Origin of the sequence: Xanthobacter autotrophicus ATCC 700552 (assembly GCF_043194565.1) — a bacterium.
In the GTDB taxonomy this organism is placed as follows: domain Bacteria; phylum Pseudomonadota; class Alphaproteobacteria; order Rhizobiales; family Xanthobacteraceae; genus Xanthobacter; species Xanthobacter autotrophicus_F.
In genome coordinates this window covers 57672-103302 of record NZ_JBAFVS010000018.1, presented here as the reverse complement: position 1 = coordinate 103302, position 45631 = coordinate 57672, and the positions used below count along the sequence as shown (strand labels likewise).

Sequence of the window (45631 nt, the reverse complement as noted above, 5' to 3'; positions counted from 1 at the left end):
GGGCGCCGGCGTCGTCGCCTCCATCATCGAGTGATCTGACAAGAAAAAACGGGGACGCGCCGCGGAACGCGCGCGTCCTTCATTTCCCCGGAGCCTTTGAGCCATGAACGGCCAGAACATTCGAATTCGCCTGAAGGCGTTCGATCACCGCATCCTCGATGCGTCGACGCGTGAGATCGTCGCCACGGCCAAGCGCACGGGTGCGCAGGTGCGCGGCCCGATTCCGCTGCCGACGCGGATCGAGAAGTTCACCGTCAATCGCTCTCCGCACATCGACAAGAAGTCGCGCGAGCAGTTTGAGATGCGTACTCACAAGCGGTTGCTCGATATCGTCGACCCGACTCCCCAGACCGTGGACGCGCTGATGAAGCTCGACCTCGCCGCTGGCGTCGACGTCGAAATCAAGCTCTGACGTGAGGCGAGGAGACACGACCATGCGGTCAGGCGTCATCGCCCAGAAGGTTGGCATGACCCGCATCTTCACCGATGCCGGTGAGCACGTGCCGGTCACTGTGCTGAAAGTTGAGAGCTGCCAGGTGGTTGCCCACCGTACGCTCGACAAGAACGGTTATGTTGCGGTTCAGCTCGGTGCTGGCCGTCGCAAGCCCAAGAACGTGACCCGCGCCGAGCGTGGCCACTTCGCGGTCGCCCAGGTCGAGCCCAAGCACAAGCTCGCCGAGTTCCGCGTGCCGGAAGACGCGCTGATCCCCGTCGGCGCCGAGATCACGGCTGACCACTTCGTTGTGGGCCAGTACGTGGACATCACCGGCACCACCATCGGCAAGGGCTTTGCCGGCGGCATGAAGCGCCACAATTTCGGTGGTCTTCGCGCCACCCACGGCGTGTCCATCTCGCATCGTTCGATCGGTTCGACCGGCGGCCGTCAGGACCCGGGCAAGACCTTCAAGAACAAGAAGATGCCTGGTCACATGGGTGACGTCACCGTCACCACCCAGAACCTCAAGGTCGTCATGACCGACGTCGAGCGCGGCCTCATCGCCGTCGAAGGCGCCGTTCCCGGCCATGCGGGCGGCTGGATCACCGTGCGCGACGCGGTGAAGAAGAAGCTGCCTGCCGAGGCTCCCAAGCCCGGCGCGTTCAAGCTGAACGGGTCCGAAGCGGCTCCCGCCGCCGAAGCCGTCAATGAGGAGGGCGCGTGATGGAAATCACCGTCAAGACGCTCGACGGCATCGACGCCGGCTCGGTGACCCTGTCGGACGAGATCTTCGGTCTCGAGCCGCGGGCGGATATCCTGCACCGGTGTGTCACCTGGCAGCTGTCGCGCCGCCAGGCCGGCACCCATCGCACCAAGGGCCGTTCGGAGATCAACCGCACGTCCAAGAAGATGTACAAGCAGAAGGGCACCGGCAACGCCCGTCACGGCGCCGCCTCCGCTCCGCAGTTCCGCGGCGGTGGTCGTGCCTTCGGTCCGGTCGTGCGCTCCCATGCCATCGACCTGCCGAAGAAGGTGCGTGCGCTCGCCCTGAAGCATGCCCTGTCGTCGAAGGCCAAGGCGGCGCAGATCATCGTGCTCGACAAGGTCTCCCTTGACGATCCCAAGACGAAGGCGCTCAAGGAGCACTTCGCCAAGCTGGGTCTCGAATCGGTCCTGATCGTGGACGGTGCCCAGGTGGAGCAGAATGTGGCGCTCGCGGCGCGCAACCTGCCCTATGTGGACGTGCTCCCGATCCAGGGCATCAACGTCTATGACATCCTGCGCCGCGACACCCTGGTCCTGACCAAGGCCGCCGTGGACGCGCTGGAGGCGCGCTTCAAATGAGCCCGCAACGCACTATCGAGCCGCGTCATTACGACGTGATCCGTTCCCCCGTCATCACCGAAAAGGCGACGGCGGCGAGCGAGTACAACAAGGTTGTCTTCAACGTCGCCAAGACTGCCACGAAGCCTGCCATCAAGGAGGCCGTGGAAAAGCTCTTCGACGTGAAGGTGAAGAGCGTGAATACGCTGGTCCGTAAGGGCAAGGTGAAGATCTTCAAGGGCCGCAAGGGCGTCCAGAGCGACGTCAAGAAAGCGGTCGTGACCCTCGAAGAGGGCCAGAAGATCGACATCACCACGGGCCTCTGAGAGCTGAGGGGAACGGGACAAGACCATGGCGCTGAAGCATTTCAAGCCGGTCACGCCGAGCCTTCGCCAGCTCGTGATCGTGGACCGCTCCGGCCTCTACAAGGGCAAGCCGGTGAAGACGCTGACCGAGGGCAAGAGCGCCTCGGGCGGCCGCAACAATAACGGCCGCATCACTGTCCGCTTCCGCGGCGGTGGTCACAAGCAGACCTATCGCCTGGTGGATTTCAAGCGCACCAAGCGTGGCGTCCCGGCGGTGGTGGATCGGATCGAATATGATCCGAACCGCTCGGCCTTCATCGCCCTCATCAAGTATGAGGACGGTGACCTGGCCTACATCCTGGCGCCGCAGCGCCTGGCGGTGGGCGATCAGGTGATCGCCGGCGAGCAGGTGGACGTGAAGCCGGGCAATGCCGGGCCGCTGTCCTCGCTGCCGGTGGGCACCATCGTCCACAACGTGGAGCTGAAGGTGGGCAAGGGCGGTCAGATCGCCCGCTCCGCCGGCACCTACGCGCAGATCGTCGGCCGTGATCAGAGCTATGTGATCGTGCGCCTGAATTCGGGTGAGCAGCGCCTTGTTCTTGGCGCCTGCTACGCCACTGTGGGCGCGGTCTCCAACCCCGACCACATGAACATCTCGCTCGGCAAGGCCGGGCGCAGCCGGTGGCTGGGTCGCAAGCCGCACAACCGCGGCGTGACCATGAACCCGGTCGACCATCCGCACGGCGGCGGCGAAGGCCGCACCTCCGGTGGCCGTAACCCGGTCACCCCCTGGGGCTTCCCCACCAAGGGCAAGAAGACCCGGAACAACAAGGCGACGGACAAGTTCATCGTGTCCAGCCGCCACAAGCGGAAGAAGTGAGGGCCTGACACATGACACGGTCTATTTGGAAGGGCCCGTTCGTCGACGGCTACCTCCTGAAGAAGGCGGAAGCCGCTTCCGGCACCGGTCGCCGCGACGTTATCAAGATCTGGAGCCGGCGCTCCACCATCCTGCCCCAATTTGTGGGCTTAACCTTCGGCGTCTACAACGGGCACAAGCACGTGCCCGTGAACGTCTCCGAGGAAATGATCGGCCACAAGTTCGGCGAGTTCGCGCCGACCCGTACCTACTACGGGCACGCGGCCGACAAGAAGTCGAAGCGGCGGTGATCGGTCATGGGTAAGCAGGCAAAGCCCCGCGCGCTCGCGGACAACGAAGCCAAGGCGGTGCTGCGCAATCTGCGCATCTCCCCCCAGAAGCTCAACCTGGTCGCGGGCCTGATCCGCGGCAAGAAGGTGGCGACGGCCCTCGCCGATCTCGAGTTCTCCCACAAGCGGATCGCCCGCGACGTGCGGAAGTGCCTCGAGAGCGCGATCGCCAATGCCGAGAACAACCACGAACTCGATGTGGACGACCTGGTCGTCGCCGAGGCGCACGTGGGCAAGGGTCTGGTCATGAAGCGGTTTTCTCCCCGTGCGCGCGGTCGCGCCTCGCGGATCGAGAAGCCCTTCGCCCACATCACCATCGTGGTGCGGGAAGTCGAGGAGCGGGCCTGATGGGTCAGAAGGTCAATCCGATCGGGCTTCGGCTCGGCATCAACCGCACGTGGGACAGCCGCTGGTTCGCCAACAAGGGCGAGTACGGCAAGCTGCTCCATGAGGACATCAAGATCCGCGAGATGCTGTTCAAGCAGCTCAAGCAGGCCGCGGTGTCCAAGGTGGTGATCGAGCGTCCGCACAAGAAGTGCCGCGTGACCATCTACTCCGGTCGTCCCGGTGTGGTCATCGGCAAGAAGGGCGCGGACATCGACAAGCTGCGCAAGAAGGTGTCGGAGATGACCTCCTCGGAGGTCTTCATCAACATCGTCGAGATCCGCAAGCCCGAGATCGACGCTCGTCTCGTCGCCGAATCCATTGCCCAGCAGCTCGAGCGCCGCGTGGCGTTCCGCCGGGCCATGAAGCGCGCGGTGCAGTCGGCCATGCGTCTCGGCGCCGAAGGCATCCGTATCAATTGCTCGGGCCGCCTCGGCGGCGCTGAGATCGCGCGCCTTGAATGGTACCGCGAAGGCCGCGTGCCGCTGCACACCCTGCGTGCGGACGTGGACTACGGCACCGCCACGGCCTTCACCACCTACGGCACCTGCGGTGTCAAGGTGTGGGTCTTCAAGGGCGAGATCCTCGAGCACGATCCCATGGCGCAGGACAAGCGCCAGGCCGAGCAGGAAGCCGGTCCCTCCTCGCGTCCCCAGCGGCGTGAGCGCGGCGACCGCGAGCGTGGCGATCGCGGCGACCGCGATCGCGGCCACCGCGCCTGACGGCTGCCGAGAGAGAAGGCGATTAAGCCATGCTGCAACCCAAGCGCACCAAGTTCCGCAAGCAGTTCAAGGGACGCATCCACGGCGTCGCCAAGGGCGGTACGGAGCTGAACTTCGGCGAATTCGGCCTCAAGGCCGTCGAGCCGGAGCGTGTCACCGCCCGCCAGATCGAGGCGGCCCGCCGCGCGCTCACCCGTCACATGAAGCGTGCCGGGCGTGTGTGGATCCGCGTGTTCCCGGACGTGCCGGTCTCTGCCAAGCCCACGGAAGTGCGCATGGGCAAGGGCAAGGGCGCTCCCGAATATTGGGCGGCCCGCATCAAGCCCGGCCGCATCATGTTCGAGATCGACGGGGTGAGTGTTGAGACCGCCCGCGAGGCCCTGACCCTCGCGGCGGCCAAGCTGCCCATCAAGACGCGCTTCATCCAGCGCATCGCCGAGTGAGGAGAGGCTCATGAAAGCCGAGGACGTTCGGGCCCTCAGCCCCGATCAGCTCGCCGATGAGCTGCTGAAGCTGAAGAAGGAACAGTTCAACCTGCGCTTCCAGAAGGCGACGGGTCAGCTGGAGAACACCGCGCGGTCCAAGCAGATCCGCCGCGATATCGCGCGGATCAAGACCGTGCAGACTGTCAAGCGTACCGGTGCGCCGGTGCAGAAGGCGAAGTGAGGAAGCGATGCCGAAGCGCGTGCTCCAGGGCGTCGTGGTGAGCGACAAGACTGACAAGACCGTGGTGGTCCGGGTGGAGCGCCGCTTCACCCATCCGCTGCTGAAGAAGACCGTGCGTCGGTCCAAGAAGTATCACGCCCACGACGAGGCCAATGCCTGGACGGTGGGGGATACGGTGTGGATCGAGGAGCACCGGCCGATCTCCAAGCTCAAGAACTGGATCGTGATCCAGGGCGAAAAGCGCGCCGAGGTCTGATAGAAGATTTTCCGTCCGGATGGATCGTCCGGACGGAGAAGGCTCCGGCGCCGGGTCCGTCGTCTCGATGAGAGACCGAGTGGAGACCGCACCGCGGCAGCACCGTGTTCCGATGAGCGGCCACGGTAAACAAGGGTTGAGGCAATGCCGGCGCGCCGGCGGCGCCGGATGACGAGAACAGGTGCGTCATGATCCAGATGCAGACCAATCTCGACGTGGCGGACAATTCCGGTGCGCGTCGCGTCATGTGCATCAAGGTACTTGGCGGTTCCAAGCGGAAGTATGCCCACGTGGGCGACATCATCGTGGTGTCGGTCAAGGAAGCTATTCCGCGCGGCCGCGTGAAGAAGGGCGACGTGATGAAGGCCGTGGTGGTTCGCACCGCCAAGGACATTCGTCGCGTCGACGGCTCTGTGATCCGCTTCGACCGCAACGCGGCCGTGCTGATCAACAACAACAAGGAGCCGGTGGGCACTCGTATCTTCGGACCGGTTCCGCGCGAGCTGCGCTCGAAGAACCACATGAAGATCATCTCGCTGGCGCCGGAGGTGCTTTGATGGCCGCGAAGATCAAGAAGGGCGACAAGGTCGTCGTCCTCACCGGCCGCGACAAGGGGCGCACCGGCGAGGTTATCCAGGTGATGCCGAAGGAGGAGCGTGCGCTCGTCCGCGGCGTCAATATCGTCAAGCGTCACCAGCGCCAGACGGCGAACCAGGAGGGCGGGATCATCTCCAAGGAGGCTCCCATCCAGCTGTCGAACGTCGCCGTTGCCGACCCCAAGGACGGCAAGCCGACCCGCGTCGGCTTCCAGGTGCTGGAAGACGGGACCAAGGTCCGCGTGGCCAAGCGTTCCGGGGAGAGGATCGATGGCTGAGGCGACATATACCCCGAAGCTGCGCACCTTCTATGATGAAGTGGTGCGGCCTAAGATGATCGAGCAGTTCGGCTACAAGAACCCCATGGAAGTGCCGACGATCGACAAGATCGTCATCAACATGGGCGTGGGCGAAGCCACTGCCGATACCAAGAAGGTGACGACCGCCGCCGCCGACCTGGCGCAGATCGCCGGCCAGAAGCCGGTCATCACCCGGGCCCGCAAGGCGATCTCGAACTTCAAGCTGCGCGAGAACCAGCCGGTCGGCGCGAAGGTCACCCTTCGCAAGGCGCGCATGTACGAGTTCATGGACCGGCTCGTCAGCATCGCGCTGCCGCGGGTGCGGGACTTCCGGGGCCTGAACCCGAAGAGCTTCGACGGCCGTGGCAATTATGCGATGGGCGTCAAGGAACACATCGTGTTCCCCGAGATCAACTACGACCGCGTCGAGCAGATCTGGGGCATGGACATCATCGTGTGCACCACCGCGAAGACGGATGAGGAAGCCCGCGCCCTTCTGAAGGCGTTTAATTTCCCTTTCCGTCAGTGAGCGTCTAGAAGGGGCGCTTCGCGCGAGCGGGGCGCCCGGCCTTTCCGCCCAGGCGGAGAGGTGAAGCGACAAGTGACAGCGTGATTTTCCGGCCGTGAGGAGCTTCGAGCTGCCTCAGACGCGGAGAACAGGAGCAAAAGATGGCGAAGAAGAGCGCGATCGAGACGAACGAGCGCCGCCGCAAGCTGGCCACTGGCCATGCGGCGAAGCGCGCGCGTCTGAAGGCGATCGTGAATGACAAGACGCTGCCGATCGAGGAACGCTTCCAGGCGACCCTCAAGCTGGCGGAGATGCCGCGCAATGGCGCGAAGATTCGTATCCGCAACCGCTGCGAGGTGACGGGCCGTCCGCGCGCCTTCTACCGCAAGCTCAAGATGAGCCGTATCGCGCTGCGCGAGCTGGGTAACCAGGGCATGGTTCCTGGCCTCGTGAAGTCGAGCTGGTGAGGAGGGAACGATGGCTGTAACTGATCCCATCGGCGATCTGATCACCCGCATCCGCAACGCCCAGATGCGCCGCAAGGACAAGACCTCGACCCCGGGCTCGCGCCTGCGTGCGAGCGTTCTCGAAGTGCTCCGCACCGAAGGCTATATCCGCGGCTACACCGCGACGGATCACGGCAACGGTCGCACCGAGTTCGAAATCGAGCTCAAGTATTTCGACGGCGTCCCGGTGATCCGCGAGATCGCCCGCGTGTCGAAGCCCGGCCGCCGCGTGTATGCGTCGGTCAAGAATCTGCCCCGAGTTGCCAACGGTCTCGGCATCGCGGTCGTCTCCACGCCCCAGGGCGTGATGGCGGACCACGAAGCCCGCGACAAGAATGTTGGCGGCGAAGTGCTCTGCACCGTGTTCTGAGGCGACGGAGGACGACATGTCGAAGATCGGCAAGCTGCCCGTCGCCATCCCCGCTGGCGTCACCGCCAGCCTGGACGGACAGACGGTGAAGGTAAAGGGCCCCAAGGGCGCCCTCGAATTGACGCTCGTGGAAGAGATCGAGGCCGCCATCGAGGGCTCCGAACTCAAGGTGTCCATGCGCGGTGAAACCACCCGCCACAAGGCCATGTGGGGCATGTCCCGCACCCTGGTGGCGAACCTGGTGGAAGGCGTGACCAAGGGCTTCGAGAAGAAGCTCGAGATCACCGGCGTCGGCTACAAGGCGGCGGTGCAGGGCAAGAACCTGAACCTGGCGCTGGGCTATAGCCATGACGTGATCTTCCCGATCCCCGAAGGGATCCAGATCGTCACGCCCAAGCCCACCGAAGTGATCATCTCCGGCATCGACCGCCAGCAGGTCGGTCAGGTGGCGGCAGAGATCCGAGAGTTCCGCGGCCCCGAGCCCTACAAGGGCAAGGGCGTCAAGTACGCCGGTGAATTCATCTTCCGCAAGGAAGGTAAGAAGAAGTAACGGAGGCGAACCATGGCTAAGGATTTGGAGGCGCTGGCGCGCCGCAAGGCCAAGGTGCGCCGTGCGATTCGCGTCGCTGCGAACGGACGTCCGCGCCTTTCGGTGCACCGGACCTCGCAGCACATTTATGCGCAGGTCATCGATGATGCGAACGGCGAGACCCTCGCCGCCGCGTCCAGCCTTGAGAAGGATCTGCGCACGTCGCTGAAGACGGGCGCGGACACCGACGCGGCGAAGACCATCGGCAAGCTGGTGGCCGAGCGGGCCCTGGCGAAGGGCGTGACTGCGGTCGTCTTCGACCGCGGCGCATACATCTTTCATGGGCGCGTCAAGGCGCTCGCTGAGGGCGCCCGCGAAGGCGGCCTTCAGTTCTGACGCGAAGGACACGCGAATATGGCCCGTGAACGGGAACAGCGCCACGAGCGCGAAGATCGCGACAACACGTTTGTGGACAAGCTTGTCCACATCAACCGTGTCGCGAAGGTGGTGAAGGGCGGCCGTCGCTTCGGCTTCGCCGCCCTGGTGGTTGTGGGTGATCAGAAGGGCCGCGTGGGCTTCGGCCACGGCAAGGCCCGCGAAGTGCCTGAGGCCATCCGCAAGGCCACGGAGAGCGCCAAGCGTGCGCTCATCCGCGTTCCGCTGCGCGAAGGCCGGACCCTGCACCACGACGTGCATGGTCATCACGGCGCCGGCAAGGTGATCCTGCGCGCCGCTCCGGCGGGTACCGGCATCATCGCCGGCGGCCCGATGCGCGCGGTGTTCGAGACCCTCGGCATGCACGATGTGGTGGCGAAGTCCTTCGGGTCTTCCAACCCCTACAACATGGTGCGCGCCACGTTCGACGCCCTCAAGAACCAGGACAGCCCGCGCTCGGTCGCGGCCCGTCGCGGCATCAAGGTGTCGCAGCTCCAGTCCCGCCGCCGCGTCGAAGACGCGGAAGCGACGGACTGAGCGTCGGATTAGGAGCGCGCCATCATGAGCGACAAGACAGTCACCGTGGAGCAGATCGGCTCGCCGATCCGCCGCCCGTTCGACCAGGAAGCAACCCTGGTCGGGCTTGGGCTGAACAAGCGGCACCGCCGCTCCACCCTCAAGGATACCCCGGCCGTGCGCGGTATGATCGCGAAGGTCGCCCACCTCGTCCGCGTGGTCGAGTGAGGAGCGGGACATGAATCTCGACGAAATCAGGGACAACCCCGGCGCTCGCAAGAAGCGCATGCGGGTGGGCCGGGGCATCGGCTCCGGCAAGGGCAAGACCGCGGGTCGCGGCGTGAAGGGCCAGAAGGCCCGGACCGGCGTGGCCATCAAGGGGTTCGAAGGTGGCCAGATGCCGCTGCATCGGCGTCTGCCGAAGCGTGGCTTCCACAACATCTTCCGCCTCGACTACAACGAGGTCTCCCTGGGCAAGATCCAGGCGGCTGTCGAAGCCGGCAAGCTCGATGCCGGCCTGCCGGTCACCGAGGCGGCGCTGGTCACGGCCGGCGTGCTGCGCCGGGTCAAGGACGGCGTCCGCGTGCTCGGCTCCGGCGAGCTTTCCGCCAAGGTGACGCTGGAAGTGGCCTATGCCACCAAGTCCGCCGTCGCCGCCGTGGAGAAGGCCGGTGGTTCCGTGACGGTTCTGACGGCTGTGGTCGTCACCGAAGTGGAATGATCCGTGGGTGGTCGGGGTGTCCCGGCCGCGTCGATTTGATGTGAGCGGCCGGGCGCGCCCGGCCGTTTTTTCGCTTGAGGATTGGGGTGCGTCGTCTCGCCTCAGTCCTTCCGCGAATGCGTGTTTCGGGACGGATTGGCGTGCGGGTTGCCTCAACCTGACGATCCGGCTCTAGCAACCCGGTCCAAGGCCGGGTATCTGCATTTCCCGGGCGATGCTCCGGTGCCGCCGGATGCGGGAAGGACCTTCGACCCCAGGGCGGGCGGACGCACAGGCGTCCTGGCTCGGCCGCGGTTGGGGTCCGGAAGCATCGGCAAGAAAACGCCTGTCGATCCGCTTTGATCGGATCCGCGCACTAGGCACCCGCGAATCGCGCCCTCATATAAGGGCTGCCCCAGTCCGGGCGGCGTCCAGCGGAGCAAGGCATGGTCTCGGCGGCGGAACAACTCGCGGCGAACCTCAATTTTGGCGCTCTCGGCAAGGCCGAAGAGCTCAAGAAGCGCATCTGGTTCACCCTCGGCGCGCTTATTGTGTACCGGCTCGGCACCTATATCCCCATGCCCGGAATCAATCCGGACGCGCTGGCCGACGTGTTCAAGAACGCGCAGCAGGGGATCATCGGCCTCTTCAACATGTTCTCGGGCGGCGCCGTGGAGCGCATGGCCATCTTCGCCCTGAACATCATGCCGTACATCTCGGCCTCCATCATCATCCAGCTGCTCACCAGCGTCTCGCCGACGCTGGAGGCGCTGAAGAAGGAGGGTGAGGCCGGCCGCAAGCAGCTGAACCAATATACGCGCTACCTCACCGTGGTGCTGGCCGTGTTCCAGGCCTACGGCATCTCGGTCGGCCTCGAGGGGTCGGGCAGCGTGGTGGCCGATCCCGGCTGGTTCTTCCGAATCACCACGGTAATCACCCTCACCGGCGGCACCATGTTCCTGATGTGGCTGGGCGAGCAGATTACCTCGCGCGGCATCGGCAACGGCACCTCGCTGATCATCTTCGGCGGCATCGTTGCGGAATTGCCCGGCGCGTTCGTGCGCACGCTTCAGCTCGGCCGCGAGGGCGCCATCTCCACGGTGCTGATTCTCGCCGCGCTGGTGATGGCGGTGGTGGTCATCGCCTTCATCGTGTTCATGGAACGGGCCCAGCGCCGGCTGCTGATCCAGTATCCCAAGCGCCAGGTGGGCAACCGCATCTATGAGGGTCAATCCTCGCACCTGCCGCTGAAGCTGAACACCTCGGGCGTCATCCCGCCGATCTTCGCCTCGTCCCTGCTGCTGATCCCGACCACCATCGCCAGCTTCATGCAGGGCTCGGGGCCGGAATGGCTGCAGACGATCACGACCCATATCGGGCACGGTCGCCCGGCCTATATGGTGCTCTATGTGCTGCTGATCGTGTTTTTCTGCTTCTTCTACACCGCGATCGTGTTCAATCCGGTGGAGACGGCGGACAATCTGAAGAAGCACGGCGGCTTCATTCCCGGCATCCGGCCGGGCGAGCGGACCGCCGAGTACATCGATTACGTGCTCACGCGCATCACCGTGGTGGGGGCAGCCTACATTGCGGCGGTTTGCCTCTTCCCCGAACTGCTGATTTCCTACGCCTCGCTTCCGTTCTATTTCGGAGGGACATCGCTGCTGATCGTGGTCAGTGTGACCATGGACACGGTGTCCCAGATCCAGGGGCATCTGTTGGCCCACCAGTACGAAGGTCTGGTCAAGAAGGCCAAGCTGCGCGGAGGGAGGAGAAAATAATATGAGGCTGGTGCTGCTCGGGCCGCCCGGGGCGGGCAAGGGAACCCAGGCACAACGGCTGGTCACCCGTCATGGGATTGTCCAGCTCTCGACCGGCGACATGCTGCGCGCCGCCGTGGCCGCCGGTACGCCGGTGGGCCTGAAGGCGAAGGCGGTCATGGACGCCGGCGGCCTCGTCTCCGACGAGATCGTGATCGGCATCATTGCCGAGCGCCTTGATGCGCCGGATGCGAAGAACGGCTTCATTCTGGACGGCTTCCCGCGCACGGTGGCGCAGGCGGAGGCCCTCGATCATCTCCTCGCCGACAAGGGCATGAAGCTCGACGCGGTGATTGAGCTGGTGGTGGACCAGGAGAAGCTGGTGAACCGCATCCTCAACCGCGCCGCCGAGGCCCAGGCCAAGGGCGAGGCGGTGCGCAAGGACGATGACCCGGTGGTCTTCAAGACCCGCCTTGAGGCCTACAACCGCGATACCGCGGTGGTGGCGCCCTATTACAGGGCCCGCGGCCAACTCAAGCAGATCGACGGCATGGCCCCCATCGATCAGGTCACCGCCGCCATCGACGGGGTGCTGGCTGAAGCGGCGTGATGCTAGAGCATTTCCCCGTTTCACTGAATCGGGGAAGTGCTCTAAGTCATTGAGTTTACGCGTTTTCTTTACGCGAACCGGTATCCACTTCGCTCGAAAACGCTCTAGGCGGGATCTGTGCCGTGCCATTGGCGAGATCCTGCTGGCTCATTGGGATCCCATCGGGGCTGCGGGTGAAGCCGCGGCTCGCGATGAGTATGAGAGCTATGTTCCGGCCCTCGCCGGGCGGGTAGCGTCGGGTGCCGGGGCGGATGTTCTGGCGGACTGTCTCCTCCGGATCGAGCAGTTGGAGATGGGTCTTCGCGGCGATGCGGCGCGGGCATTGGCCGTCGGGGAGATGCTCTCGGGGCTCTCTGAGCGCTGACCGGCTTGTTCAGTCGCTTCGCTGAATTGCCGGCGGCGCCCGCGGGCTCTCGGCGCGACATGCGTAGCAAAGGGGTTGGCACTTGCCGATTCGCCGCGCTTGCTACCACGCTCCCGAGGCCTCCTTGCGAAGCTTTCGCGGAGCCGTGACGGGCGAGGCAGGAGGCGTCGGCAGCAAGATTCGGGCCGGGTCTTTGCGCGAGGCTCTTGACGCTTTCTTAAAACCCGGCTATGGGCACTCCCTCGCCTCGGAATTGGTGCCGTTCGGTCCGCCCGAAAGGGTCGGACAGGGCGGCTGCTTTGTCGTATCTGAGGCGTTTCCTTTTCCCCCGCAAGGGCCGGCCTCCACCGGACGCGGGGATCATTCCGCCGGAGCGTGCCGCAAGGCCGTCGGCGTCACATGGAGAGAGCAGTGGCTCGTATCGCAGGCGTCAATATTCCGACCAACAAGCGCGTGATCATCGCGCTCCAGTATATCCACGGCATCGGCGCGAAGCATGCCGAGGAAATCGTGACCAAGGTCGGCATCCCGGCCGAGCGCCGCGTGAACCAGCTGACCGACCAGGAAGTGCTGCAGATTCGTGAGACCATCGACCGCGACTACGTGGTGGAAGGCGATCTGCGCCGCGAAGTGGCCATGAACATCAAGCGGCTGATGGACCTCGGCTGCTACCGCGGCCTGCGCCATCGTCGCGGCCTGCCGGTGCGCGGTCAGCGGACCCACACCAATGCCCGCACCCGCAAGGGTCCGGCCAAGGCCATCGCGGGCAAGAAGAAGTGATCGGTCGCAAGACCCTCTGAAAGCATGGGCCGGCCTTGCCGGCCCAATAGGCTTTGAAAAGCATGGGCCGGCCCGCCGGCCCATGCCATTGACCGGCCCCTCAAGGGCCATCCCGAGCGCCTGGAGCTACGGGCGCGCCTGAAGGATTGAAACAAGAATGGCTAAGGAAGCTACCCGCGTAAAACGCCGCGAACGCAAGAACATTGCTTCGGGCGTCGCGCATGTGAACGCCTCGTTCAACAACACCATGATCACCATCACCGACGCCCAGGGCAACACCATCTCCTGGTCCTCGGCCGGCGCCATGGGGTTCAAGGGCTCGCGCAAGTCCACGCCGTACGCCGCGCAGGTGGCGGCCGAGGACGCGGCCCGCAAGGCGGCCGAGCACGGCATGCGCACCCTCGAGGTGGAAGTGTCCGGTCCCGGCTCGGGACGTGAATCCGCCCTGCGCGCGCTGCAGGCGGCGGGTTTCCTTGTCACCTCCATCCGCGACGTGACGCCGATCCCGCACAACGGCTGCCGTCCGCGCAAGCGCCGTCGGGTCTGATCCGCTCTTCGTTTCGCCGCGGGGCTTTTGCCCTGCGGATCGTCTGCCCGGTTTCTCCTCCCCGATCGGGACGGGCCCGGCCTCCGGTTGAGGCACAGACCCCGGCACCTGCCGTGGCCCGGCGAGAAAGCAAGGTGAAGCAAGTGATTCAGAAGAACTGGCAAGAGCTGATCAAGCCCGAGAAGCTGCAGGTCAACCCCGGCCACGATCCCAAGCGCTTCGCGACCGTGATCGCCGAGCCGCTGGAGCGCGGCTTCGGTATGACGCTGGGCAATGCCCTGCGCCGCATCCTGTTGTCGTCGCTTCAGGGCGCAGCGGTGACGTCGATCCACATCGACGGCGTGCTGCACGAGTTCTCGTCCATTCCCGGCGTGCGTGAAGATGTCACCGACATCATCCTCAACGTGAAGGATGTGGCCATCCGCATGCAGGGCGACGGCCCCAAGCGCATGGTGGCCAAGAAGACTGGCCCGGGCGTGCTCGTGGCCGGCGACATCCAGACCGTGGGTGATGTGGCCATCCTCAACCCGAACCTGCCCATCTGCACCCTCGACGAGGGCGCGGAACTGCGGATCGAGTTCACGGTGGACACCGGCAAGGGCTATGTCGCCGCCGACCGCAACCGGCCCGAGGACGCGCCGATCGGCCTGATCCCGATCGACAGCCTCTATTCGCCGGTGCGCAAGGTCTCCTACAAGGTCGAGAACACCCGTGAGGGTCAGATCCTCGACTATGACAAGCTGACCCTTCAGATCGAGACCAATGGCTCGATCACGGCCGAGGACGCGCTCGCTTATGCCGCGCGCATCCTGCAGGACCAGCTGGAGATCTTCGTCAACTTCGAGGAGCCCAAGCGCGAGAGCGAGACCACCGCGATCCAGACACTGCCGTTCTCCCCGGCGCTGCTGAAGAAGGTGGACGAGCTGGAGCTGTCCGTGCGCTCGGCCAACTGCCTGAAGAACGACAACATCGTGTACATCGGCGACCTGATCCAGAAGAGCGAGACGGAGATGCTCCGCACGCCCAACTTCGGTCGGAAGTCGCTCAACGAGATCAAGGAAGTGCTCGCCTCCCTCGGCCTGCATCTGGGCATGGAAGTGCCCGGCTGGCCGCCGGAGAATATCGAAGAGCTGGCGAAGCGCTTCGAAGAACACTACTGATCTGAACCTTAAGCGGCCCGAGCCGCGCCACCGATCGCCGGCTCGTCCGCCGCCATCTTTCAGGAGTTCGCCGTCATGCGTCACGGCAAGGTACATCGCAAGTTCAACCGCACCTGGGAGCATCGCAAGGCGATGTTCTCCAATCTCGCGGGCGCCCTCATCACCCACGAGCAGATCGTGACCACCCTGCCCAAGGCGAAGGATCTTCGCCCGGTGGTGGAGAAGCTGGTGACCCTCGCCCGTCGCGGCGACCTTCACGCCCGCCGCCAGGCGATCGCGGAGCTGAAGGACGTGACCATCGTCAAGAAGCTCTTCGACGTGTTGGCGCCCCGCTACAAGGAGCGTCCGGGTGGATACACCCGCATCGTCAAGGCCGGTTTCCGCTACGGCGACAACACGGCCATGGCGGTGATCGAGTTCGTGGATCGCGACGTGAACGCCAAGGGCGCCGCCGATCACGCCCGCACCGCTGCGGCGGCGGAAGCCGAGGCGGCCTGAGGCGCGCTCGCTTCGAGATCTGGATTGCAAAGGGCGGCCTTCGAGCCGCCCTTTTCGCGTTACGCAGGGCCTGTTCGACCCGGGCCTGTTCGACCTGGGCCTGTTCGGCTTGGACCTGTTCCAGCGGTCGGCGCTCCAGTGCTGCTTTTTCGGCGCAACTCGCGGCTATAGACAGGATAGTCCTCGCGACTCACCATCGGCCGGCAACCTCCGGTCGCTGTCGTCGCTGGGTGCAGGCTCATCGGTGAACGGTTGAGACGGATGAACATCTTTCTTCCCCTGCCTGGCAGCCGGCGCGGTGCATCGCGGCTTGCCAAGTCCCTCATTGGCGTCTTCGTCGCGGCCCTATGGGGCGGCGGCGCCCTGGCGCAGCAGCCCGCGGTTCCGGTCCAGCCGCAGGTGCCGGCGTCCGCCGCGGAGGTGAAGTTGTCCTTCGCGCCCGTGGTGGCGCGCACCGCGCCGGCGGTGGTCAATGTCTATGCCCAGAAGACCGCCCAGCAGCGGGCCAATCCCATTTTTGACGATCCCTTCTTCCGCCGCTTCTTCGGCGGGCAGGGCGGCCCGGGGCTCCGCGCGCCGGAGCGGGTGCAACGCTCGCTCGGGTCCGGCGTGATCGTGGACCCCTCCGGCATCGTCGTCACCAATTTCCATGTCATCGAGGGGGCGGATGAAATCCGCATCGCCCTCAACGACCGGCGCGAATACGAGGCCGAGGTGCTGCTGCGGGATCAACGCACGGACCTCGCGGTGCTGCGCATCAAGACCGAGGCGAAGGAGACTTTCGCCTCCATCGAGCTGGGCAATTCGGACGAGCTGGCCGTGGGCGACCTGGCGCTGGCCATCGGCGATCCCTTCGGCGTCGGCCAGACGGTGACGCAGGGCATCATCTCCGCGCTGGCCCGCACCCAGGTGGGGATCTCCGACTACCAGTTCTTCATCCAGACCGATGCGGCCATCAATCCCGGCAATTCCGGCGGCGCGCTGGTGGACATGGCGGGGCGGATGGTGGGCATCAACAGCGCCATCTATTCCCGCTCGGGCGGCTCCATCGGCATCGGCTTCGCCATTCCGGTCAACATGGTGCGGGTGGTGGTGGAACAGGCCAAGGGCGGCTCCAAGGCGGTGCGCCGGCCATGGCTGGGGGCGAAGCTGCAGCGGGTGACGCCCGACATCGCCGAAAGCCTCGGCCTGCCGCGCCCCACCGGCGTGCTGGTGCAGGACGTGGTGACGCAGAGCCCGGCGGCCAAGGCGGGCCTGAAGGTGGGGGATCTCATCGTCGCGGTGGAGGGGCAGGCCATCGACGATCCCGAATCCCTCAACTACCGCTTCGCCACCCGGCCCATCGGCGGCAAGGCGGCGCTGGCGGTCAACCGCGGCGGCAAGGAGGTGAGCCTCGTGGTGGTGCTGGAAGGCGCGCCGGAGACGGTGCCGCGCGACGAGGTGGTGGTGCGCGCCCGCTCGCCCTTCGCCGGCGCAACGGTGGTGAACCTGTCGCCGGCGGTGGCCGAGGAACTGAAGGTGGATGCCAACGCCACCGGCGTGGTGATCTACGACGTGGACGACAATTCCCCCGCCGCCGCCGCCGGCTTGAAGCCGGGGGACGTGGTGATGGAGGTGAACGGCGAGAAAATCGGCCGCACCCGCGACCTGGAGCAGCTGGTGCGCACGCCCCTGCGGGCCTGGCGGGTGACGGTGGGGCGTGGCGGGCGCACCATCACGGCATTGCTGCCGGGCTGAGCGTGCCCGCCCGCCGAAGTGGAGCAACCGGCCTGGCATTGGTCGAAGACCGGGCAGTGGATCAGGACACCCGATCGAGAGGACGAAGAAGCATCCATGGCCGATCTGTTCGAGGCGGCGGGACTCGGGAGCGACGTGTCGCGCCCGCTCGCTGACCGGCTGCGGCCGGCCAAGCTCTCCGAAGTGGTGGGGCAGGAGCATCTGGTGGGGCCCGACGGCGTGCTCTCCCGCATGCTGGAGACGCGCTCGCTGGGCTCCCTCATCCTGTGGGGGCCGCCGGGCACCGGCAAGACCACGGTGGCCCGGTTGCTCGCCAGCGCCACCGACCTGCATTTCGAGCAGATCTCGGCCATCTTCTCCGGCGTCGCCGACCTCAAGAAGGTGTTCGAGCAGGCCCGCGCCCGCCGCCAGATGGGCAAGGCGACGCTGCTGTTCGTGGACGAGATCCACCGCTTCAACCGCGCCCAGCAGGATAGTTTTCTTCCGGTGATGGAGGACGGCACCGTCACGCTGGTGGGGGCCACCACCGAGAACCCGTCCTTCGAGCTGAATGCGGCTCTGCTGTCGCGCGCCCGCGTGCTGGTGTTCAAGTCGCTGGACCAGGACGCCATCGCCCGCCTGCTCACGCGGGCGGAGGAGGTTGAGGGCAAGGCCCTGCCGCTGACCGAGGACGCCCGCTTCGCCCTGCTCAACATGGCGGACGGGGATGGGCGGGCCTCGCTGACGCTGGCCGAGGAAGTGTGGCGGGCGGCGCGGCCGGGGGAAGTGTTCGACGTGGCGGCCCTGGCCGACGTGGTGCAGCGGCGCGCGCCCATCTACGACAAGAGCGAGGACGGCCACTACAACCTCATTTCCGCCCTGCACAAGGCGGTGCGCGGCTCGGACCCGGATGCCGCGCTGTATTATTTCGCCCGCATGCTGGATGCGGGAGAAGCGCCCTTGTTCCTTGCCCGGCGCATCGTGCGCATGGCGGTGGAGGACATTGGCAATGCCGATCCGCAGGCATTGGTGGTCGCCAATGCGGCCAAGGACGCCTTCGACTTCCTCGGCTCTCCGGAGGGCGAGCTGGCCCTGGCCCAGGCGGTGGTCTATGTGGCCACGGCGCCCAAGTCGAACGCCGTCTACAAGGCGTTCTCGGCCGCCAAGCGCGCGGCGAAGGAGGGCGGCTCCCTGGTGCCGCCCAAGCACATCCTCAATGCCCCCACCAAGCTGATGAAGGGCGAGGGCTATGGTGCCGGCTATCGCTACGACCATGACCAGCCGGATGCCTTCTCCGGCCAGAACTATTTCCCCGAGGCCCTCGGCCGGCAGAGCTTCTACCACCCGGTGGAGCGCGGCTTCGAGCGCGAGATAAAGAAGCGCATGGACTATTGGGCGCGGCTGCGGGCCGAGCGCGGCGAGCCGTGAGCCGCCGCCGGTGCGGCCGGCGCCGGTCTGGGGTATGATCAAATAAGACATGGAGCCGGCCTTGACCAAGCTGATGCGCGAACTCATCGAGAGGCTCGAAGCCCTGCCCGATGCCGAGCAGGATGCGCTCGCCCGTGAGTTCCTCTCCGTGCTCGAAAGCGGGGAGGTCTATGTGCTTACCCCCGAGCAGGAGGAGGAGGTGCGCAAGGCGCTGGAGGACGGCGAGCCGAACGCGAGTCCGCAGGAGGTCGAGGCCTTCTTCGCGCGCTTCCGCGGATGAGGATCGTTTTCCGCGCGCGGGCCCTGAGGCATCTTCGCGAGATCGAGCATTATATCGGCCAGGATAATCCCAAAGCGGCGGCGAAGGTGATCGTCCGGCTGGAAACGGCCATCAACATCCTTGCCGATCATCCCTTTTCCGCGCCGGCAGGGACCGTGGCCGGAACCCGGCAACTGACCCTTCCGGGCAGTCCCTATCTCGTGGTCTATCGCGTCGTGGGCGAGGAGATCACCATCCTTGCCGTGCTGCATGCGTCGCGGCGCATTCGTTCCTGATCCTCGCTCGGACTGGCCATGACCTTCACCCTTCCCCCCGCTCTCGTCGTCTTCCTCGGTGCCGGCCTTGGTGGTGTCTTGCGGCATTTCATCAACATGGCAGTGCCCAAGTTCCTGGGCACCGGCTTTCCCTTCGCTACCTTTCTCATCAATGTGTCCGGCAGCTTCATCATGGGGCTGATCGTGGGCTACCTCGCCTTCAAGGACGGGGTATTCTGGAACCAGACCATGCGGCTGTTCCTGACCACGGGCATCCTGGGCGGCTACACCACCTTCTCCACCTTCTCGCTGGACTTCTTCTTCCTGGTGGAACGCAACGCCTATGACCTTGCCTTCGCCTATGTTGCCGCGTCCGTGCTGCTCGCGCTGGCCGCGGTCTTCTCGGGCATGATGCTCATGCGGTCCATCGCCTGAGGGGCAGGATGGGGACGGCTGCAGGGGGCATCCGCACTTTCTTCACTCGGCTTCACCCGGACTGCTGCCCATTGGCCTCGAAAATGCGCTATTGCTGCGCCAACGGGCAGGAACACGCACCCGTGCGAAGGATATTGCGTTTCAAAGGACATTGCGTTTCATGGCCGTCGCGCTGAAGACCGTGACCGAGGACGAGGCGGGCATGCGCCTCGACCGCTGGTTCAAGGTCCATTTTCCTGATCTCTCCTTCGGCCACCTGCAGAAGCTGGTGCGCACCGGGCAGGTGCGCGTGGACGGCGGGCGGGTGAAGACCTCGTCCCGCGTCGAACCGGGCCAGAGCGTGCGCATCCCGCCCCTCGGCGACGAGCCGCAGGACGAGCCGGCCACCAAGCAGGGCGGCGGCAAGTCGGCCGAGGCAGGCAAGGGTTCCGCAGGGGCAGAGGCTTCCGGCGCCGCCGATGCGCCGGCCAAGCCGCGGCAGTCCGCCAGTGCCGCCCGGCGCAAGGAGGACGAGGACCGCGCCTTCCTGAAATCCATCACCCTGTTCGAGGACAAGGACGTGATGGTGCTGAACAAGCCCTTCGGCCTTGCCGTCCAGGGCGGCTCGGGCACCTATCGCCATATGGACGGTATCCTGGAGGTGCTGCGCGACAAGGACGGCCAGAAGCCGCGCCTCGTCCACCGCATCGACAAGGACACCTCCGGCTGCCTGCTGGTGGCGAAGACGCGGCTTGCCGCCTCGGTGCTGGCCAAGAGCTTCCGCTCGCGGGAGGCGCGCAAGGTCTATTGGGCGGTGGTGCCCGGCGTGCCCAAGCCCAAGCAGGGGCGCATCTCCACCTATCTCGCCCGCGACGAGGACGAGGAGAAGATGCGCGTCGCCCGCCACGGCGAGGACGAGGCGAGCCACGCCATCACCTATTATGCCGTGGTGGACCAGGCGGCGCAGAAGATGAGCTGGCTGTCGCTGAAGCCGGTGACCGGCCGCACCCACCAGTTGCGCGCCCACCTCGCCCATATCGGCCACCCCATCGTTGGCGACCCCAAATATTTCGATATCGAGAACTGGGAACTGCCGGGCGGCCTGCAGAATCGCCTGCACCTGCTCGCCCGACGGCTCGTCATTCCCCATCCGCGCGGGCAGGGGCTGATCGACGTATCGGCGCCGCTGCCCCATCACATGGCGCAATCCTTCGCCGTGCTGGGCTTCGATGCGTCGCAGTATGATCCCATCCTTGAGGCGCCGGAGGGATAGGGTACGACCTTCGTCTAATGCGGATGGATGTTGGGCGCGGTGTTCTCGCGTGCGGCTTGAAGTCGCCGCGTCTTTGCCTATGGTGCCGCGCTAAGGCCCCATGGCCAAACAAGAAGCAACCCGAAAAGCGGCACCAGCCGCGCGCCCAGGGGAACGGTTTCCATGTCCATCCTGCTCGCCCTTGCCCGGGGCATCGATGCCGTGAACATGCGCATCGGCAAGGCGGCCTCGTGGCTGATCCTCGTCGCCATCCTCGTTTCGGCGGCCAACGCGGTGGTGCGCAAGCTGTTCGACCTCAGCTCCAATTCCTGGCTGGAGCTGCAATGGGTGCTGTTCGCGGCGGTGTTCCTGCTGTGCGGGTCCTGGACGCTCATGGACAACGAGCACATCCGCATCGACATCGTGAACGCGCGCCTCACCAAGCGGGTGCGGGACGGCATCGACATCTTCGGGCACATCTTCTTCCTGTTGCCCTTCTCCATCCTGCTGCTGTGGACCTCCTGGCCCTTCTTCCTGTCGTCCTGGTCCATCAACGAGCAGTCGCTGAATGCCGGCGGCCTGCCGCAATGGCCGGCCAAGCTGCTGGTGCCGCTGGGCTTCTTCTTCCTGACGCTGCAGGGCTTCTCCGAGTTGATCAAGCGCATCGCCATTTTCACCGGGCGGATGGAGGACCCCAACGAGCGGGAGGGCGGCAGCCACGCGGCCCTTGCGGCCGAGGCGGAGCGCCTGCTCGCCGAAGTGGAGATTCCCGGCGCCGGCACGCCGGTTGTCCCGGCCACTCCCACAACCAAGCACTGACGGAGCGCGAGACATGTTCAACGCCCGCCTCCCGAAGGCGCGTTTCGCCGCCGCCGCGCTCGTGCTTGCCCTGGTGCTCGCCGTGGTCCTGCCCGATGTGGCCTTCGCCGCCGAGCCGGGCTTCCGCGGCTGGTTCATCCACAACATGGCGCCCATCATGTTCGGCGCACTGGTGGTGTTCCTGCTGCTCGGCTACCCGGTGGCCTTCTCGCTGGCCGCCAACGGCCTCATCTTCGCGCTCGTCGGCATCTGGCTGGGCCTGTTCGAGCCCAAGTTCCTGCAGGCGCTGCCGGAACGCGTCTACGGCACCATGAACAACGAGGTGCTGCTGGCGGTCCCCTTCTTCACCTTCATGGGCCTCATCCTGGAGCGCTCCGGCATGGCGGAGGACCTGCTCGACACCATCGGGCAGGTGTTCGGCTCCATCCGCGGGGGCCTTGCCTATGCGGTGATCTTCGTGGGCGCCTTGCTTGCCGCCACCACCGGCGTGGTGGCGGCCTCGGTGATCTCCATGGGCCTTATCTCCCTGCCCATCATGCTGCGCTACGGCTATGACCGGCGCGTGGCCTCCGGCGTCATCGCCGCCTCGGGCACGCTGGCGCAGATCATCCCGCCGTCCCTCGTGCTCATCGTCATGGCCGACCAGCTGAACCGGTCGGTGGGCGACATGTATGAGGGTGCCTTCGTGCCCGGCCTGCTGCTCGCCAGCCTCTACGCCCTCTACATCTTCCTGGTCTCGACCCTCTTCCCGGGCGCGGCGCCCGGCCTGCCGCTGGACGCCCAGACCCTGCGCGACCCGAACCAGAAGATCGGTCCCTCCCGCGTCCTCGGCGCCATCGCCGCGGCGGGCTTCGCCTTCCTGATCGCTACCGGCTCGCTGCCGCATCTGACCGCCGGCCTTCTGCCCGGCGTCGCCAACCCGGCGGTGTGGGGCGCGGTGGCTTTCGTGCTGCTGTACTTCATCATGTCGGGCACGGCGCGGCTGCTGACACCGTCGCTGTTCATTGCCCTCGCCCTGGCCATCGCCGGCGCCCTCTTCCTGATGACGGAAAGCGGCGTGAAGTTCGGCGCGGACTATGTGGTGCTCACCATGTCCGCCACGGTGGGCCTCGCCTTCGTGGTGGCAGTGATCAACCGGCTCTTCCGCCTCGGCCTTTTGTCGAAGCTCGCCGAGCAGGTGGTGTTCGTGATGGTGCCGCCTTTGGCGCTCATCTTCCTGGTGCTGGGCACCATCTTCATCGGCGTCGCCACACCGACCGAGGGCGGCGCCATGGGCTCGGTGGGCGCGCTCATCCTCGCGTTCGCCCGCGGCCGGCTGAAGTTCGACCTGATGCGGCAGGCCACCTATTCCACCGCCAAGCTCTCCGCCTTCGTGCTGTTCATCCTGCTCGGCGCGCGCGTGTTCTCGCTCACCTTCTACGGGGTGGACGGCCACAAGTGGGTGGAAGAGCTGCTGGTGTCGCTGCCCGGCGGGCAGATGGGCTTCCTCATCGCGGTGAACGCGCTGGTGTTCGTGCTGGCCTTCTTCCTCGATTATTTCGAGCTGGCCTTCATCATCATCCCGCTGCTGGGGCCGGCGGCCGACAAGCTCGGCATCGACCTCATCTGGTTCGGCGTGATGCTGGCGGTGAACATGCAGACCTCGTTCATGCATCCGCCGTTCGGCTTCGCCCTGTTCTTCCTGCGCTCGGTGGCGGCCAAGGTGCCGTACATCGACCGGGTGACGGGCAAGTTGATGCAGCCGGTCACCACCGGGCAGATCTATTGGGGGGCGGTGCCCTTCGTCTGCATCCAGCTGGTCATGGTGGCCCTCATCATCCTGTTCCCGGGCATGGTGACCCACTACAAGAGCGGCGGGGTGCAGCTCGACCAGAACCAGATCCAGCAGCAGTTCGAGAACCTCTCCCCCGGCCTCGACGCGGCGCCGCCGCCGCCGCTGGACCTCGGCTTCGGCAAATAGGACCGCGCGCCTTGCCCTGCTATGGGCGCATTCGGATCGGACATCACGAGGTGGACAAACGTGAAGCGGACGGCATGACGCCGGCCGTTTCCTCGTGCATCTGTGGTGATGGTCCCACGGTGCCGATTCGCGGCGCACCGCCGCGCGCGTGGAGGTGAATTGAATGAACTCCAGGCCCGACTTCTGTCCCGGCTGCGGGGCGCAGGTCTACCCGGAGGAGGCCAGTTGCCCCTTCTGCGGCCGCAAGCTGCACACCAGCTTCCTGATGCCCTTCCTGGTGGGGCTCGGCGGCACGGCGGTGGCTGTCGCATCCGGCGGTCTCGTCTGGTGGGTCATGTCCGCACCGCCCGGGGAGCCTGAGGCCGGCGCCCCCCAGAGCAGTGTGGTTCAGGGCGCGATCGTCGCGCCGCCGCCGCCGGCTGGCGTGGCCCCGCCTGCCCCCACGGACCAGACCGCCCCAGCCACCCCGTCGCCCCAGGCCGGGAGCGGGCAGGGCGCCGGCGGCACCCAGGAGGCTGCGCTGCCGCTGCCCACGGTGAACGGCCCCATCACTCCGCCAGCGGCGGACGCGACCGCACGCCGGGCGTTTGCCAAGAGCAAGCAGGAGAGCTTCGCCCAGAATGGCCTCGACCTCACGGTCACGGCCGGGGGCGAGGAGGCGACCATCCTCACCATCAAGTTCAACTTCCCCGCCAAGACGGCGGCGGAACTGATCGTCTCGGGTCCCTTCCCCAAGCAGTGCGAGCAGCGGGGGTTCCGGCAGGTCCTGTTCGTGGACCCGTCGGGCATCACATGGGTATATGATGTGGCGACCCAGCAGATGACCCAGAAATGACCCCTGAGAGCGATGCCGCCCCCGCCCCGGATGCCGCGCCCCTGAAGCTGGTGCTGTTCGATTGCGACGGCACGCTGGTGGACAGCCAGCACATGATCGTCGCCGCCATGCGCGACGCCCATGCGGCCCACGGCGTGGTGCTGCCCGAGCGGGACCGGCTGCTCTCGGTGGTAGGGCTCTCCCTGCCGGAGGCGTTCGCCATGCTCTCGCAGGGCGACCTGGCCTACCCCATCGAGGCCCTGGTGGACGCTTATCGCAACGCCTTCACCCGCCTGCGCAACGCCGAGCCCCCCGAGCCCATGTTCGAGGGCGCCTGGGAGGTGCTGGACGCCCTGCGCCGGCGCGACGACCTGGTGCTGGGCATGGTCACCGGCAAGGCGCGCCGGGGCGTGGACCGGGTGCTCAAGGCCCATGACATGGAAGGCTGGTTCGCCACCATCCAGACCGCCGACGATGCCCCCTCCAAGCCCCATCCGGCCATGGTGTTCCAGGCCATGGGGGAGATCGGCGCGCGGCCGGAGGAGACGGTGGTGGTGGGCGACACCACCTATGATGTCTCCATGGCGTTGCAGGCGGGGGCCTCGGCCCTCGGCGTCGGCTGGGGCTATCACGAGGTAGCGGATCTGAAGCGGGCCGGGGCGGACCATATCGTCCACCGGTTCGACGAGGTGCCCGCCGCCATCTTCGATCTTCTGGCGCGCCGCCGCGCCATTGCCGGGTAGGAGACGGATCATGGGCGATCCCTCGGGGGCTGATCCCACAGCGGGCGGCCAGACCATGCGTGCATTTCTGGAGGATATCGAGGAGCCGGTGGCGGGGGACGATCCCATCGCCCGGGCCCGCGCCGCCCAGCGCACGCCGCTGCCGAAGCGCTTTTACACTGATGTGAGCGTTGGCGAGGCGGACGGCGGCTTCACCATCCTGCTCGACGGCCGGCCGGTGCGCACCCCCGCGCGCGGCCTGTTGCTGGCGCCGACGCGTCCTCTGGCGGAAGCCATGGCCGCCGAATGGGCGGCGCAGGAAACCGAGATCAATCCCTTCATCATGCCACTGACGCGTCTGGTGAACGTCGCCCTCGACCGGGTCGGCCCCGAGGCCGAGGCGGTGCGCGACGAAGTGGTGGGCTATGCCGGCTCCGACATGCTGTTCTACCGGGCCGATGGTCCGCAGACGCTGGTGAACCGGCAGGCGACGCAGTGGGACCCGGTGCTCGACTGGCTGAGCGGCAGCCACGATGCCCGCTTCTTCCTCTCGGAAGGTATCCGGCACGTCACCCAGCCGGACGCGTCGCTGGAGCGGGTGCGGGCCCTGGTGCCGCAGAACCCGCTGAAGCTTGCTGCCGTCCATTCCATCACCACCCTCACCGGCTCGGCCCTGCTGGCGCTGGCGGTGGCGGAGGGCGCGCTGGATGCGGACACCGCCTGGGCCGCGGCCCATGTGGACGAGGATTTCAACCGCGAGCAATGGGGCGAAGACGAGATCGCCACCGCCCGCCGCGCGGCCCGTCGCACTGAAATGGATGCGGCCGCCCGGCTGCTGGCGCTCATTTCCTGATCCGCGCGGCGGGTGCACTTTGCGTATGGGCCAAGCTCGCGGCGCTGCCAGCAGACGGTGACGGTTGGCATAATCTGAATGGCCCGTGAGCTTGACTCATGGGCCATTGGTTAAGCCCGCGCGGCACTTGAGCGAAACACACCTGGCATCGGTCAAAGACGAAAGGCCGATGGTATAAGTGGAGCAGGGGATGGACGAGGACACCATCGCCGACCTCTTCAGCGCATTCGGCGATGTGCGCACGCGGCGCATGTTCGGCGGCCGGGGCCTTTATGCGGACGGGCTGATGTTTGCCATCGAGGTCAGCGGTACCCTTTACCTGAAGGCCGATGCCGACCACGCCGCCTTGCTTGAGAGCCGCGGCTCTTACCCCTTCTCCTATCTCGCCAATGGCACCGTGCGCACCATGACCGGCTTCTGGTCCGTACCGGAAGCAGCGCTGGATGATGGTGACGACCTCGCTGCGCTGGCCCGCCGCTCCCTCGCGCTCGCCCGCGCCGCGGCCGCGCTGAAGCCGGTGAAAAAGGCCGGAGCCCGACCCAAAAAGAAAACCCCGCGCGGCTGACCGGCGGGGTTGTTCCGTGGTGATCCGCCGGCGCTCCGAAAGGCGCGTCGGCGAAGGGGGCTCAGCCGGCCTTCACGCGCACCGGGCGCAGCAGGAAGGCGGGCAGGTGGCTCATGTCCGCGGGCTCGGCGGCGGGGGCGCGTTCACGGCGCACCGGGCGGGCTTCGGGAGCCTCCTCACGGGTGGGACGACGGCTGCGTTCCTGCCGTTCGGGACGCGGCGCGCGGGCTTCCGCCTCCACGCGGGGCTCGCTGGCGCGCACTTCGGCGGCGGGGGCTTCGCGCTCCCGGCGCGGTTCCCGCTCCCGACGGGGCTCCCGCTCCGGACGCGGTGCGCGCTCCGCACGCGGCTCCCGCTCAGGACGTGGCTCGCGTTCCGCACGGGGCTCGCGGGCGACGCGGGGCTCGCGTTCGGCGCGGGGTTCGCGCTCGGGACGGGCCTCACGCTCGGCCCGGGGCTCGCGCTCGGCGCGGGGTTCCCGCTCGGGACGCGCCTCGCGGGGCTCCTTCTCCACGCGGCGCTTGCCGCGCAGCCGGCCGCCATCCTCGCGGCGTTCCCGCCGCTCCGATGCAGGCGGGGCATCGCCCAGGGGCGTTCCGTGCCAGGGCACGGCATTGCCGATCAGCTTCTCGATGGCCGTCACCGACTTGGCATCGGTATGGGTCACCAGCGTATAGGCCGTGCCGGCGCGCCCGGCGCGGCCGGTGCGGCCCACGCGATGCACATAGTCTTCCGAATGGTGGGGCACGTCATAGTTGAAGACGTGGCTCACCGCCGGAATGTCGAGCCCGCGGGCGGCCACGTCGGAGGCCACCAGCAAGGTTGCCTCGCCGGCGCGGAACTGGTCGAGGGCCTTGATGCGGGCGTGCTGGTCCATGTCGCCATGGAGGGCCACGGCGTTGAAGCCGTGCTTCTGCAGCGAGCGATGCAGCACCGCCACGTCGCGCTTGCGGTTGCAGAAGATGATGCCGTTCTGCAATCCGTCGCAGTTGCGGATCAGCTCGCGCAGCACCTCGCGCTTGTCGTAGTCCTCCCGTCCGGAGGACACCAGCATGTGGGTGACCGTAGCGGCGGTGGAGGCCGGCTTCGACACTTCCACGCGCACCGGATTGGACAGGAATTGCGACACCAGGCGCTGGATCTCCGGCGGCATGGTGGCCGAGAAGAACAGGGTCTGGCGGGTGAAGGGCACCAGCTTGCAGACCCGCTCGATGTCCGGGATGAAGCCCATGTCCAGCATGCGGTCGGCCTCGTCGATGACGAGCACCTCGATGCCGGACAGGAGCAGGCGTCCGCGCTCCACGTGGTCGAGCAGGCGGCCGGGGGTGGCGATCAGCACGTCCACGCCGCGTGCCAGCTTGGAGTCCTGATCGCCGAAGGAGACGCCGCCGATCAGCAGGGCGACGTTCAGTTTGTGGTTCTTGCCGTAGCGGGTGAAGTTCTCTTCCACCTGCGCCGCGAGTTCGCGGGTCGGCTCCAGGATGAGGGTGCGGGGCATACGGGCGCGGGCCCGTCCGTGCTCAAGCAGCGTCAGCATGGGAAGGGTGAAGGCGGCAGTCTTGCCGGTGCCTGTCTGCGCGAGGCCGAGCACATCTCGGCGCGCCAGCACATGGGGGATGGCCTGGGCCTGGATGGGCGTCGGCTGCGTGTAGCCGGTGTCAGCGACTGCCGCGAGGACCTTTTCGCTCAGGCCGAGTTCGGAAAATGACATTGCATCTTTTGGATGCGGCGGCGCGCCGCTGATCGAACGTCCCGTGCCGTACGGGCTCAGACGAGGGGTCGTCGGTCGGCGCGCTGGATTCGACATATCTCGGACGACGCATAGCAACATATGAAAATTGTGCGCCGTGTCAATGTTTTCCGGCTCGAAGTCCGGATCAGTCGGAACGGATGGTCATTAAACGCCCAATTGAAGATCCATAGCGCTGGCGGCATGCGCTTTCGGAATGCATGGCCGTCCTGTCATGCGTCCGGGGCAAGTCTCGCGACTTGACCAGCGCGGCCCCCCGCCGCAGGGATGGCCTTCCTCATCCGGCGGCGGATCTTGATGCCCTTTCTTCTCGTCCTCGGCCTCGCGGCCTTTGCGAGCGCATTCTCCATGCGCGCCGTCGACCCGATGCTCAACATCCTCGCCGCGGACCTGAAGGTGACGTTGCAGGAGGTGGCGCTGCTCGCCAGCGCCTTCACCCTGCCTTACGCCACCATGCAGCTGCTGTTCGGTCCCATCGGCGACGCCGTGGGCAAGGTGCGGCTGATCCGCTTCAACCTGGCCATGCTGGCGTTGGGGCTCGCGGTCTCGGCGCTGGTGCCCGGCCACTGGGAACTGCTCGCCGCCCGGGTGGTGTCGGGGGCGTTCGCGGGCGGCATCATCCCCGTGGTGCTGGCCACGGTGGGCGATCGCGTGCCCTACGAGCTCAGGCCTGTGGCCCTGAGCCGGGTGCTGCTGGCCCTTGTGCTGGGCCAGCTGGTGGGCTCGGCGGCGGCCGGGTTCATCGCCGAATATGCGGGCTGGAGGCCGGTGTTCTGGTGTGCGTTCGCCGTGGCCGCCGCGGCCTGCCTGTCGGCGATGGTGGGAATCACCGAGGAGCGGGCGCGCCAGCCGCTGTCGGCTGGCGCGGCCCTTGCCCGCTACCGCACGGTGCTGAAGAATCCCCTGTCCCTCAAGGTCTATGCGGTGGTGGCGGTGGAAGGTGCGCTCACCTTCGGGGTGTTTCCGCTGGCCGCGCCGCTGATGGTGGAGCACGGTCTCGGCGATGCGGTGGAGGCCGGCCTGGTGCTGGGCGCCTTCGCCATCGGCGGCGCCTTCTACACCTTCGCCGTGCCGTTCCTGGTCCGCCATCTGGGGCTCGCCGGCATGGTCGGGGTGGGCGCGGCGGGCGTGGGCGGGCTGTTCATGGCGGCGGCCATCGGCCCCAACCTCGCGGTGGTCGTCGGTGTCTTCGCCGCCGCGGGCTTTGCCTTCTACATGATCCACAACGTGCTGCAGATCCTCGCCACCGAGCTGTCGGCGGAGGCGCGGGGCTCGGCGGTATCGCTGTTTGCCTCGGCCTTCTTCGTGGGGCAGGCGGTGGGGGCCATCATCCTTGCCCATGCGGCCGGACTTCTGGGCGCCGCGCCGGTGTTCGCCATCGCGGGGCTCGGCATGCTGATCCTCGCGGTGCCGGCCAGCCTGCTGCCGCCGCGCAAGGCGAAGGTAACAGGCTGAGGTGACGGCAGGCTGAAGGCGCGAACAGCGCCCGCGCCTCAGATGTCGAGCAACGCCTCGCCGGCGAAGGCCGCGCGTTCGGAGATGAAGGCGAAGCGCGCTTCCGGCTTGTTGCCCATGAGGCGTTCCACAAGGTCGGTGGTGGCCGCCTGCTCGGCATCCGCGATGGCAATGCGCTGGAGCGTGCGCGTGCGCGGGTCCATGGTGGTTTCCTTCAGCTGCGCCGGCATCATCTCGCCGAGGCCCTTGAAGCGGCCCACATCCACCTTGCCCTTGGCCGAAAACTCCTTTTTCAGCAGCTTTTCCTTGTGGGCGTCGTCCCGCGCATAGAGCGTCTTGGCGCCTTGCGTGATGCGGTAGAGCGGCGGCACGGCGAGGAAGAGGTGGCCGTCCTCGATCAGCTTCGGCATCTGCCGGAAGAAGAAGGTGACCAGCAGCGAGGCGATGTGCGCCCCGTCCACGTCGGCGTCGGTCATGATGATGACCTTCTCGTACCTCAGGTCCGCGTCGCGGTAGTGGGAGAGCGTGCCGCAGCCCAGCGCCTGGCCGAGATCGGCGAGCTGCTGGTTCTGGGCCAGCTTGTCCCGGGTGGCGCTGGCGACGTTCAGGATCTTGCCGCGCAGGGGCAGCACGGCTTGCGTCTTGCGGTCGCGCGCTTGCTTGGCCGAGCCGCCGGCCGAATCGCCCTCGACGATGAAGATCTCCGAGCCGGCCGCCTCGGTATTGGAGCAGTCGGCCAGCTTGCCGGGCAGGCGCAGCTTGCGCACGGCGGTCTTGCGGGAGACTTCCTTCTCCTGCTTGCGGCGCAGGCGCTCCTCGGCGCGGTCGATGACGTGCTCAAGCAGCCGGCTGGCCTGCACCGGATTGGCGGCGAGCCAGTGGTCGAACGGGTCGCGCAGGCCCTGTTCCACGATGCGGGCGGCTTCGGCGGTGGCGAGGCGGTCCTTGGTCTGGCCCTGGAATTCCGGCTCGCGCACGAACACCGAGAGCATGGCGGCGCAACCGGTGGTCACGTCATCGCCGGTGATGAGCGAGCCGCGCTTGCCCTGGCCGGAGCGCTCGGCATGGTCCTTCAGCCCCTTCAGCAGCACCGCCCGCAGGCCGTTCTCGTGAGTGCCGCCATCGGGGGTGGGGATGGTGTTGCAATAGGAGGAGATGGAGCCGTCCGCGTCCGCTACCCACGCCACCGCCCATTCCACCGAGCCATGGCCCTTCGGCTTCTGGATGCGGCCGGAGAAGATGTCCGAATGCACCAGCGTCTGGCCTTCGAGGTCGGCGGCAAGATAGTCGCGCAGGCCGCCGGGGAAGCGGAAGCTGGTCTTTTCCGGAACGCCCTCGATGCCCTTCAGCAACTCGGGATCGCAGGACCAGCGGATTTCCACCCCGCCGAACAGATAGGCCTTGGAGCGCGCCATGCGGAACACGCGGGCCGGCTCGAAGCGGGCGGACGGGCCGAAGATCTCGGGGTCGGGATGGAAGCGCACGCGGGTGCCGCGCCGGTTGGTGATGCGGCCGACTTCCTTCAGCTTGCCCTGTGGCAGGCCCTTGGAGAAGCTCTGGCGGTAGAGGGTCTGGTTGCGCGTGACCTCCACCTCGAGGTCGTCGGAGAGCGCGTTCACCACCGAGATGCCGACGCCGTGGAGGCCGCCCGAGGTCTCATAGACCTTGCTGTCGAACTTTCCGCCGGCGTGCAGGGTGGTCATGATCACTTCGAGGGCCGACTTGCCGGGGAACTTCGGGTGTTCCTCCACCGGAATGCCGCGCCCGTTGTCGGAGACGGTGAGGTAGCCGTCGGCGGCCATCTGCACCTCGATGAAGGTGGCGTGCCCGGCCACCGCCTCGTCCATGCAATTGTCGATCACCTCGGCGAAAAGGTGGTGCAGAGCCTTCGAATCGGTACCGCCGATATACATGCCCGGCCGGCGCCGCACCGGCTCCAGCCCCTCCAGCACCTCGATGTGGGCGGCGGTGTAGTCGGTGTCCATGGCAGGCACGGCGGCAGGCACGGCGGCAGCGGCCGTCTTGGCCGGCGTCTTGGCCGGCTTGCCGGCGGGCTTCTGACGCGGGGGGGAGCCGAAGAGATCGTCGGATTGGGACATGGAGCCTGATTAACCGAAGTGGAGGGGCGAGGGCAGTGCTATTCGTCGCGTCGGCCCCGCCTGGGTGCGGCGCATCATGGCCGCCGCCGAAGAGTGGTGCGCCGGCGCCCCGGACGCAAGCCCGAGCCTTGCAGTGCGTAAGCTTGGCGACTGCGGACCCGACCATTCTGTGACCCGAAGAACAACAGAGGATGATACCAATTTCGGCTTGAAGCGGAGTCGAATAGGTTGCAATGCAGCGTAACCGAAATGACATATTTTGAGGTTAGCGAAGTAATCGAAGAGCGGGCAAATGGTACCATCTCGGCGCGATGCGATGTTGCAATTTGAGAACTTGAACGTTTTTCTTTAATGTTTATAGTGAGCACCTCGACGGGTTCCAGCCCGGGAGTACGTAAAGTGTGCGCAATTTCGGTTGCGGTCGTAGACGACCATCCAATCGTTGTCGAAGGGATCGTGACGGTTCTCGAAAAGACGGGGACTTTCAGCGTTGTCTCGACCGGCAGCGGTGTGGACGACATTCTCGGGACCGCCCAGAGCCACGGACCCGACGTGATCGTCGTGGATCTCACCATGCAGGGCGATGTGATCGGGGCGGTCGCCCGGGTGCGCGAGGCGTTTCCGGCGACCCGCATCGTGATCTTCACCGCCTCCAACAATGCGGAACAGGCCGCCAAGGCCCTCAGCGCGGGGGCGTCGGCCTTCGTGCTGAAGGGATCGCCGCAGGGTGACCTGATCCAGGCCATCACCTGCGCCATGGCGGGGGAAACCTACATCACCCCGAGCTTCGCGGCGCGCATCATCGCCGAGCTGGAAGCCAAGGCCCGGCAGCAGCGCGCCCGGCAGGCCATGCACCTCTCCATCCGCGAGGACCAGATCGTCCAGCTCCTGCTGCTCGGCAAGAAGAACAGCGAGATCGCGCGGGCGCTGGCCCTCAGCGAGAAGACGGTGAAGGGCTACATGTCCACCCTCATGCAGAAGCTGCATGTGCGCAACCGCGTCGAGGTGGTCATCGCCGCGCAGAACCTCAACGGGACGCCTGAGGCCGGTGCCCAGGTGTCCAGGCATAGCGCCTGAGCGACACGCAGCGCCTGAGCGATACCCTCTCTCGGCCCCGGCGAAAGACCGGGGCCGCTGGTCACGCCCGCGCGGCGTCGAGCGTAACGCTCCCGGCATCGGTCGAAGACAAATGGCCTCTCACTGCTCGCGGAACGCCCGGTTGAAGTGGTCCGTCAGCGGCTTCGCCAGATAGGCGAGGGCGGTGCGCTCCACGCCGGAGATAAACACCTCCACCGGCATGCCCGGTACCAGCTCCCGATCGCCCAGCTTCGTCAGGTCGTCATCAATGGCGATCTCCACGATATAGGACACCATCCCGCCCACCGGGTCGCGGATGGTGGCCGGCGAGACCTGCACCACCCGCCCGCGCAGTTCGGGCGTGGTGTTCTGGTTGAAGGCGGAGAAGCGCAGGCGGGCGGGCTGGCCGCGCTCCACCTGGTCGATGTCGGTGGGCGCCACCTTCGCCTCCACCCGCAGGCGGGCGTCGGCGGGCACCAGGGTCACCACCTTCGCGGCCGGGGTGATGACGCCGCCGATGGTGTAGACGCTCAGTTCGTTGACCCGGCCGGTGAGCGGCGCGCGCAGCTCGGTACGCGAGAGCCGGTCCTCGATCACCACGCGCCGGTCGTTCAGCTCGGAGATGCGGGACTCCAGCGTCCGCAACTCGCGCTGGGCTTCGGTGCGGGCATTCTGGTCGAGGGCGATGATCTGCAGGCGGGCATCGGTGATGCGCACGTTGGCGCGGGCCATGGAGGCCTCGATCTCGCCCTTCTCGCCGTTGATCCGCGCCCATTCCCGGTTGAGGGCATGGACCCGGCTGCCGTCGGTCAGGCCCTTGTTGAACAGATAGACCACCTTTTCCCGCTCAAGGCCGAGCAATTCGGTTTCCTCGATCTTGGCGGAGCGGCGGGCATTGAGCCCGCGGATCTCCTCGCCGGTCTGGATGATGGCGAGTTCCAGTTGCTCGGACTGGCTCCGGCGGGTGAAGCGGTTGCCGTCGAACAGGCGGGCCTCGTCGCGGGTCACCATCGTCACGTCGGGCGCGAGGGTGTGGATCTCCTTGGGGAATTCGATGCGCTCCAGCCCGTCGCGCTCGGCGAGGAGGCGCGCGCGCCGCGCCAGTAGCTCGATGAGCTGCACCCGCACGATGGACAATTCCGCCCGCGAGGCGGTGTCGTCGAGCCGCAGCAGCACCTGCCCCGCCTGCACCAGGTCGCCTTGCTTCACGGCGATCTCGGCGACGATGCCGCCGTCGCGGTGCTGCACCTCCTTCAGGTTCTGGTCCACCGTCACCGTGCCTTGCGCGATCACGGCGCCGTTGAGCCGGGCATAGGTGGCCCATCCGCCGCAGCCGGCGAACAGGAAGACCGCCAGGGCGAGGCCGGCCACCACATGGCTGCGGAGCTGGAAGATGGGCTCGTCGCGGGACAGATCGCTCTCCTTGCTCATGGCGTCTCTCCGTCAGGCCAGGGCCAATGCGTCGGGGGTGGGGACCGGCGCCGTGGCGTCGGTGTCGTCCGGCGGGGGGAGGGCCTCGGCCGGCGCGGCGGCGGCGAGCGGCGTCGCCTCCGCCTGGAACGCGTAGGGCCGGGTGTCGCTTTCGCCGCCGTAGGCTTCGGTGAAGAGCTGGTCGGGTTCTCCGGTCTGGGTGGTGGGGCTGTCGGTGATCGGCGACGCATTGACCTGGAGCTTGTCGCCCACCTGGAGGTCGACGATCTGGCTGACCGATTGCTGGGAGGTGTCCGCGGGCGCCGTGTCCGCGAAGACGAAGCTGTCCGCCTCGACCTGCGCGAAGGCCGCCACGGCTGCGGTGTCCCCGCTCGCGCTATCGGCTGGAGCGGCCTCGGCCTCCGCAGCGGCGGCCATGGGGGCCGGGTCCACGGCCGGCGCGTCGGTCACGGCCGGGGTGATCGCGACTTCGACGGGCGTTGCCGGAGCCGTCTCGATGGCGGGGGGAGGGGTGCCGACCGCCGGGTCGCCCTGGGTGGGTGCCGTAACGTCGCCCCCGCTGGCGAGGGCGACGCCTTCGCCAGCGGGGGCCGCCTCCACGAGGACGGTTTCGGACGCGACCGTGTCCGCCGCGGGGGTCTCGGTGGCCGGCGTCTCGGTGGCGGCGGCATCCGTGCTCCCCGCGTCGGGATGATTGGCGCGGGCCACGACCGCGGCGACCCCGGCGAGGGCGACCTCGGCGGAGTCCCCATCGGTGCCGTCCGGCTCGTCTCGGTCCGCAGCGGGCAACGCGGCGAAGGTGGTGGACGGCAGGTCGAGGCGGCTTGCCGCGATGCCTTCCGGATCGATGTCGAAGACGGCGTGCTGGGGCACGCCTGCCATGCCGTCCGAAACCACATAGCTGAGGGTGACGCGCTCGGCCGTCTGGGGCGCCAGATAGACCCAGCCGCCGGTGGTCGGAACCAGCATGCCGGCGGAGACGACGACATTCTGGACATCCAGAGCCTGCCCGTCGGGATCGCTGGCGCCGGCCAGCAATGCCGCGAGCGGAATGAAGACCGCCTGTGCGACGGAGACATTGGGCAGGGGCACCGGGTCCCCGACCCGGGGCGGGCGATTGCGGCTGGTGTCGTCGTCACCCTCCTCGTCGCCTTCCGATGTGGCCGACGGGCCACCCCCGCCACCTCCACCACCACCTCCACCACCCCCCGCGGCAGGTGCGGGCATGGCTTTGCGCGGCGCCGGCCCGTCCGCCTCCGCGCGGCCGGGCCAGGGGGCGGGCAGGGGGGCCGCCTCGTCCGAGGGCTGCCGCATGGATGCGCCGGACCGGCCGAGACGGCCCGGCATGTCGGGCTGCATGGGCGCGTCGGCGAAAGCCTCCGTTTCCGGGAGGCGTGGCATGGATGGATCGTCAGTCTCGCCGGCCGGCGAATCGTCCTCCTCGGCGGTGGCGGACGCGGGCGACGTCTCCGGGGATGGCGCCTGCGGTTCGTCGCGGGGGGGCTCCGGCCCGGGCGGGGGCTCGGGCTTGGCCTCGGCGCCGGTGGTGCCTGCGGCGAGAAAGGCGAGCGCGCCGGCAAGGCTGGCGCCGACCATGGCGGCGATACGCCCGCCCGGCTTCTCGTCGTGGGTCCGGTAGATCTCGGCGGGTGCGCGTTGCGCGCCGCCGGCGCGGGTTCCCTTCACGATGATCATGTCACGCTCCCGAATTCACGCGCCCTGTTTCGTGCGCCCTATGTCATGCGCCCACGGCCTGAAGCGGCGTCTGGGCAGTGGTTTGGGCGGGGGCGACGCGTGGCTTGTCGGCCTGCCGGCCGTCCACCGCCTCCAGCCGCAACACCTCTTCCTTCGGACCGAAGGCTGCGAGGCGTCCGTTCTGAACCAGTCCGACGAGATCCACCGCGGCCAGCGCGCTCGGCCGGTGGGCCACCACCACGCAGATGCCGCCGCGCGTGCGGATCGCGGTGATGGCATCCCTCAGCGCCATCTCGCCGTCGGAATCGAGATTGGCGTTGGGCTCGTCCAGCACCACCAGGAAGGGGTTGCCGTAGAGCGCGCGGGCAAGGCCGATGCGCTGGCGCTGGCCCGCCGAGAGCGCCGCCCCCTCCGAGCCGAGGGGGGTCTGGTAGCCCTCGGGCAGGCGCAGGATCATCTCGTGGACCCCCGCGGCCTTCGCCGCCTCCACCACCGCCGCGTCGTCGCGGACGCTGGCGAGGCGCGAGATGTTCTGCGCCACGGTGGCGTCCAGCAGGCACACATTCTGCGGCAGGTAGCCCAGATGCCGGCCGATGGCCTCCTCGGTCCATTGGCCGATCTCCGCATCGTCGAGGCGCACGGCGCCGCGCAGGCACGGCCAGATGCCGGTGAGGGCCCGCACCAGCGTGGTCTTGCCCCCCGCGCTCGGCCCGATGATGCCGGCCGCCTGCCCGGCCCTGATTTCGAAGGCGACCTCGCTGAGCAGCACCTGGCCGTTGCCCGGCGCCGCCACGGTGATCTTCTCCACCTTCAGCGAGGCGCACGGGGCGGGCAGTTCGATCCGCTCCGGCAGCTTGCCGAGGGCGACGATGGTCTCCTTGAGGCGCCCGAAGGCTTGCCGCGCGCCCACGAAGCCGCGCCAGTTGCCGATGGCGAGGTCCACCGGCGCCAGCGCCCGGCCGCCGGCCACGGAGGCGGCGATGATACCACCCGCCGACATGTCGCCATGGATGGTGAGATAGGCACCGAGGCCGAGGGTGGCCGATTGCAGCACCATGCGCAGCACCCGCGACATGGCCCCGAACGCGCCGGTGATGTCGTTGGACCGGGTCTGCAGGGCGAGGTGCTCCATGTTGGCGATGCGGAAGCGCTCCACGGCATCGCCGGCAAAGCCCATGGCCTTGAGCACCTCGGCATTGCGGGCGTTGGAATCGGCGATGGTGTTGCGCACCAGCGCCGCCTTGCGCGTGTCCACCGCGAGCCGGCGCGACACCAGCTCGCTCGCCAGCGCCAGCACGGTGAGCACCACGGCGCCGCCGAGCACCAGCGCCCCGAGCCAGGGGTGCAGGATGTAGACGAAGCCCACGTAGATCGGCACCCACGGCAGGTCGAACAGGGCGCCGGGGCCGGTGCTGCCGAGGAAGTTGCGCACCGTGTCCACGTCGCGGCCGCGCTCGATGGCCTCGGTGGTGGAGAAGCCGAGGCGCGGCATGTCCACCACCACCTTGTGGGCGATGGGCGCTACCGACCGGTCGAAGCGCGCCCCCACCCGCACCAGCACCTGCGAGCGGATGAGGTCGAACGCCCCCTGGAACACATAAAGCCCGAGCGCCAGCACCGACAGCGCGATGAGGGTCGGGATGCTGCCGGAGGTGAGCGCCCGGTCGTACACCTGCATCATGTAGAACGAGCCGGTGAGCGCCAGGATGTTGATGACGCCGGAGACGATGAACAGGAACACCGCCATGCTGCGGAAGCCGGCCGTGAGCTTCTTCAGGTCGCGCTCGCGGGCCGTGCGGGATCTGGCGGATGTGCTGGAAGAGGTCGCCATGGTGGGCCGCCCTGATGAACCACTTTGAGGGACGCGGGGAAAAGGCGGGGGCTGGGGCGCCCCGGCCTTGGAGCCGGATCGGCTCGGATCAATCCGAGCCGATCCGGCTCCAAACCTAAGGAACGAGAACGCGGTGCCCGATCAGCTTGCGATGCAAGCTGATCGGCGCGTGCTCCAGGAGATCACAGCACGAGGTGTTCCGGTTTCACGTCGTGCCGCCCCGCGATCTCGATGCGGAAGTCGGCGGTGGCGTCGTCGTCCACCGACCCCTCGATGACGGTGACCTCGCCCGCCGCGCCGGTCTCCACCGTGACGGCGACCTGGGCCGGTCCGCTGAGCGGGCCATTGACCAGCGTGAAGGCCTGTTCCCCGGCCATGCCCCGGTCCGCGTCGATGGCGGAGAGGTCGAGGCGGTCGCCGGGCTCGAAGCCCAGGATCGTGTCGCCATCCGCCGCCCGCACCGAGCGGAAGACGAAGACATCGTCGCCCTCGCCACCGTCCATCGTATTGGCGCGGCGCCCCGCGACGATGGTGTCGTCGCCGGATCCGGTGGCCACGTTCTGGCCGTCGCGGTCGCCCCAGCCGCCGCGTCCATGGGCGTGGTGGCCGTGGTGGCCATCGCCCCTTTGATCGAGGGCGACCGTGAGGTCGGCGGTGGCATCGGACTGGTCCACCGTGAGGTGCGCCGGCAGGGGACGCGGGCCGTGGAAGGCGTCGGAGGCGTCCGGAGCAGGGGCGGCGGCGAGGGCGGCGAGGCCGTCATCGTCATCGTCCCGGGCGTCGTCCCTCCGGTCGAACCGCCCACGGTGGTGCCAATCCCCGTCGAGCCGTCCGGCGGCGGGTCCGTCGCTGCTGTCGTCGGTTCCGCTCGTGCCGGTGGTGCCGGCGACCTGCGTCGTGCCCTGGGCTTCGTCGTCTGCATGGCCCGGCCTGCGATCGTCGCCGAAGCGGTCGAGGAAGGCCGTGAGCTTCTCGACCAGCCCACCGAGGGCATCGCCGCCGCGCTCGCCGAAGAACTGCTCCAGGAACGCCGCGATGGCGGCGGCGGGAGTCTGGGGCGTAGATGGCGCCGGGGTGGTGGGAGTGTGGTCGTCGTCCTCGTCTTCGTCCTCTTCGTCGTCGTTTTCGGCGACCTCTTCGTCCTCTTCGTCCTCTTCGTCATCGCCGTTTCCGGTGGTGTCGTCCGGGTCTGCCTCGTCGTCGTCCCCGTTGTTTTCGGTCACCTCGTCGTCCTCATCCGCGCCATCGGGTATTTCGGTGTCGAAGACGCTTTCGGCGAGGCCCTCAAGGCCGGTATTGCGCAGGATGATGTCCGAGAACTCCTGGCCGTCGATGAAGTCTTCATAGAAGTCGAAGGCTTCGACGCGGTCCTTGTAGTAGAAGCGGTCGGCCTCCTGGAGGCGGTCGAACTGCTCATGCAGGATGGTCCAGAAGGTCTGGCCCACCATGCCGCCGTTCACATGGGTTTCGGCGAGGGCGCCCACCCACAGGTCGACCCGGTCGATGCCCTTGACGATCTTCGCCCCGTTGTCGCCGTCGAGGAGCGCGATGTCCGGATTGACGGCGACGAAGGCGGCGATGTCCTCCGCCGTATCCAGCACAAGGTCGGGATAGGCGGCCTTGAACTGGGCGATCACCGTGTCGGAGAGGCCGTTGCGCTGCTGGAAATCCTCCCAGGACGCATAGGCCGTCATGGCGCCGGCGAAGCCCACCGCCTCCTGCACATAGGGGTCGGTCGAGGCGGCCAGGTCCATGCGGACCTGGTTCAGCGTGCCGAGGCCCACATCGCGGCCGCGGGCAAGGTTGAAGGAGAACAGGTCGGCGTTGAGCCGCACCAGGTCGTTGCGCACGGCGTCCACGATGTTGAAGTCCACCGCCTCCGCCGGCTGGCTGACGATGCCGCCGAGGATGGCGTTGACGCCCAACTGCTCATAGCCGGGCTGCGGCGTGTAATAGGCGGTGGGATCGGTGGTGAACGCCTCCGCATCGTTGGTGGGGTTGAGGAAGGCGTCGAACAGCGCCACCTGCTTCGGCTGGCCGTTGGCGTCGAGCACGGTCAGCGTCTGGCCGATCAGCGAATGGCCGAAGCGGTAGGCGGCCGCGGCGAACTCGTGGGAGATGCCGGGGTCGGCGTCGGGATTGTAGCCGCCATTGCCGTGGTCGCCGTCGCCGCGCATGCCGCCGAGCAGCTTGTCGGCGAACTCGGTGAAGACCACGCGCTGGTATTCGGCCTCGTTGAGCACCTTGGCGGCCTCGAACAGCTCCTGGTCGGTGCCGTCGAACCCGGCTGCCTTGAGCTGGTCCACATGGAAGTTGTGGTTCCGCGCCCAGATGGTGTGCACCGAGGTGAGGGCGAAGTTCTCGTTGGTCCGTCCGTCGCCGGCCACGTAATTGTCGAGCAGGTTCATGAACGGATTCACGTCCAGCAGCAGGGCCTGGCCTGAACCCATGAAGTCGCCGGCGAGCTTTGCCACCACGTCCGGATTGAAGCTGCCATCCGGATTGAAGAGGTCGGCCGTGACCCCGGGCGAGACTTCGAGATCCGTGACGTAGTCGCGGAAGGCGACCGTGCCGCCGGGCAGCGACGGGTCGGTGAAGACCGTGTTGTTGTCCCAGTGGTGCTGGAGCGCTTCCCGCAGGGTTGGCAGCAGGGCGAAGGTCGGGCTGGACGGGTCCGGCGCGCCCTTCAGCAGGTAGGACGAGAGCCCGCCCTCGCCATCGCCCTGCCGCAGGAACTGGCCGACGAGCCCGTGCGAGCCATAGGCCTGGTTCTGGTCCACGAAGGCGGTGGTCTTGTTGACGTGCTGCGGCGTGCCGTCGGCATCGAAGCCCACCACCTCGGCGCGGGTGAGGTCGGCGGGATTGCCGGAGCCCGGCGCCCCGGTCCCGGCCCCGCCGATGGCGATCTTTCCGTTGGCCGCGTTCTTGGCGATGAAATCGAGGCCGTGGTCGAAATACTGGCCGAACGCCATGAAGAAGATGTTGGCGCCCTCGGCATTGGTCGGCAGGCCCGCTTCCTGGGTGCCGATGAGGTTGGAGATGGTCCGCGGGTCAAGCCCGTCGTAGATCGGGTTGAGGGCGCGGTTGCCGGTCGCGGGGTCCTCGTCCCCGTAGCGCGCCTGGGTGAGGCGCAGGAACAGGGTGTCCGACTTGCCGTAGTCCGGGTTGTCCACATTGTTGCCGGCGCCGGAGATGGCGCGCGGGCCAAGCGCATGCTCGGCGTCGTCGTCGTCCGGGAACGGCAGGACGCCGGAGATGAGCTTCTTCAGCCCCTCGATGTCGCGCGGGGTGAGGGCGAAGGCGCCGGTGGGGCCATCGCCTTCGCTGCCGCCGGAGCCGCCGCCACCCGGGTCGGTTCCGGTGGCGCCGGCGAAGCTGATGGACGCTCCGTCGAACACATCCTGCGGCCGCGCCGTGCCGATGACGGTGTCATTGCCGCCGTTGGAGCGGAACACCACCCGGTGCGCCGAGGTGAGGGCGCTGATGTCCACCGTGTCGTCGCCCGCGCCGCCCTCCAGCGTGATGGTGCTGGTGGAGAGCGATGTGGTGCCGAAATTGCCGTGGGGCACGAAGGTGTCGCCGCCGCCGAGGCCGTTGATGACGATCTCCTCGATATTGTCCAACTCGGCGATGATCGCGGCATTATTGGTGCCGTTGCGGGTGATGACGATCTCGGTGGTGCCGGCGAGCCCGGTGATGCCGGCGGCCGTGGCCTGCGCCACCGTCCAGATGTGGAACGTCTCCGCGGTGCTGTCGCCGGCCACATGGACGGTGTCTGTGCCCGTGCCGCCATCCATCAAATCGCGGCCGTCGCCCACCCGCCACAGGATGGTGTCGGTGCCGGCGCCGGCGTTGGCCGTGTCGTTGCCGGCGCCGCCCACCAGGATGTCGTTGCCGCCGTTGCCGTTCATGGTGTCGTTGTTGGCGAAGCCGAGCAGGATGTCGGCGCGGTTGCCTTGCAGGATGCCGGCGCCGCCGGTGAGCGTGTTGGTGGCGCTGGTGACCACGGTGTAGTCGGTTCCGGCAAAGCGCATCCGCTCCACGCCGTTGACGGTGTCCGTGCCCTCCGCCCCGGTGAGGTCGGTGACCACGAGGTCGGTGCCCGACTGGCCGAAGTTGAAGTTGCCCGGCCCGCCGGAATAGACGGCGGTGTCCAGCGCCCCGTCACCGCCGCGCAGCGTATCATTGCCGGCGCCGCCATTGAGGGTATCGCTGCCGCCGAGGCCGTCGAGCACATCGTTGCCGGCATTGCCGTTCAGCGTGTCGTTGCCGCCGGCGAGGCCGAAGAGGCCGCCGGGGTTGCCGCCGGTGGCGATGTCGTCGCCGGCGGTTCCGTTGAAGGTGTTGTTGGTGGCGTTGGCGCCGACGAACAGGTCGCCCACCACGCCGGTGGCCGCGGAGGTGACGCTCTCGCTGTAGCCGTCGCCATCGGTGAAGGAGACGGCGACGCGCAGCAGCGCGCCCACCTGGGCCTGGGCCGGCGTGAAGGTCGGTGCCGTGCCGCCCTGGGCCGCGGCGATATTGGTCCAGGTGGCGCCGGCGTCGGTGGAGACCTGCCACTGGTAGGCGAGCGGCCCGAGGCCGTTGGCATCGGTGATGCCCGCCACGTTCACGGTCAGCGCCTGCCCCTCGGTGGGGGTGAGGTCGTTGATCGCGGGCGCGCCGGCGGCGGGGCTGTTGGGATCGGGGAAGAGGTCCGCGACAGTCACAAGGCCGTCGGCGAACTGGATCAGCTCGATGTTGCTCAGCCGGTCGGTGTCGTCGGAGACGCGGGCGCGGCCGGTCCTCGGATCGATGACCCCGGGGGTGACCGTGACATGGGTGACCGTGACCGTGCCGTCGTCATTGGGCGTGAGGGTGTAATTCTCCTGGAGGTCCCAGAAGACGGCGGTGTCGGTGGCGCCGGGGGTGGTATCGGTGAGCACCTCGCGCACGATATGGAGCTGGGAGGGCGAGATCTGGCGGTCCACCATCAGCTCGAACACCGATTTGCCGGCCCAGTCCGCGTTGGCGAAATCCGCCGGAAAGACGTGGGCGAGGCTGTCGATGGTGGCAACCTCATTGGCGGCGGTGTTGGTGGCCCCCGGCGCGGTGATGCGGATGCGCACGTTGAGCCAGGCGTCGCCGTCCAGCACGTCGTTGCCGCCATTGCCTTCCAGCAGGTCCGAGCCGCCGCCGCCGAGCAGGATGTTGCCGCCGGTGAAGGCGATGATCGCCTCCAGCTCCGCCGCACTCGCACCCACGGGAGCCGCCGCCACCAGCGGGCCGAGCAACTGGCGCAGGCCGTCGATGCGGTTGACGCCGGCCTGGGTCAGCTCGTCGTTGAAGAAGACGCCCTCGTTGACCGCGGTCACGGGGACGCCGGGCACCGGCGGCGTCGCGGTGCGGTCGTCGCCGATCAGGGTGTCGTCGTTCTGCCAGCCGGACAGCGCCTCCACCTTGTCGAAGCGGTTGCGCAGGATGTCCTGCTGCTCGGTGGTGAAGATCTGGATGCGCATGTCGGCATAGCCGTTGATGTTCGCACCCTGGAAGGTGGCCCAGTCGAAGCCGAACATGCCCTCGTTGCGCATGACGCTCTCGCCCTGGACCATGATGTCGTCGCCGGATTCGGCGTCGAAATCATGCTCGTCGGAGCCGGCGAACATCACGTCGTGGCCGAGGATGTTCGAGTTGAAGAACAGCTGGGAATTGTCGCCGGCGGTGGTGTCGAAGCCAGCGCGGGCCTCGATCCAGTCGTCGCCTTCATTGCCCATCAGGAGGTCGACGCCGGCGCCGCCGAGGATGAAGTCGTCGCCTTCGCCGCCGAAGACTTCGGTGTCGTCCACGCCGACGAAGATGGCGTCCTTGCCGGTGCCGCCCATGAGAATGTCGAGGCCGTTGGAATTGGCGATCACGTCGTCGCCGGCCTCGCCCTTCAGGAAGTCACCGGTGTCGCCGGAATCGGTGATGATGTCGTCGCCGGCGCCGCCATTGACGAGATCCACGCCCGCGCCCGACTCGATGCGGTCGTTGCCGGCGTCGCCCCAGATGGAGTCGTCGCCGAAGTCGGCGATGATGATGTCATCCCCGTTGGTGCCGCCGAAATTGACGTGCTCGCCGCCGGTGAAGCGCAGGTAGTTGGTGTCGAGGCCGGGGGTGGCCGGGTTGTCGCGCTGCACCTTGCCGAGGCCCATGCCCTCCAGCACCGGGTCGTTGCCGGTGGGGTCCGGCTCAAGCTGCATGGCGGCGTTGACTTCAAGGTAATGGTCGTAGCGGGCGAAGACGTCGATGCCCAGATGCCGCGCCACGATGTCGTCCGGCGTGCCGCGGATGCCGTCCGGGCCGGGATCGGCAAGATCGGTGTTGGCCAGGATCACCTTGGAGAAGGAGTTCTGCTCCAGGGCGTTGAGGAAGTTCAGGCCCTGGGTGCGGGTGAGATAGTAGAAGCGGTCGCCGTCCTGCAGGTTTTCCAGCTGCGCCTCGAACACGGCGTTGAAGGTGGAGCCGAGCATGCCGCCGAACGGCATCTCCTTTTCCGCCAGGCCGCCGATCCAAAGGTCGATGGCGTTGACGCCGGTTTCCGCCGCCGGCCCGTTGAGCCAGGCGAGGCGCTCGGCCTTTTGCTCGACGGTCTCACCGGCGACGCCGAACACAAGGTCCCACGCCGCCGCGCGCTTGTCCTCGGACGTGGTGGCGGCGGTGATGCTGGCGTGGGTGCCGTAGGCGGCGATGAAGTTCACCACCGACAGCGGGTTCTTCAGGTTTGCCGCGAACTCCACCCAGTTCTCGTAGGGCGTGAGGAAGCTCGATCCGGTGGCGGCATAGAGCTGCTCCCGCGCGTCGTTCAATGTGGGAACGCCGGTGTCGCGGCCGCGGGCGATGTTGATGGCGGCGAGATCCAGCGGCAGGCCCAGCAGGTTGTTGCGCAGGGCGCCGGTGACGAACTCGTCGATTTCGTTGCCCTGCTGCATGGACATGCCATGGATGAGGGCGGCGGTTGCCTCGTCCGCGGTGCCGAGCCCGGCGAAGGCGGTGGGGTTCAGGAAGGCCTCGATGAGGCCCATCTCCGTCACCTGTCCGTTGCCATCCACCATCGCGATGTTCTCAGTCAACATCGAGTGGCCGAAGCGATAGACCGTGTGTGCGAACTCCGCGAAGATGGCCGGATTGATGTCGGTGACGCTGTTGAAGACAAACGGGTCGATGGCCGGCTGGATCTTGCGTGCGAATTCTTCAAACACCAGATGCTGGTATTGCATCTCGGTGGCGAAGCGGGCCGCCTGGAACAGGCGCTCGCCGTCCCAGCTCAATGTATTTGCGTAGTCGAGCTGCTCCAGCTTGGTCATTTCGGCGAAGCCCGCCGGCAGCTCGGAGATGTCACCGGCCAGCCATTCGTTGATGAAGGCGGTGTCGCCGGACGTGAGAATGGTGAGCTTTTGCGCGTCCACCTGCCGGTTGTGCTCGGAATGGAACACGTGATGCACGGCGGTGAGGCCGATATTCTCGTTCCCGCGCCCGTCGCCGGTGATGTAGTGGAGGTTCAGCAATTCCCCGTCATAGGCGCCGGGCTGGAGCGCCACCTCGGCCCCGTCGATGACGCCGTTGCCGTCGAGGTCGCCGTTGACCACGCCGTCGGCGTCCTCGGTCTTCAGCGCCCCGGTCTGGCTATTGATGGGGCTGGCCGCATGGGCGATGTCGTCGAGGAAGGCATGGCCGGTGCGGATGGCCGCCGCCGTGAAGGTGTTCACCGGATTGTCG

The 45631-nt window shown here is 67.3% G+C and carries 47 protein-coding genes (1 of these 47 running past the window's edge); 41 read left to right on the top strand and 6 right to left on the bottom strand.

The window, feature by feature from the left end:
• The first annotated feature begins 103 nt into the window (after positions 1 to 103).
• The 39 genes from rpsJ to V5F48_RS17750 all read left to right on the top strand — a co-directional run bounded on the left by rpsJ (position 104) and on the right by V5F48_RS17750 (position 26556).
• Positions 104 to 412, top strand: coding sequence for a 30S ribosomal protein S10 (rpsJ, locus tag V5F48_RS17940; protein ID WP_012113701.1), 309 nt, complete (start codon positions 104 to 106; stop codon positions 410 to 412).
• Positions 413 to 434: 22 nt separating this feature from the next.
• The gene (gene rplC, locus V5F48_RS17935; RefSeq protein ID WP_282641850.1) at positions 435 to 1160 is read left to right on the top strand and encodes a 50S ribosomal protein L3; all 726 of its coding nucleotides are present in this window, start codon (positions 435 to 437) and stop codon (positions 1158 to 1160) included.
• The gene (gene rplD / locus V5F48_RS17930; RefSeq protein WP_282641851.1) at positions 1160 to 1780 is read left to right on the top strand and encodes a 50S ribosomal protein L4; all 621 of its coding nucleotides are present in this window, start codon (positions 1160 to 1162) and stop codon (positions 1778 to 1780) included. Before rplC ends, rplD begins: the two co-directional genes overlap by 1 nt.
• Positions 1777 to 2085, top strand: a complete 309-nt coding sequence (locus tag V5F48_RS17925; protein ID WP_138398142.1) for a 50S ribosomal protein L23 — start codon at positions 1777 to 1779, stop codon at positions 2083 to 2085. Before rplD ends, V5F48_RS17925 begins: the two co-directional genes overlap by 4 nt.
• Before the next feature lie 25 nt (positions 2086 to 2110).
• Positions 2111 to 2944 carry a 50S ribosomal protein L2 gene (gene rplB, locus V5F48_RS17920; protein WP_394108110.1) on the top strand — a complete coding sequence of 278 codons (834 nt, stop codon included), beginning with the start codon at positions 2111 to 2113 and terminating at the stop codon, positions 2942 to 2944.
• Between the two features lie 11 nt (positions 2945 to 2955).
• Positions 2956 to 3234, top strand: coding sequence for a 30S ribosomal protein S19 (gene rpsS / locus V5F48_RS17915; RefSeq protein WP_394108111.1), 279 nt, complete (start codon positions 2956 to 2958; stop codon positions 3232 to 3234).
• A 6-nt stretch (positions 3235 to 3240) separates the two neighbouring features.
• Entirely contained in the window at positions 3241 to 3621 is a 381-nt protein-coding gene (rplV, locus tag V5F48_RS17910) for a 50S ribosomal protein L22 (RefSeq protein ID WP_394108112.1), read from the top strand.
• Positions 3621 to 4379, top strand: coding sequence for a 30S ribosomal protein S3 (gene rpsC / locus V5F48_RS17905; RefSeq protein WP_138398141.1), 759 nt, complete (start codon positions 3621 to 3623; stop codon positions 4377 to 4379). Before rplV ends, rpsC begins: the two co-directional genes overlap by 1 nt.
• A gap of 29 nt (positions 4380 to 4408) precedes the next feature.
• Complete coding sequence (rplP, locus tag V5F48_RS17900; RefSeq protein WP_012113709.1) at positions 4409 to 4822, top strand: 50S ribosomal protein L16; 414 nt, start codon at positions 4409 to 4411, stop codon at positions 4820 to 4822.
• 10 nt (positions 4823 to 4832) lie between these two features.
• Entirely contained in the window at positions 4833 to 5045 is a 213-nt protein-coding gene (gene rpmC / locus V5F48_RS17895; RefSeq protein ID WP_138398140.1) for a 50S ribosomal protein L29, read from the top strand.
• A 7-nt stretch (positions 5046 to 5052) separates the two neighbouring features.
• The gene (rpsQ, locus tag V5F48_RS17890) at positions 5053 to 5301 is read left to right on the top strand and encodes a 30S ribosomal protein S17 (RefSeq protein ID WP_282641855.1); all 249 of its coding nucleotides are present in this window, start codon (positions 5053 to 5055) and stop codon (positions 5299 to 5301) included.
• A 188-nt stretch (positions 5302 to 5489) separates the two neighbouring features.
• Positions 5490 to 5858 carry a 50S ribosomal protein L14 gene (rplN, locus tag V5F48_RS17885; RefSeq protein WP_138398138.1) on the top strand — a complete coding sequence of 123 codons (369 nt, stop codon included), beginning with the start codon at positions 5490 to 5492 and terminating at the stop codon, positions 5856 to 5858.
• Positions 5858 to 6175, top strand: coding sequence for a 50S ribosomal protein L24 (gene rplX, locus V5F48_RS17880; RefSeq protein ID WP_012116758.1), 318 nt, complete (start codon positions 5858 to 5860; stop codon positions 6173 to 6175). Before rplN ends, rplX begins: the two co-directional genes overlap by 1 nt.
• Entirely contained in the window at positions 6168 to 6725 is a 558-nt protein-coding gene (gene rplE / locus V5F48_RS17875) for a 50S ribosomal protein L5 (protein ID WP_012116757.1), read from the top strand. Before rplX ends, rplE begins: the two co-directional genes overlap by 8 nt.
• A gap of 140 nt (positions 6726 to 6865) precedes the next feature.
• A complete protein-coding gene (rpsN, locus tag V5F48_RS17870; protein WP_012116756.1) occupies positions 6866 to 7171 on the top strand; it encodes a 30S ribosomal protein S14 in 306 nt (101 codons plus the stop codon).
• A gap of 10 nt (positions 7172 to 7181) precedes the next feature.
• Entirely contained in the window at positions 7182 to 7580 is a 399-nt protein-coding gene (gene rpsH, locus V5F48_RS17865; RefSeq protein WP_138398137.1) for a 30S ribosomal protein S8, read from the top strand.
• Between the two features lie 16 nt (positions 7581 to 7596).
• Positions 7597 to 8130: a 50S ribosomal protein L6 gene (gene rplF, locus V5F48_RS17860; RefSeq protein WP_394108113.1), complete on the top strand. Its 534-nt coding sequence runs from the start codon at positions 7597 to 7599 to the stop codon at positions 8128 to 8130.
• 12 nt (positions 8131 to 8142) lie between these two features.
• A complete protein-coding gene (rplR, locus tag V5F48_RS17855) occupies positions 8143 to 8505 on the top strand; it encodes a 50S ribosomal protein L18 (RefSeq protein ID WP_012116753.1) in 363 nt (120 codons plus the stop codon).
• A gap of 18 nt (positions 8506 to 8523) precedes the next feature.
• Positions 8524 to 9081 (top strand): 30S ribosomal protein S5, encoded by a 558-nt coding sequence (rpsE, locus tag V5F48_RS17850; RefSeq protein WP_012116752.1) that lies wholly within the window; start codon positions 8524 to 8526, stop codon positions 9079 to 9081.
• A 24-nt stretch (positions 9082 to 9105) separates the two neighbouring features.
• The gene (gene rpmD, locus V5F48_RS17845) at positions 9106 to 9288 is read left to right on the top strand and encodes a 50S ribosomal protein L30 (RefSeq protein WP_012116751.1); all 183 of its coding nucleotides are present in this window, start codon (positions 9106 to 9108) and stop codon (positions 9286 to 9288) included.
• Between the two features lie 10 nt (positions 9289 to 9298).
• On the top strand, positions 9299 to 9781 hold the full coding sequence (gene rplO, locus V5F48_RS17840; RefSeq protein WP_394259800.1) for a 50S ribosomal protein L15: 483 nt from the start codon (positions 9299 to 9301) through the stop codon (positions 9779 to 9781).
• Between the two features lie 425 nt (positions 9782 to 10206).
• On the top strand, positions 10207 to 11541 hold the full coding sequence (gene secY / locus V5F48_RS17835) for a preprotein translocase subunit SecY (protein ID WP_394108115.1): 1335 nt from the start codon (positions 10207 to 10209) through the stop codon (positions 11539 to 11541).
• 1 nt (position 11542) lies between these two features.
• On the top strand, positions 11543 to 12130 hold the full coding sequence (locus tag V5F48_RS17830; RefSeq protein ID WP_394259799.1) for an adenylate kinase: 588 nt from the start codon (positions 11543 to 11545) through the stop codon (positions 12128 to 12130).
• Positions 12131 to 12905: 775 nt separating this feature from the next.
• Positions 12906 to 13274 (top strand): 30S ribosomal protein S13, encoded by a 369-nt coding sequence (rpsM, locus tag V5F48_RS17825; RefSeq protein WP_394108117.1) that lies wholly within the window; start codon positions 12906 to 12908, stop codon positions 13272 to 13274.
• Between the two features lie 157 nt (positions 13275 to 13431).
• Positions 13432 to 13821 (top strand): 30S ribosomal protein S11, encoded by a 390-nt coding sequence (gene rpsK, locus V5F48_RS17820; protein WP_012116745.1) that lies wholly within the window; start codon positions 13432 to 13434, stop codon positions 13819 to 13821.
• Between the two features lie 143 nt (positions 13822 to 13964).
• The gene (locus V5F48_RS17815) at positions 13965 to 14981 is read left to right on the top strand and encodes a DNA-directed RNA polymerase subunit alpha (RefSeq protein WP_282641864.1); all 1017 of its coding nucleotides are present in this window, start codon (positions 13965 to 13967) and stop codon (positions 14979 to 14981) included.
• Positions 14982 to 15056: 75 nt separating this feature from the next.
• Entirely contained in the window at positions 15057 to 15479 is a 423-nt protein-coding gene (gene rplQ / locus V5F48_RS17810; RefSeq protein ID WP_138398131.1) for a 50S ribosomal protein L17, read from the top strand.
• A gap of 261 nt (positions 15480 to 15740) precedes the next feature.
• Positions 15741 to 17216 carry a DegQ family serine endoprotease gene (locus V5F48_RS17805; protein WP_394259798.1) on the top strand — a complete coding sequence of 492 codons (1476 nt, stop codon included), beginning with the start codon at positions 15741 to 15743 and terminating at the stop codon, positions 17214 to 17216.
• A 96-nt stretch (positions 17217 to 17312) separates the two neighbouring features.
• Positions 17313 to 18623 carry a replication-associated recombination protein A gene (locus V5F48_RS17800; protein WP_394259797.1) on the top strand — a complete coding sequence of 437 codons (1311 nt, stop codon included), beginning with the start codon at positions 17313 to 17315 and terminating at the stop codon, positions 18621 to 18623.
• Positions 18624 to 18684: 61 nt separating this feature from the next.
• Positions 18685 to 18903, top strand: coding sequence for a hypothetical protein (locus V5F48_RS17795; protein WP_394259796.1), 219 nt, complete (start codon positions 18685 to 18687; stop codon positions 18901 to 18903).
• A complete protein-coding gene (locus V5F48_RS17790) occupies positions 18900 to 19178 on the top strand; it encodes a type II toxin-antitoxin system RelE/ParE family toxin (RefSeq protein WP_394108122.1) in 279 nt (92 codons plus the stop codon). The genes V5F48_RS17795 and V5F48_RS17790 overlap by 4 nt, the downstream gene beginning before the upstream one ends.
• Positions 19179 to 19196: 18 nt before the next feature.
• The gene (gene crcB, locus V5F48_RS17785; RefSeq protein ID WP_394259795.1) at positions 19197 to 19592 is read left to right on the top strand and encodes a fluoride efflux transporter CrcB; all 396 of its coding nucleotides are present in this window, start codon (positions 19197 to 19199) and stop codon (positions 19590 to 19592) included.
• Between the two features lie 160 nt (positions 19593 to 19752).
• Complete coding sequence (locus tag V5F48_RS17780; protein WP_394259794.1) at positions 19753 to 20844, top strand: RluA family pseudouridine synthase; 1092 nt, start codon at positions 19753 to 19755, stop codon at positions 20842 to 20844.
• A gap of 162 nt (positions 20845 to 21006) precedes the next feature.
• Positions 21007 to 21642, top strand: coding sequence for a TRAP transporter small permease subunit (locus tag V5F48_RS17775; protein ID WP_394259793.1), 636 nt, complete (start codon positions 21007 to 21009; stop codon positions 21640 to 21642).
• 145 nt (positions 21643 to 21787) lie between these two features.
• Complete coding sequence (locus tag V5F48_RS17770; RefSeq protein WP_394259802.1) at positions 21788 to 23602, top strand: TRAP transporter large permease; 1815 nt, start codon at positions 21788 to 21790, stop codon at positions 23600 to 23602.
• Between the two features lie 163 nt (positions 23603 to 23765).
• The gene (locus tag V5F48_RS17765) at positions 23766 to 24437 is read left to right on the top strand and encodes a zinc ribbon domain-containing protein (RefSeq protein WP_394259792.1); all 672 of its coding nucleotides are present in this window, start codon (positions 23766 to 23768) and stop codon (positions 24435 to 24437) included.
• Entirely contained in the window at positions 24434 to 25159 is a 726-nt protein-coding gene (locus tag V5F48_RS17760; protein WP_394259791.1) for an HAD-IA family hydrolase, read from the top strand. The genes V5F48_RS17765 and V5F48_RS17760 overlap by 4 nt, the downstream gene beginning before the upstream one ends.
• Before the next feature lie 10 nt (positions 25160 to 25169).
• Positions 25170 to 25991: an ATP12 family chaperone protein gene (locus tag V5F48_RS17755; protein ID WP_394259790.1), complete on the top strand. Its 822-nt coding sequence runs from the start codon at positions 25170 to 25172 to the stop codon at positions 25989 to 25991.
• 190 nt (positions 25992 to 26181) lie between these two features.
• The gene (locus V5F48_RS17750; protein WP_394108129.1) at positions 26182 to 26556 is read left to right on the top strand and encodes a TfoX/Sxy family protein; all 375 of its coding nucleotides are present in this window, start codon (positions 26182 to 26184) and stop codon (positions 26554 to 26556) included.
• 61 nt (positions 26557 to 26617) lie between these two features.
• On the opposite strand, the gene V5F48_RS17745 is transcribed toward V5F48_RS17750, so the two are convergent.
• Complete coding sequence (locus tag V5F48_RS17745; RefSeq protein WP_394259789.1) at positions 26618 to 28267, bottom strand: DEAD/DEAH box helicase; 1650 nt, start codon at positions 28265 to 28267, stop codon at positions 26618 to 26620.
• A 336-nt stretch (positions 28268 to 28603) separates the two neighbouring features.
• On the opposite strand from V5F48_RS17745, the gene V5F48_RS17740 reads away from it, so the two are divergent.
• Positions 28604 to 29761 carry an MFS transporter gene (locus V5F48_RS17740; protein ID WP_394259788.1) on the top strand — a complete coding sequence of 386 codons (1158 nt, stop codon included), beginning with the start codon at positions 28604 to 28606 and terminating at the stop codon, positions 29759 to 29761.
• A 38-nt stretch (positions 29762 to 29799) separates the two neighbouring features.
• Here the strand turns inward: V5F48_RS17740 and parE are convergent, their stop codons facing one another.
• Positions 29800 to 31860, bottom strand: a complete 2061-nt coding sequence (parE, locus tag V5F48_RS17735; RefSeq protein WP_394259787.1) for a DNA topoisomerase IV subunit B — start codon at positions 31858 to 31860, stop codon at positions 29800 to 29802.
• 351 nt (positions 31861 to 32211) lie between these two features.
• On the opposite strand from parE, the gene V5F48_RS17730 reads away from it, so the two are divergent.
• Positions 32212 to 32937, top strand: a complete 726-nt coding sequence (locus tag V5F48_RS17730; RefSeq protein WP_394259786.1) for a response regulator — start codon at positions 32212 to 32214, stop codon at positions 32935 to 32937.
• Between the two features lie 120 nt (positions 32938 to 33057).
• Here V5F48_RS17730 and V5F48_RS17725 read toward each other — a convergent pair whose 3' ends face one another.
• The 4 genes from V5F48_RS17725 to V5F48_RS17710 form a co-directional block, all read right to left on the bottom strand.
• Complete coding sequence (locus V5F48_RS17725) at positions 33058 to 34368, bottom strand: HlyD family type I secretion periplasmic adaptor subunit (RefSeq protein ID WP_394259785.1); 1311 nt, start codon at positions 34366 to 34368, stop codon at positions 33058 to 33060.
• 12 nt (positions 34369 to 34380) lie between these two features.
• Positions 34381 to 36063, bottom strand: coding sequence for a cadherin-like domain-containing protein (locus V5F48_RS17720; RefSeq protein WP_394259784.1), 1683 nt, complete (start codon positions 36061 to 36063; stop codon positions 34381 to 34383).
• A 43-nt stretch (positions 36064 to 36106) separates the two neighbouring features.
• Positions 36107 to 37894 (bottom strand): type I secretion system permease/ATPase, encoded by a 1788-nt coding sequence (locus tag V5F48_RS17715; RefSeq protein WP_394259783.1) that lies wholly within the window; start codon positions 37892 to 37894, stop codon positions 36107 to 36109.
• A 182-nt stretch (positions 37895 to 38076) separates the two neighbouring features.
• On the bottom strand, positions 38077 to 45631 hold the 3' portion of the coding sequence (locus V5F48_RS17710; protein WP_394259782.1) for a peroxidase family protein. Its footprint extends 1304 nt past the window's final position; 7555 of the gene's 8859 nt are visible here — the last part of the coding sequence; the start codon falls outside the window, past its right edge; it ends in the stop codon at positions 38077 to 38079.

What these genes read in the sequence shown, in the direction of transcription:
- rpsJ (WP_012113701.1), top strand. Translation starts at nt 104, where the DNA reads ATGAACGGCCAGAACATTCGAATTCGCCTGAAGGCGTTCGATCACCGC.
- rplC (WP_282641850.1), top strand. Translation starts at nt 435, where the DNA reads ATGCGGTCAGGCGTCATCGCCCAGAAGGTTGGCATGACCCGCATCTTC.
- rplD (WP_282641851.1), top strand. Translation starts at nt 1,160, where the DNA reads ATGGAAATCACCGTCAAGACGCTCGACGGCATCGACGCCGGCTCGGTG.
- V5F48_RS17925 (WP_138398142.1), top strand. Translation starts at nt 1,777, where the DNA reads ATGAGCCCGCAACGCACTATCGAGCCGCGTCATTACGACGTGATCCGT.
- rplB (WP_394108110.1), top strand. Translation starts at nt 2,111, where the DNA reads ATGGCGCTGAAGCATTTCAAGCCGGTCACGCCGAGCCTTCGCCAGCTC.
- rpsS (WP_394108111.1), top strand. Translation starts at nt 2,956, where the DNA reads ATGACACGGTCTATTTGGAAGGGCCCGTTCGTCGACGGCTACCTCCTG.
- rplV (WP_394108112.1), top strand. Translation starts at nt 3,241, where the DNA reads ATGGGTAAGCAGGCAAAGCCCCGCGCGCTCGCGGACAACGAAGCCAAG.
- rpsC (WP_138398141.1), top strand. Translation starts at nt 3,621, where the DNA reads ATGGGTCAGAAGGTCAATCCGATCGGGCTTCGGCTCGGCATCAACCGC.
- rplP (WP_012113709.1), top strand. Translation starts at nt 4,409, where the DNA reads ATGCTGCAACCCAAGCGCACCAAGTTCCGCAAGCAGTTCAAGGGACGC.
- rpmC (WP_138398140.1), top strand. Translation starts at nt 4,833, where the DNA reads ATGAAAGCCGAGGACGTTCGGGCCCTCAGCCCCGATCAGCTCGCCGAT.
- rpsQ (WP_282641855.1), top strand. Translation starts at nt 5,053, where the DNA reads ATGCCGAAGCGCGTGCTCCAGGGCGTCGTGGTGAGCGACAAGACTGAC.
- rplN (WP_138398138.1), top strand. Translation starts at nt 5,490, where the DNA reads ATGATCCAGATGCAGACCAATCTCGACGTGGCGGACAATTCCGGTGCG.
- rplX (WP_012116758.1), top strand. Translation starts at nt 5,858, where the DNA reads ATGGCCGCGAAGATCAAGAAGGGCGACAAGGTCGTCGTCCTCACCGGC.
- rplE (WP_012116757.1), top strand. Translation starts at nt 6,168, where the DNA reads ATGGCTGAGGCGACATATACCCCGAAGCTGCGCACCTTCTATGATGAA.
- rpsN (WP_012116756.1), top strand. Translation starts at nt 6,866, where the DNA reads ATGGCGAAGAAGAGCGCGATCGAGACGAACGAGCGCCGCCGCAAGCTG.
- rpsH (WP_138398137.1), top strand. Translation starts at nt 7,182, where the DNA reads ATGGCTGTAACTGATCCCATCGGCGATCTGATCACCCGCATCCGCAAC.
- rplF (WP_394108113.1), top strand. Translation starts at nt 7,597, where the DNA reads ATGTCGAAGATCGGCAAGCTGCCCGTCGCCATCCCCGCTGGCGTCACC.
- rplR (WP_012116753.1), top strand. Translation starts at nt 8,143, where the DNA reads ATGGCTAAGGATTTGGAGGCGCTGGCGCGCCGCAAGGCCAAGGTGCGC.
- rpsE (WP_012116752.1), top strand. Translation starts at nt 8,524, where the DNA reads ATGGCCCGTGAACGGGAACAGCGCCACGAGCGCGAAGATCGCGACAAC.
- rpmD (WP_012116751.1), top strand. Translation starts at nt 9,106, where the DNA reads ATGAGCGACAAGACAGTCACCGTGGAGCAGATCGGCTCGCCGATCCGC.
- rplO (WP_394259800.1), top strand. Translation starts at nt 9,299, where the DNA reads ATGAATCTCGACGAAATCAGGGACAACCCCGGCGCTCGCAAGAAGCGC.
- secY (WP_394108115.1), top strand. Translation starts at nt 10,207, where the DNA reads ATGGTCTCGGCGGCGGAACAACTCGCGGCGAACCTCAATTTTGGCGCT.
- V5F48_RS17830 (WP_394259799.1), top strand. Translation starts at nt 11,543, where the DNA reads ATGAGGCTGGTGCTGCTCGGGCCGCCCGGGGCGGGCAAGGGAACCCAG.
- rpsK (WP_012116745.1), top strand. Translation starts at nt 13,432, where the DNA reads ATGGCTAAGGAAGCTACCCGCGTAAAACGCCGCGAACGCAAGAACATT.
- rplQ (WP_138398131.1), top strand. Translation starts at nt 15,057, where the DNA reads ATGCGTCACGGCAAGGTACATCGCAAGTTCAACCGCACCTGGGAGCAT.
- V5F48_RS17805 (WP_394259798.1), top strand. Translation starts at nt 15,741, where the DNA reads ATGAACATCTTTCTTCCCCTGCCTGGCAGCCGGCGCGGTGCATCGCGG.
- V5F48_RS17800 (WP_394259797.1), top strand. Translation starts at nt 17,313, where the DNA reads ATGGCCGATCTGTTCGAGGCGGCGGGACTCGGGAGCGACGTGTCGCGC.
- V5F48_RS17790 (WP_394108122.1), top strand. Translation starts at nt 18,900, where the DNA reads ATGAGGATCGTTTTCCGCGCGCGGGCCCTGAGGCATCTTCGCGAGATC.
- crcB (WP_394259795.1), top strand. Translation starts at nt 19,197, where the DNA reads ATGACCTTCACCCTTCCCCCCGCTCTCGTCGTCTTCCTCGGTGCCGGC.
- V5F48_RS17780 (WP_394259794.1), top strand. Translation starts at nt 19,753, where the DNA reads ATGGCCGTCGCGCTGAAGACCGTGACCGAGGACGAGGCGGGCATGCGC.
- V5F48_RS17775 (WP_394259793.1), top strand. Translation starts at nt 21,007, where the DNA reads ATGTCCATCCTGCTCGCCCTTGCCCGGGGCATCGATGCCGTGAACATG.
- V5F48_RS17770 (WP_394259802.1), top strand. Translation starts at nt 21,788, where the DNA reads ATGGCGCCCATCATGTTCGGCGCACTGGTGGTGTTCCTGCTGCTCGGC.
- V5F48_RS17765 (WP_394259792.1), top strand. Translation starts at nt 23,766, where the DNA reads ATGAACTCCAGGCCCGACTTCTGTCCCGGCTGCGGGGCGCAGGTCTAC.
- V5F48_RS17760 (WP_394259791.1), top strand. Translation starts at nt 24,434, where the DNA reads ATGACCCCTGAGAGCGATGCCGCCCCCGCCCCGGATGCCGCGCCCCTG.
- V5F48_RS17755 (WP_394259790.1), top strand. Translation starts at nt 25,170, where the DNA reads ATGGGCGATCCCTCGGGGGCTGATCCCACAGCGGGCGGCCAGACCATG.
- V5F48_RS17750 (WP_394108129.1), top strand. Translation starts at nt 26,182, where the DNA reads ATGGACGAGGACACCATCGCCGACCTCTTCAGCGCATTCGGCGATGTG.
- V5F48_RS17745 (WP_394259789.1), bottom strand. Translation starts at nt 28,267, where the DNA reads ATGTCATTTTCCGAACTCGGCCTGAGCGAAAAGGTCCTCGCGGCAGTC.
- V5F48_RS17740 (WP_394259788.1), top strand. Translation starts at nt 28,604, where the DNA reads ATGCCCTTTCTTCTCGTCCTCGGCCTCGCGGCCTTTGCGAGCGCATTC.
- parE (WP_394259787.1), bottom strand. Translation starts at nt 31,860, where the DNA reads ATGTCCCAATCCGACGATCTCTTCGGCTCCCCCCCGCGTCAGAAGCCC.
- V5F48_RS17730 (WP_394259786.1), top strand. Translation starts at nt 32,212, where the DNA reads ATGTTTATAGTGAGCACCTCGACGGGTTCCAGCCCGGGAGTACGTAAA.
- V5F48_RS17725 (WP_394259785.1), bottom strand. Translation starts at nt 34,368, where the DNA reads ATGAGCAAGGAGAGCGATCTGTCCCGCGACGAGCCCATCTTCCAGCTC.
- V5F48_RS17720 (WP_394259784.1), bottom strand. Translation starts at nt 36,063, where the DNA reads ATGATCATCGTGAAGGGAACCCGCGCCGGCGGCGCGCAACGCGCACCC.
- V5F48_RS17715 (WP_394259783.1), bottom strand. Translation starts at nt 37,894, where the DNA reads ATGGCGACCTCTTCCAGCACATCCGCCAGATCCCGCACGGCCCGCGAG.